Source organism: Mycobacterium sp. IS-3022, from assembly GCF_001500065.1.
Lineage (GTDB): Bacteria > Actinomycetota > Actinomycetes > Mycobacteriales > Mycobacteriaceae > Mycobacterium.
In genome coordinates this window covers 170,890-226,220 of record NZ_LQIN01000023.1, presented here as the reverse complement: position 1 = coordinate 226,220, position 55,331 = coordinate 170,890, and the positions used below count along the sequence as shown (strand labels likewise).

Genomic DNA, 55,331 nt, shown 5'->3' with positions numbered 1-55,331 from the left:
GTGCGCACCGTCGCAGTGCACCCGAAGGTCAGGGGCCACGGCGTCGGGCATGCGATCGTCGACCGGCTGCTCGACGTGGCCCGCGAATTGCACCTCGAGCGCATCTTCGTGCTCACCTTCGAAGTCGAGTTCTTCAGCAAACACGGGTTCAAGGAGATCGACGGCACCCCGGTCACCGCTGAGGTCTACGAGGAGATGTGCCGTTCGTATGACACCGGTGTCGCGGAGTTCCTCGACCTGTCCTTCGTCAAACCCAACATCCTCGGCAACACACGAATGCTGCTGACTCTGTAGCGATTCGGTGCAGTCAGTTGCGTTCTCCGCAACCAGCTACACCGAAATCACTCGGACTCGTCGCTGCCGGTGTCGGAACCGCGGATCGACGCGAGCGTCGCCGCCAGCTCGTCGGGCTTGACGAGCACCTCGCGCGCCTTGGAGCCCTCGCTCGGCCCGACGATGTTGCGGGTCTCCATCAAGTCCATCAGCCGGCCGGCCTTGGCGAACCCGACCCGCAATTTGCGCTGCAACATCGACGTGGACCCGAACTGGCTGGACACCACGAGTTCGACCGCCTGCAGGAAGACGTCCATGTCGTCGCCGATGTCGGGATCCACGTCGGTGCGCTCACTGGTGGTCTTCGCGGTCGTGACGCCCTCGGTGTACTCGGGCTCGGCCTGCGCCTTGGTGGCCTCGACGACCGCGTGGATCTCCTCGTCGGTGATGAAGGCGCCCTGCAACCGGATCGGCTTGTTCGCGCCCATGGGCAGGAACAGCCCGTCGCCCATGCCGATCAGCTTCTCGGCGCCCTGCTGGTCGAGAATGACGCGGCTGTCGGTCAGCGACGACGTGGCGAACGCCAGCCGCGACGGCACGTTGGTCTTGATCAGGCCGGTGACGACGTCCACCGACGGCCGCTGCGTGGCCAGCACCAGATGGATACCTGCGGCGCGGGCCTTCTGCGTGATGCGCACGATCGCGTCCTCGACGTCCCGGGGCGCGGTCATCATCAGGTCGGCCAACTCGTCCACGATGGCGACGACATACGGGTACGGCTTGTACTCGCGCTGGCTGCCCAACGGTGCGGTGATCTCACCGGAGCGCACCTTCTTGTTGAAGTCGTCGATGTGGCGCACCCGCGACGCCTGCATGTCCTGGTAACGCTGCTCCATCTCCTCCACCAGCCACGCCAGCGCGGCGGCGGCCTTCTTCGGCTGGGTGATGATCGGCGTAATCAAATGCGGAATGCCCTCATACGGCGTGAGTTCCACCATCTTCGGATCGATCAGGATCATCCTGACCTCCTCTGGCGTGGCCCGCACCAGCAAAGACACCAGCATCGAGTTCACGAAACTCGACTTGCCGGACCCGGTCGATCCGGCCACCAGCAGGTGCGGCATCTTGGCGAGGTTGGCCGAGATGTACTCACCCTCAATGTCTTTGCCCAAGCCGATGACCAACGGGTGGTGATCCCCGCGGGTAGCCGGATCGGTGAGCACGTCGGCCAGCCGCACCATCTCCCGGTCCACGTTGGGTACCTCGATGCCGACCGCGGACTTGCCGGGGATCGGCGCGAGCATCCGAACGCTCTCGGTCGCGACCGCGTAGGCGATATTGCGTTGCAGCGCAGTGATTTTCTCGACCTTGACGCCCGGGCCGAGTTCGACCTCGTAACGGGTGACGGTCGGGCCGCGGGTGCAACCCGTGACCGAAGCGTTGACCTTGAACTGGTCCAGCACCTCGCTGATGGCATCGATCATCCGGTCATTGCCCGCGCTGCGGCGCTTGGGCGGATCGCCGGCGATCAGCAGATCGAGTGAGGGCAGCGCGTACGGTCCGTCGACCACGCGGTCCAGCGACAGGCTCTGCTGTCTGGCCGGCTTCTTCTTGCGGGACTTGGCGGTTGGCTCGGGAACCGTCGGCGCCTCGTCCTCGATGGGATAGTTCTCCAGGGGCGTGCCGGTGGGCCACGCGCGCGCCGCATCGTCGCCGGGCGGGAATGCGTCGTCGTAATAGCCGTCGGAGAAGTCCTCGCGCTCCGCGATGACGGCCGTGTCCTCGTCGTCGTAATCGTCGTAGTCGTAGTCGCCGAAGCCCCGCGCGGAGAACATCGCCCGCACCGTCGACGGCACTTCGCGGATCGTGGTGCCGGTCACCAGCAGTACACCGAACAGCACACCGATGAACAACAATGGCGCGGCGATCCATGGTGTCAGCCCGTCGGAGAGCGGACCGCCGATCGCGAAGCCGAAGAAGCCCGCGGCGTGCTGGCGGTCGGCTGGACCTTGGGGCGAGCCGGCCCACAGGTGCCACAACCCGAGGGCGGGCAACGCGATCATCGTCGAGCCGAGAATCAGCCTCGGCCTGGCGTCCGGATCGGGTTCGGTGCGCATGAGCGTGACGCCGACCGCCGCCACTGCAAGCGGAACGAGCACGACGGCAGCACCGATCAGCGTCCGCAGGAAGGTGTCGAGCCACTCGCCCACCGGCCGCGCGGCGCCGAACCACGAACTCGCCGCGACGACGACGGCCAGGCCGAGCAACGCCAGCGCGATGCCGTCGCGGCGATGACCGGGTTCGAGATCGCGGGCACGACCGACTGAACGCGCCGTGCTGCCGGCACCCTTGGCCAGCATCAGCCACCCCGCCCGCACCCCACGGCCCACCGTGGCACCGGCCGACGAGATCGGCGACGTGGTCCGGCGTGGCGCCGGTTTACGACGGGGCGCCATCCGGCCGCCCGATCGCGAACCAGCCTTTGACCTGCTCGAACGGTTCCCAGAGCGGGCGGCGGTCTTACTAGGCATGCATGCAAGCCTAGTCGCTTCAGTCCCAGAATCACCATCTGCCACACGGGTCACAGAAACGTATCAATCCGGCCGCGCGATCGTCGTACCGTCCCAAGATGACCGCAACGAGCCAGGTCAATGGCTTGCCAACCACCTCCAGAGTGCTCTGCGTCGTCTACGCCGTTACCGCGATCGCCGCACTGATCGCGACCTGGAGTCAGAACCTCGCCTACGTCGACAGCGGGAGCTTTCTTCTTTCCTTCAGCGAAGACCTCAAGGTCACGGCGGCGGCGCGATCCATCACCGTCGATTTGTTCCTTCTGGGCATCCCGTTGGCGATCCTGATGGTGACCGAGGCGAGGAAGCATGGGGTCCGGTTCGTCTGGCTGTATCTGCTGGGCAGTGCGCTCACGGCGATCAGCTTCACCTTCCCGCTGTTCCTCATCGCCCGCGAGGTACGGATCGCCAAGACCGATCCGACACAGGTGGGGATTGGCGACGCGCTCGGTCTGGCGGTCGTCGCCGTGGCCATGGCGGCCGTCGTCGTCTGGGTCGACGTGCTGTGATCTTGAGCCCGTCGCGTGAGTAGGCTGTGCACTCGTCCAGCGCAGCACTCATCGAGGAGTTCCCCTTCATGCCCGTTGTCGTCGTCGCCACCATGACCGCCAAGTCCGAATCCGTTGACGCCGTTCGGGAGGCGTGCAAAAAGGCCATCGAGGCGGTGCACGAGGAACCGGGATGCCAGCTCTACGCCCTGCACGAGTCCAACGGCACCTTCGTGTTCGTCGAGCAGTGGGCGGACGAGGATGCGTTGCAGACACACAGCACTGCGCCCGCGATCGCAACGCTTTTCGGCACGGTCGGCGAGCATCTCGACGGAGCTCCGGACATCAAGATGCTGCAGCCGGTCGTCGCCGGTGATCCGAGCAAGGGAGCACTGCGTCCCTGATGGCTCCGCTCGACGGCAAGGTCGCTTTCATCACGGGCGCCGCCAGGGGCCAGGGGCGGGCAGAAGCCGTCAAGTTGGCGTCGGACGGCGCGAACATCGTCGCCGTCGACATCTGCGAGCAGATCGCGTCGGTGCCGTATCCGCTGGCGACCGCAGATGATCTGGCCGAGACAGTGAAGCTCGTCGAGGACACCGGCGCGCGAATAGTCGCGCGACAAGCCGACGTTCGCGACCGCGAGTCGTTACAGCAGGCGCTGCAAACTGGCTTGGACGCCTTCGGTGGCCTGGACATCGTCGTCGCCAACGCGGGAATCGCCCCGATGCAGTCGGGTGAGACCGGTTGGCGCGACGTGATCGACGTCAATCTGACCGGCGTCTTCCATACGATCGAGGTGAGCCGCCATCCGCTGACCGAGCGCGGCGGCGGGGCGATGGTGCTGATCAGTTCGGTGATGGGCTTGGTCGGCGGCGGAAGCGACGACTCAGGCTCGATCGGCTACGCCGCCGCCAAGCACGGCATCGTCGGCCTGATGCGGGTCTACGCCAATCTTCTGGCGCCGCATAATATTCGAGTCAACTCGGTACATCCGGCCGGCGTCGAGACCCCGATGATCGACAACGAGTTCATTCAGCGGTGGCTGGAGGATGTCGTCACGCAGACCGGCAAGCCCGTCGACATGGGCAACGCGCTGCCGGTCGAAACCCTCGACCCCGACGACATCGCCAACGCGGTCGCCTTCCTGGTCTCAGACGCCGCGCGCTACATCACCGGCGTGACGCTGCCCGTCGACGCGGGCTACATCAACAAGCGCTGAGGGCCTACGAGTCGAAATTGAGGCAGTTGCCTCATGCCGCGGGCCGTGAACCTTCGCCACCATTGCCTCCAGCACCACCGAGGAGGACACCATGGCGAATCAACGACCCGTCTCCGCGCACTTGTGCCGCAGTGCGGCTGCTGTCCTGCTGTTGGCGACGGCCACGCTCGGCGGCAGCGCGCTCGTCGACCCTGCTACCGCGTGCGCCGAACCCCGAGAGTGGGATATCGGCGAGTACGACAGCTGCATTGAGAAGGTCGTCGACAGGAACATCAGGGGCGTAACCAATGACGCCCAGATGCTGGCCGAGGCCAAACATTGCTGCATGATGTCCGGCGGAGAATGGAACATGAGCGCCGGCGGGCCCAACGGGAGGTGCGTCGCACCTGCTCCGGCATCCACCCAAGCTCCTTGGACACCGCCTGGCGGAATGCCGGACGCTCCCGTGCACACCTTCGCACCGGCAGAGCCTGGGCCGGCCGTGCCGCCGACTTTCGCGCCGGCGAATCCGGGCTAGACCTCGATGACCGTCGGCACGATCATCGGCTGGCGGCGGTAGGTCTCCCCCACCCACTTGCCGACGGCTCGCCGCGCGGCCTGGGCGATGCGGTTGATGTCGGTCACCCGTTCCCCGACAAGGGCTTCGAGCGCCTCGTCGACTTTACGGGTCGCGGGCTCCAGCGCCTTTGGGTCCTCGCTGAATCCGCGCGAGTGCAGATGCGGCGGTGCCGCGGGCTTGCCGGTACCACGCTGGACGACGACGGTGATACCGATGAATCCCGAAGAGAGCGTGAGCCGGTCACCGACCACCGCGTCGCCCACATCCCCGGTGACGAGACCGTCGACGAACATCTTGCCCGTCGGTACCGCACCGGCGATCGATGCCCGACCGGCCACCAGATCGACGCTGACACCGTTTTCCGCCAGCACGATGTTCTCCTCCGGAACGCCGGTTCGAGCCGCAAGACCCGCGTTGGCCCGCAGCATCCGCCAGGTGCCGTGCACGGGCATCACATTGCGCGGTCGCACGCCGTTGTAGAGGAAGAGCAACTCACCGGCGTATGCGTGCCCCGAAACATGAACGCGCACTTGTGCATTGGTGACGACTCGGGCGCCGATCTTGGCCAGCGCGTCGAGCACACCGAAGATCGCTTCCTCGTTGCCGGGTATCTGTGACGACGACATGATGATGAGGTCACCCGCCGTCAGGGTGATGCTGCGATGCTCACCTCGAGACATCCGCGACAGCGCCGCCATCGGCTCGCCCTGGGTTCCCGTGGTGACGAGCACGACCCGCTCGGGCGCCATCATCTCCGCGGCGCCGATGTCGATGATGTCGTCATCGTTGGTCAGCGTCAGGTAGCCAAGCTCCTTGGCGATTCCCATGTTGCGGACCATCGACCGGCCGACGAATGCCACCTTGCGCCCGAGCGCCACAGAGGCGTCGATGATCTGTTGCACCCGACCGACGTTCGATGCGAAGCAGGCCACGATGACGCGTCCCTGAGCGCTGCGGATCAGCCGGTGCATGTTCGGCCCGATCTCGCTTTCCGACGGTCCGACACCGGGGATCTCGGCGTTGGTGGAGTCGCACAAAAACAGGTCCACCCCGGCATCGCCCAGTCGCGACATCCCGGGCAGATCGGTGGGCTTGCCGTCGGGCGGGGACTGGTCGAGCTTGATGTCCCCGGTGTGCAGCACGGTGCCGGCGCCGGTGTGTATCGCGATCGCCAGGCAACCGGGAATCGAGTGGTTGACCGCGAAGTACTCGCATTCGAACACGCCGTGTCTGGAGCTCTGGCCCTCGTCGACTTCGACGAACACCGGCTTGATCCGGTGTTCACGACACTTCTCGGCAACCAGCGCGAGCGTGAACTTCGACCCGACCACCGGGATGTCGTGTCGCAGCTTCAGCAGGAAGGGGATGGCGCCGATGTGGTCCTCGTGCGCATGGGTGAGCACCAGGGCTTCCACGTCGTCGAGGCGGTCCTGGATGAGACGAAGGTCGGGCAGAATCAGATCGACGCCGGGCTCGTCGTGCGTCGGGAACAACACACCGCAGTCGACTATCAGGAACCGGCCGAGATGCTCGAAAACGGTCATGTTACGGCCGATTTCGCTGATTCCGCCGAGCGCGGTGACCCGCAGTGCGCCGGGAGCCAGCGGCCCCGGTGGGTTGAGTTCTTCGTTCACTACCGCAGCACCGCGGCCGCCCGCATATCGGCGGCCAGTGCGTCGAGTTGTTCGGCGGTAACGGGCATCTGCGGCAACCTCGGGTCACCGGCCTCGAAGCCCTGCAGCCGCAGACCCGCCTTCGACAGCGTCACTCCACCGAGACGTGTCTGAGCATCATTCAACGGCCCCAGCGTGACGTTGATCTTGCGGGCCGTCGCGAGATCGCCGGACTGGAAGGCCGACAACATCTCCCGCAGCTGACTCGCGGCCAGATGAGCCCAGACACTGACGAAGCCGACGGCCCCCATCGCGAGCCACGGCAGGTTCAGCGCGTCGTCGCCGGAGTAGTACGCCAACCCGGTTTCGGCGATGATCTGGCCGCCGCCGTGCAGATCGCCCTTGGCGTCCTTGACGGCCACGATGTTCGGATGCTCGGCAAGCCTGCGCATGGTGTCCCACGTGATCGGGATCACCGACCGCGGCGGGATGTCGTACAAGATGACCGGCAGGTCCGTCGCATCGGCGATCGCGTTGAAGTGCGCGACCAGGCCGGCCTGGGGCGGCCGTGAGTAGTACGGCGTCACCGCAAGCAGCCCGTGGGCGCCCTCGGCGGCCGCAAGCTTGGCTCCGTGCACACTGTGGGCAGTGTCGTACGTACCGACGCCGGCGACGATGCGCGCGCGGTCGCCGACCGCCTCGAGCACGGCCCGTACCAGCGCAAGCTTCTCTTCGTCGGTGGTCGTCGGCGATTCACCGGTCGTCCCCGACAGCACCAGGCCGTCGCAACCCGAGTCGACGAGTCGACTCGCCAACCGGGCCGCGGCGTCGGTGTCCAGCGAGCCGTCGGGCTTGAACGGAGTCACCATTGCGGTCAGCACGGTGCCCAACTGGGCCGTTACGTCGATTCCGCTGGTGCTCACGGGGCTCAGATTACTCGCTTACCGTCACGCTTCCGTGGCCAGAGGGGACGTGGCGACCTCGGTGCCGTCGGCCAGCGCAGAGATTTCGAAGTCGCTGAATACCTGCGGTGCGACATCGACGAGTCGGCGCAGGCATTCGATGGCCAGCCGGCGGATCTCCACGTCGGCGTGCTCACTGGCCCGCATCGCGATGAAGTGCCGCCATGCCCGGTAGTTGCCGGTGACGACGATGCGGGTCTCGGTGGCGTTCGGCAAGACCGCCCGCGCAGCCTGACGTGCCTGTTTGCGCCGAAGGACCGCGTTCGGCTGATCGGCGAATTTGGCCTCGAGGCGGTCGAGCAGTTCGATGTAGGTGGATCGGCTGGCGTCGGCGGCGGCGGCGAAGATCTCCGTCAGCTCGGGGTCGTCCTCGATACCCGGAGGCACCACCACCTGAGCGTCGCGTTCGGGGACGTAGCGCTGCGACAGCTGGGAGTAGGAGAAGTGCCGGTGGCGGATGAGCTCGTGGGTACACGACCGCGAGATCCCGGTGATGTAGAAGGAAACCGACGCGTGCTCGAGCACCGAGAAGTGTCCGACGTCGATGATGTGCCGGATGTAGGCCGCGTTCGTGGCGGTGCGCGGATTCGGCTTGGACCAGCTCTGATAGCACGCACGACCGGCGAATTCGACGAGTGCCGGCCCGCCGTCGGCGTCGGTGCTCCACGGCACATCCGGCGGCGGGGCGAACTCGGTCTTGGCGATCAGTTGGACGCGCAGAGGCGTGGTCTCGGCCACGGCTCACCCTAACGTGGAGCAGGTTTCGGCCTCGGGCGCAGCGGGAACAAACCCCTTCTCAATCGGTGTTACTCAAGGACCGATCTTGAGAGGGAGTGTGACTGATGGCAACCGATTACGACGCACCCCGCGTGAAGGACAGCGACGAGGCGGTCGACGAGTCGCTCGAGGCGATCGCTGCAAAGCGCCGCGGACAGGTCGATGTGGCGGTGCTCGACGTCGACGACGGTGACCCGGTCGATTCGATCGACCTGCCGGACGTTGACCTGTCGGGTGAGGAGCTCACCGTACGGGTGATTCCCAAGCAGGCCGACGAGTTCACCTGCTCGAGTTGCTTCCTGGTGCAGCACCACAGCCGGCTGGCCCTGCGGTCGGGCGACCGGATGGTCTGCGCCGACTGCGTCTGACGCTCGACGGCGAACCAAACCGGTGCACAGGTAGCCCCACGGAGACCATAGGCTTGGTCCATGGCTGACTTCTTGAAGGTCAGCGCCGACCAAGCGTTCAACACGGCCCACTCAGTCGCCAACGATGCCGAGGAGTTACGCGAGGAGCTGACCCGCATAGTCGGCGAGTGGGACAACATCTCGCGCGGCTGGTCGGGCGCGGCAGCCTCGGCCTACAGCTCCATCTGGGAAGAGTGGCACGAAGGAGCCGCCAAAGTCGTCGAGTCGCTCACTGAGTCGTCTCGCAACCTTGCTGCGGCCGCTGTCCTATACGAGGAAAGTGATGCTGCCTCGGCCGAGACTGTGGCGTCGGTACCGATTGACGTGGGCTTGTGATGCGGTACCGCGTCGAACTCGAGGAACTGCTTGCGTTCGTCGAGAAGCTCCGCGCGTTCGAAGATCGCGCCGAGGACATCGCCAGCCGCGTCGACGGACAGATCGCCGAGCTACATACGAGCTGGTCGGGCGACGCCGCCGACGCTCACCGCACGAACCACGACGAGTGGACCGCCGCGGCAGCGCAGATGCGGGAGGCGGTCATTGAACTGCGCGAAGCCGCCCACAACGCACATCGCAATTACACCGAGGCGGTCAAACTCAACCTCGCGATGCTGACGTGACTCGGCGGAGCGCCGCGTGACCCAGGATGTCGATCCCGAGACGTTCTACCTGGTCGGCAAGCGGCTGTACGAATTGGCCGGTCAGATGTACGACGCCTTCGCCGTCAACGTCACCATCCTGGGCCAAACGGGTGCGATGGCCGGCTCGGACGATGAGGGCACGGCGTGGGCGGCTTCTTACGATGCGCGCGCCCGCGAGATCTTGGACGCCGTCAACGACCTGACCCTGGCGATGGAGAACTACGGCGGTGTGGTGATCCAGGCGGGTCACAACCATGCGATCGCCGAGCACAACGCCACCCCTGGCAGCGGTGGACCGCCGCCGGAGCGCCCGCCGGATCCGCAGAGTGTGGCCGGGGTGCTGACCGCACCACCCTCTGCGGGCGGGCCTGGCGAAGGCTTGATCGACAACGCGTTGGGGCTGGTCGATCAGATCGGGGTGCCGGTGCCCGACGGGGACACCGACAAGATCGACAAAGCTGCGCAGGCGTGGGACCGGCTGGCCACGGTCTACCAGACCAAAACCGTGCCCGAGGCGCTGGACGTGCAGGCGGGCATCTTCAGCGATACGAGTACGCCCGAAGTGGAGTACATCGCCAAAGATCTCGGGGAATTGCGCGATGCGGCCAACGCGATCCTGTCCGCCTGCGGCGAGCTATCGCAGTCGTGTACTGAATATCGTTCTACCCTCGACGATTTGCGCGATCAGCTGAGCGGCATCCTGGAGGATCTCGCAGTCGAATTGGCGGCCACGGCGGTCATCGGGATCGCAGCTTCCTTCGTCACTTTCGGGGCCGGAGCGGTGGCCGCCACTGCCAAGACCGCACACACCATCACCAAGTTCGCCAAGACCATCCGCACCGCGATCGCGGCGTGGAAGACGTCGAAGAACATCAGCAAGGGCGTCAAGAAGGCCGCCGACGTCGCCGGCATCCGCCAACGCCTACAGCGCATCAAGAACCTCGGGCGGAAGCGAAAACCCGAGGACAACAAACCTCCGCCGCAGAAACCAGATCCCTCGTTCGAATACAACATTCGGCCAGAACGCTTGGACCACACCTTTGCTCCGAAGCACAAACTAGATGGTGTGGTTGAAAGGGCGGGAAGCCGTGAAGAAGCGATGGGTCAGATGCTCGATGCGTTGAAAGGCAACGTGCCGCAGAATGGCACCTTCGAAACCGTGGTATCGGTGTCAGGTGAACAGGTGACGGTCCGAGGGTTCGTCGACAACGGCATTATCAAGATTGGAACGGCGTTCATCCCATGATCAAAGACAAAGAGTGGCGACGTATCTCAGGCGATGAGTCGGCGGTCGTGACTGCGATCATCGAGTCGTCGGGATTCCCAGGCGGCAGGACGCTTATCGAAGAACTCGGCGAAGCCGTTGTCTCACACGAAACGAGGTGGATCCTCGACATTAAGACGCCGCACGCCACATCGGGCGTTGAGTTGCCAGACGGCCCATTCCCAGCTCGGGCATTCGTGCCGAGCGAACCGGCTTATCAAGGCGAGGTTATCGTCTGGATCGAAAACGGTCATATATCCGGGCTGGAATATGCCTGGGTCAGTGACGACCCACCTACTGAGTGGCCGCGACCAGATGGGATGCAAATCGTGCCGAACCCGACGCCTGGCGATTGAGCGGTTGTCGATGATGGAACTCGGACTACACCAATCGGCGGTGGGGTCGCAAGAAGTCGACTCTCGGTAAGACTGCAGTAGACGGACGTTAGTTTGATCGGTATCGAATCACCATTCCCGATAACGCTTTCGGGCAGGAGCTGGAAATTCGCGCGGCAAACAGATCCACCGAGAGGAGTTCCCACAAATTGCACGCGCTCGTCGGCCGCCGAATCACGGAGAGCAACGCCGACGAGTCGGGTGCGCCTTTAATTCGTCGAACCTAACAGTGCATTCGAGGCATGGACGGTGACGCGTCCGAACGGGGTGATGGTCGTCCGCATGCCTGGCGGCGAGCTGGCCATCTGGAACGATGAGCCCGGGCTCTGATTGCGTTCGTCCGGCCTGATGCTCGGCGGTGACTTCTCGATTCAGGACTATCAGCTGTGGAACGAAATACCTACTGTCGTAGGTAATCTTGTGGGTGGCCCGGCATTCGTCGGACTCACGCTCTATGCGACGCACGCCCGCACGGGCAGCGCGCAAGCGCCCGACTGCCCCACAGGAATTCAAGCTTCCGGCCGATGCGAACACTGATCCAGGAAGGGACCGCATGACCAGAGACGAGATCACCGCCGAGATCACCGCGGCGCGACTGGCGAAGGGGCTCAGCTGGCAGGAGCTCGCCGACGCCATCGACAAGCCGGTGGCGTGGACGGTCGCAGCCCTGCTCGGCCAACACCCGATTCCGGTCGAGGCCGGCGAAGTGGTCGTGGAGATGCTCGGGCTCGACGACGCGGCGATACCGGTGTTGGCGGCGGTTCCCATGCGCGGCGGCCTGCCGACTGCGGTACCCACCGACCCGACGATCTACCGCTTCTACGAGGCGCTCCAGGTCTATGGAGGCGCCATCAAGGAGCTCATCCATGAGGAATTCGGCGACGGCATCATGAGTGCCATCAATTTCAGTGTCGATGTGCAGCGCAAGCCGCATCCCGGCGGCGACCGCGTCGTGGTGACGTTCGACGGCAAGTTCCTGCCTTACGACTGGACCGCCGCTCAAAAGTAAGACCGGCCGTTCGGCGGGGCAGTGTCGTGGACCTATGGCAGGCGTCGCGAGATATGGCTGTATGGCTTTGCTGGTATGGTTGCCCATATGAAGACGACAGTCAATCTTCCCGATGAGTTGCTGCGAGAAGCTCAGGATCTGGCGCGCCGGGAAGGCACTACGTTGCGGGCATTGATCGAAACCGGGCTACGCGACGTCATCAAGCGGCAACCGGCAGGCGCTTCTTTCGTGCTTGCCGATGCCAGTGTCTCCGGGCGCGGACTGCAACCGGAGTTCCGTAACGCATCGTGGGACAAGGTCCGCGACAGCGTCTATGGCAACCCGGCATGATCGCCGTTGACACAAATATTCTGGTCTACGCGCATCGCCGCGACGCCCAGTTCCACACCGCGGCCGCCGAGCGGGTGAAATCACTTGCCGAAGGCCGGTCCGCCTGGGCAATACCCTGGCCATGTCTGCACGAGTTCTTTGCCATCTGCACGCACCCCAGCATCTACGATCCGCCCAGCACTACCGGCCAAGCGATCGAACAAATCGATGCGTGGCTCGCATCCCCCGCACTGTCTCTGCTCGGCGAGCCGCCGGGTTACTGGGAGCGTCTCAAGACATTGCTCGAAGCGGGCAAAGTGGCCGGTCCGCTGGTGCATGACGCACGAATCGTCGCCCTATGCGGTTCACACGGCGTACGCGAATTATGGTCCGCCGACCGCGATTTCGGCCGGTTCAATTCGTCAGTGGCGGTTCGGAATCCATTGATTGCCTAACCCGCATTGCTTCATCACACACTGGGCAGAGCCGCGTGTAGCCCGTCTGCCAGATCGCCGCGCTCCCCGACCACCACATCCGCCAGTCCCAGCCACGACGCCATCGACCGCAACTCAGCGGCCAACGCCCCCGCCACTCGCGACCGCTCTGCGCCCGGCTCCGTGAACGCACCCACCACGTTCAAAGCGCCCGCCGCCCTATCGGCCTTGAGGTCGACGCGGCCCACCAGTTCGCCGTCCAGGAGGAACGGCCACACGTAATAGCCGTGCTGGCGCTTCGCTGCGGGCACGTAAATCTCGATGCGGTAATGAAATCCGAACAGCCGCTCCACCCGCGGCCGGAAAAAGATCAACGGATCGAACGGACACAACAGCGCCGTCCCGCGGTCACGCCGCGGAATGATCTGTCCCGCCCGCAGATACGCCGGCGCCGCCCACCCGTCGACCTCGACCTGCTCCAGCTCCCCGTCGGCAACGAGCTTGGCAACGGCCGGCTTGGCCTGGCGGGGCGACAGCCGGAAGTAGTCCCGGATGTCCGGCTCGGTCGCCACGCCCAGTGCACCGGCCGCGCGCAGCACCAGCTCGCGTACGGCGTCCTCGTCGTCGACCTCACGCGCCAACACTTCCGCCGGCAGCACCCGCTCGGCGAGGTCGTAATGGCGCGCGAACCCCACCCGGGTGGCCGTCGCGAACACACCCGAGGACCACAAAGCCTCGGTCACCCACTTGGTATCGCTGCGGTCCCACCACGGCCCCTTGCGGCCGCGCTGTTCGGCGCCGAGATGCGCCGCGATCTGCCCGGCCGTCGACGGGCCCAACTCGGTCACCGCAGCGACGACCTGCTCGGCCAGCTTCTCGTTGCGCTTGACGATGTGGGTGCCCCATCGCCCGTGCGTGTACTCGCGCATGCGCCACCGCAGCAGCGGCCAGTCCTCGACGGCCATCAACGCGGCCTCGTGCGCCCAGTATTCGACCAGCAGCCGCGGCGATCGCGCCGAGTGGCTCCACGCCGCCCGGTCCAGCACGTCGCGGTCATAGGGTCCCAGCCGGCTGAACACCGGCGCGTAATGCGCGCGCACCGACACCGATACCGAGTCCAACTGCATCACCTGGATCCGTGAGATCAGCCTGCGCAGGTGCGCGCGGGTGACCGGACCGCTCGGCTTCGCCTCGGCGAAACCCTGCGCCGCGACGGCGATGCGTCGCGCCTGGGCAGCTGTCAGTCTGGCCGGCACCCTGCCATCGTGCCCCACGCCAGCGACAACTCAAGCGCGTCGGTAGCGGAGAACGTCACACCGATCGACGTTTCGCAGGCAAAGTGCGGGTGTAGTTCTGCAAAACGTCGATACGTGTGACGCACACGCACGGCACCGACCATCAGGCCCGCCGATAGCTGTAGAACCGGTACCGCAGCCCCGACGTGCTGGTGAGCCAATCCCCCGCCACGCCGATCCACGACTCGTCGAGCACCGGCGCCATCACGTCGGCATCCTGACGCGGCATGTCGATCTCGATCTCGGTCACCTCGCAGCGCGTGGCGAGCGGCAGCGCCGCCGCGTAGATCTGCGCGCCGCCGATCACCCAGATCGGATCGTCGGTCAACGTGTCCTCCAGCGACGCCACCACGTCGGCGCCGTCGGCCGCATAGCCGGACCTGCGGGTGAGCACGACGTTCCGGCGTCCCGGCAGCGGGCGCACCTTGGCGGGCAACGACTCCCACGTCAGCCGGCCCATCACGACCGTGTGGCCCATCGTGAGTTCCTTGAAGCGGGCCTGGTCCTCCGGCAACCGCCACGGGATACCGCCGTCGCGGCCGATGACACCCGAGGTGGACTGGGCCCAGATCAGCCCCACGCTCATACAGCCACGGGCGCCTTGATCGCCGGGTGCGGATCGTAGTCGAGGATGGCGACGTCTTCATAGGTGTAGTCGAAGATCGAATCCCGCGGCGCCAGAACGAGTTCCGGGTACGGCCGCGGCTCGCGGCTCAGCTGCAACTGCACCTGCTCGACATGGTTGTCGTAGATGTGGCAGTCCCCGCCGGTCCAGATGAACTCGCCGACATCCAGCCCGGCCTGCGCGGCCATCATGTGGGTCAGCAACGCATAGCTGGCGATGTTGAACGGGACCCCCAGGAAGAGGTCCGCGCTGCGCTGGTAGAGCTGACACGAGAGCCGGCCGTCGGCCACATAGAACTGGAAGAACGCGTGGCACGGCGGCAACGCCATCTGCGGGATCTGCCCGACGTTCCACGCCGAGACGATGTTGCGCCGCGATTCCGGGTCGGTCTTCAGCAGCTCCAGCGCGGCACTGATCTGGTCGATGTGCTCACCGGACGGGGTTGGCCACGACCGCCACTGCACTCCGTAGATGGGTCCGAGATCCCCTGTCGGAGAAGCCCATTCGTCCCAGATGGTGACGCCATGCTCCTGTAGCCAACGCACGTTCGAGTCGCCGCGCAGAAACCACAGCAATTCGTAGACGATCGACTTGGTGTGCACCTTCTTGGTGGTGATCAGCGGAAAGCCGGCCGCAAGGTCGTATCGCATCTGGTGGCCGAACAGGCTACGAGTACCGGTGCCGGTGCGGTCCGACTTGGGCGTTCCACGCTCCATCACCAGCCGCAGTAGATCCTCGTAGGGCGTGACGATCGGCACGCCGGTCAGCTTACTTGCAGACCGGGCGAGTAGAACGGTAGCCATGCCGAGCATCTCCGCGACCGTCACCACGCCCGACGGCACCTGTCCCGTCACCCTGCACACCCCCAACGGCACCGGGCCATGGACCGGCGTCGTGATGTACGTCGACGCCGGTGGCGTGCGCGACACCTTCCAGGAGATGGCGGCCCGCCTGGCCGGCTTCGGCCACGCGGTGCTGCTGCCCGACGTGTACTACCGCCATGGCGACTGGGAGCCCTTCGACATGCGGACCGCATTCACCGACCCGCAGCAGCGCAAGCGACTGTTCGGGATGATCTCGTCGATCACCCCCGACATGATGGCCACCGACGCCGCCGCGTTCTTCGACTTCCTGGCCGGCCGTCCCGAGGTCAAGGGCGAGACGTTCGGCGTGTGCGGCTACTGCATGGGTGGCCGGACCTCGGTCATCGTCGCCGGCCGGGTGCCCGACCGTGTCGCGGCAGCCGGGTCCTTTCACGCCGGCGGGCTGGTCACCGAAGATCCCGCCAGCCCGCATCTGCTGGCCGACCGGATCAAGGCCACCGTCTACGTCGCCGGGGCCGCCAAGGACCGCGCGTTCACGCGCGAGGACGCCGAGACCCTCGACAAGGCGCTGACCGCAGCCAACGTCGCCCACACCGTGGAGTTCTACCCCGCCGAACACGGGTTCGCGGTACCCGACAACGCGCCGTACGACGAAGAGGCCGCCGAGCGTCATTGGATCGCGCTACAGGAACTGTTCGAATCCGCCTTGCCCAATTGACGCCCAATTGCCCCTGTCCGAGCACACCGCGCGGCGTCGATACGCAACGATGATCCGATGGACGGTTTCGAATCCGGCGCTCACCAGGACCACGACGACGTCGGCTCGCGTATCGACCCGGTGCTCGCCCGCAGCTGGCTTCTGGTGAACGGCGCGCAGTACGAGCGGTTCGCGCCAGCGGTGCGGTCGCGAGCGGACATCGTCGTCTTGGACATCGAAGATGCGGTCGCGCCCAAGGACAAGGCCCTGGCCCGGGAAAACGTGGTCCGCTGGCTCGACGAGGGGAACACCGACTGGGTCCGCGTCAACGGGTTCGGCACGCCGTGGTGGGCAGACGATCTCGACACTCTGGGAAAGACGTCGGTCGGCGGAGTGATGCTGGCGATGGTCGAATCCGTCGACCACGTCACCGAGACCGCCAACCGGCTACCGAACGTGCCGATCGTCGCGCTGGTCGAAACGGCGCGCGGGCTGGAGCGCATCACCGCTATCGCCGCGGCCAAAGGCACGTTCCGGCTCGCCTTCGGTATCGGCGACTTCCGGCGCGACACGGGCTTCGGCGAGAGCCCGACCACCCTGGCGTATGCGCGGTCGCGGTTCACGATCGCCGCGAAAGCCGCCCACCTGCCGAGCGCGATCGACGGGCCGACGGTCGGTTCGAGTGCACTGAAGCTCAGCGAGGCGACCGCTGTAAGCGCCGAGTTCGGCATGACCGGCAAGATCTGCCTGACACCCGAGCAGTGCGCCACCGTCAACGAAGGACTCTCCCCGTCCCCCGAAGAAATCGCTTGGGCCAAGGAGTTTTTCACCGAGTTCGAACGCGACGGCGGCGAGATCCGAAACGGCTCGGACCTACCCCGCATCGCGAGGGCCAACAAGATCCTCGAACTGGCCCGCGCCTACGGCATCGAGGTGTCCGAGTTCGACGACGTCGACGATCCGGCACACATTCCGGCGCCGTCGGACACCTACCACTACTGAGGCTTGTCGGGCTCGCTGTCGTCGCGGTGCAGGAAGCGGCGGACCGCGCGCAGGATGCCGCGGCCCGCGTAGATGCCCGCCGCGATGGAGACCACGATCATCGCGATGAACATCACCAGCCAGTTGGACCGGCTGTGACTGACGTTCCACCAGATGAAGGTGAACAGCAGAGCGCAGATGAAGACCACGATGTCGCGCCAGTTGCCTTTGTACGACATCGCCGCCTCGCGCAGTTCGCGACTGCGTTCGCCGGCCGAGATCAGATCGTCGATGCGCTCGTCGATGCTGGCTTGCAGCCGGGCCCGGCGCTCGACCTGCTCTGCGGGGATCCGATCCAGCAGGTCGAGGTCCTTGGTGATCAAACCCCGGACGTCGGGCGGCTTGAGATTTCCTGCGATCACACCCAACATGGCACCGCCCGCGATCGGCGCAGCGCCAAGGGCCAGATCGGCAATACCCGGCATGCCTAGTCCTCCATCAGGGTCGCGGCCAATGTGCCGCCCAATTCGTAGGCTCGCTCACGGACACCGGCGTCGACGGGTCCGACAACCTCGAGCACATCCGCCACCTTGGACAGTGCCAGCCCGGCAGCGAGCTTGTCCACCGCGTTGACCGCGCCGACCGTGTCGTTGTTGCCGTGCACCCACAACCCGTACGGGCGTCCGCCGACGTGGTCGAGGCTCGGGTAGTACACGGTGTCGAAGAAGTGCTTGAGCGCGCCGCTCATGTACCCGAAGTTCGCGGTCGTCCCGAACAGATAGCCGTCGGCGTCGAGCATGTCGGGCAGGGTTGCGGCCAACGCGGGTCTGATGACGACGTCGACACCGGTGATCTCGGGGTCCTTGGCGCCGTCGACGACGGCCTCGAGCAACTCGCGGGTGCCGGGCGACGGCGTGTGATGGACGACCAACAGCGTCTTGCTCATCGGCGCTCCTCCAGTTCGACGGCCCTCTTCATCGCTTCCCGCGCGCGACTGCGGTCACCGGCGTAGTCGTACGCCCGTGCCAGTCGATACCAGCGCCGCCAGTTGTCCGGGTCGTTCTCCAATTCTTCGCGCACGGTCACGAACAATGCATCGGCGGCGTCTCGCTGGATCCGTCCCGACGGCATCCGCGGCAGCGCGCTGACGTCGAGTTCCAGGCCCTCGTCTCGGACGATGCGCGCAAGGCGCTGATGGGTCAGGCCGGCGCGCAGCGTGCTGAGCATGGCCCACAGCCCGATCAGCGGCAGGATCATCAGCGCCAAACCCAGGCCGACGGCGGCCGGCTCCCCGGTGGTGACGAACGCCATCGCGATGCGCCCGAGCAGCACGAAGTAGACGACCAGCGCAACGCACATGAAGCCGATCAGCAGTTGAATGCGCACTGCGCGACCGCCGTCGGCCATTACAGATCGAGAAGCGGCTCGATACCCACCGTGAGCCCGGGCCGCTCGGCCACCCGCCGAACCGCGAGCAGAACTCCCGGCACGAACGAAGTCCGGTCCAGGCTGTCGTGCCGGATCGTCAGCGTCTCCCCCTGCGTGCCGAAAAGCACCTCCTGGTGGGCGACGAGCCCCGCCAGGCGCACGGAGTGCACCGGCACACCGTCCACATCGGCGCCGCGGGCGCCTTCCAAACCGGTGCTGGTGGCATCCGGATTGGGCGGCATGTCTTTTCGCGCCTCGGCGATGAGCCGCGCGGTGCGTGCCGCAGTGCCGGACGGCGCATCGGCCTTGTGCGGGTGGTGGAGTTCGATGACTTCGACGGACTCGAAGTAGCGGGCGGCCTGCTGCGCGAAATGCATCGACAACACCGCTCCGATCGCGAAGTTGGGTGCGATGAGAACCGCGGCGTCCGGTTTGGCGTCCAACCACTGACGGACCTGTGCCAACCGCTCGTCGGTGAACCCGGTGGTGCCGACGACGGCGTGTATTCCGTTCTCGATGAGGAACTGGAGATTGTCCATCACCACATCGGGATGGGTGAAGTCGATGACGACCTCGGTCTGGGCGTCGACAAGCCGACTCAGCGGGTCACCGGCGTCGACGCCGGCCGTGAACGTCAGATCGTCGGCGGCCTCGACTGCCTCGACCATCGTGGTGCCGACCTTGCCCTTCGCGCCCAGTACTCCGACTCGCATGCGGTCACCCTATCCGCCCACGGTGCAGGCGTCCCTCCCCTACCATCGGCGCATGCAGGGCGCGAAGATACTGGTCACCGGTGCGACGGGTCAGGTCGCAGCCCCCGTCGCCGAAGCGCTCGCCGTCGACAACGAGGTGTGGGGCATCGCGCGGTTCACCGATGTCACAGCCCGCGACAGGCTCACAGCGGCCGGGGTGCGATGCGAAACCGTCAATATGGCAACGGGCGTATTCGACTCTCTGCCAAGAGATTTCGACTATCTGCTCAACTTCGCGGTTGCCAAGAGCGGCCGCTGGGACAAGGACCTCGGCGCCAATGCGGAATCGGTCGGCCTGCTGATGGCCCACTGCCCTGACGCCAAAGCGTTCCTGCACTGCTCGTCGGCCGCCGTCTACGACCCGCCCCACGACGAACCGCGAACGGAGAACGCCGCTCTGGGCGACAACCACAGGCACCTGTTCCCGACGTATTCCATCTCCAAGATCGCCGGTGAGGTGGTCGCCCGGTCGATGGCCCGCGCACTCGGCGTACCGACGACGATCGCCCGGCTCAACGTCCCGTACGGGGACAACGGCGGATGGCCGTTGTTTCATTTGGAGATGATCCTGGCCGGGATGCCGATCCCGGTGCCTCCGGGCGCGGCGGCCCTCTACAACCCGATCCACGAGCACGACATCATTGCGACCATTCCGAAACTGCTTGCGGCCGCGTCTGTTCCCGCGACAACCGTTAACTGGGCCGGCGAACAGACGATCAGCATCCAGGAGTGGTGCACCTACCTCGGCTCGCTGGTGGGCCGCGAGCCGGTGTTCGAGGTGGACGCGGATGCGTTGCGCGGCAACCCGGTCGACGTGGGCCGAATGAGGGAACTCGTCGGCGCCACCACGGTCGACTGGCGCGACGGCCTGCGCCGCATGGCTGCCAAGTTTCATCCGGATCGCGTCGACGTCTGACACCGCTCGGCGAGGCTACAACGGCGACGCGCCGCGCAGGTGCTCGAAGATCAGCGACGTCTGCGTGCCCGCGACGTCCGCGTCGGCATTGAGGTTCTCCACCACGAACGCCCGCAGATCGTCGGTGTCTCGCGCGGCCACATGCAGGATGAAGTCGTCGGCGCCCGCGAGAAAGTACACGTTCATCACCTGCGGCATAAGCCGGATCTGCTGGATGAAGCTGTGAATCTTGCCGCGCGCGCTGGACTGCAGGCTCACCGAGATCATCGCCTGGAGCGGCAGGCCGATCGCGGCCGGGTCGATGTCGGTGTAGAAACCGCGGATCACCCCCAGCTCCTGGAGTCGGCGTACGCGGCCGTGGCAGGTCGACGGTGCGATTCCCACGGCGTCGGCAAGTGCGTGGTTCGACATCCGCGCGTCCCGATGCAACGCGGTCAGGATGCGGCGGTCGACGGCGTCGACCGCATACGGCCGAACATCCTTCGGCCGATCCGCCCTACCGGTGCCCGTTGTCGGAGAAGATGCCGTCACATGGCGACGATACAGAATTCTGAGCATGTTTGTTGCCGCCAATTCGAAGCTTCTTCAAACTGGAGGTATAGCATTTTGCGAGGAGCGGACATGCGCGTCGGCATCCCGACCGAGATCAAGAACAACGAGTTCCGGGTCGCCATCACCCCGGCCGGTGTCGCCGAGTTGGTGCATCACGGCCACGAAGTGATCGTGCAGTCCGGCGCGGGCGAGGGTTCGGCGATCTCCGACGCCGACTTCAAGCGCGCGGGCGCTCAGGTGATCACCAGCGCCGACCAGGTGTGGGCCGAGGCCGAGCTGTTGCTCAAGGTCAAGGAACCGATCGAAGCCGAGTACCACCTGATGCGCCACGGCCAGACCCTGTTCACGTACCTGCATCTGGCGGCGTCTCGCCCGTGCACCGAAGCGCTGATGGCGTCGGGTGCGACGGCGATCGCGTACGAAACCGTTCAAACCGCAGCCGGTGCGCTACCACTGCTGGCCCCGATGAGCGAGGTCGCCGGGCGGTTGTCGGCGCAAGTCGGCGCGTATCACCTGATGTCCAGCCACGGCGGCCGGGGCGTGTTGATGGGAGGCGTGCCGGGTGTCGCGCCCGCCGACGTCGTCGTGATCGGCTGCGGCACCGCCGGCCACCACGCCGCGCGGGTGGCTGCCGGCATGGGCGCGCACGTCACCGTGTTCGACGTCAACATCAACAAATTGCGCGAAATGGACGCCGAGTTCGGCGGCCGCATCCAAACCCGCTACTCGTCGATCCTCGAACTCGAGGACGCCGTCAAACGCGCCGACCTGGTGATCGGTGCGGTGCTGGTGCCGGGCGCCAAGGCGCCCAAGCTGGTGACAAACTCGACCGTCGCCCACATGAAGCCGGGCGCGGTGCTGGTCGACATCGCGATCGACCAGGGCGGTTGCTTCGAGGACTCCCGACCGACCACCCACGACGATCCGACGTTCGCCGTGCACGACAACGTTTTCTACTGCGTCGCCAACATGCCCGGCGCCGTGCCCCGCACCTCCACCTACGCCCTCACGAACGCCACCATGCCTTACGTGCTGACGCTGGCCGACCAGGGCTGGCGGGCGGCTTGCCGGGCGGATGCCGCTCTCGCCAAGGGCCTGTCCACACATGCCGGGGCGCTGCTGTCCGAACGCGTTGCGGCCGATCTCGACCTGCCGTACACCGATCGGGCGTCAGTGCTGGTCTAGACCGTGCGCGCGCGGTTGTGCGCCCGGCGCCCGTCTGGAGCCGGGCCGAAATCATAGGGATTCGCCCGATTCGTCCGCCGCCGTTGGTGCCATACCGTTGACGTCAGCGGCTGGCGCCGGGGGGCGCATGGGGGGACAGCCGCTCCACCGGTCGCCCCCGGCCGCGGGGAGCCGGGGCGGCTCGGGGGCCACGGATCAGGCGAGCAGCGCCGCAACGAGCAGTGCGGCCAGCTCGCCGATCAGTGGCCGCATGTTCGGTGCATTCGAGTCATTCCCGGCGGATCGCGTCATCACCGCCAGCAGTAGCCGTCGACCGTCGGGACCATGGGCGACGCCCACGTCGTTGGTGCTGCCGTAGTCGCCGCTGCCGGTCTTGTCGGCCGTCGTCCATCCCGGCGGGAGCGCCGGCCGCACGCTCGACGTCTGATTGGCCCGCATCCAGTCCTCGAGCAGCCGGCGTTGCGGCTCCGCGAGCGCGGCGCCGGTGAGCATCGACCGGTAGCCGCCCCCGATGGCCTCCGGTGTGGTGGTGTCACGAGGGTCGCCGGGAACTGCCGAGTTGAGCTCGACCTCCCACCGGTCCAGCCGTGACCGTTGGTCGCCGATGCTGCGGGCGAAGTCGGTGATTGCGGGCGGTCCACCGATCACACCGAGCAGCAGATTGCCTGCGGCGTTGTCGCTTCTCTGCAGGGCCGCTTCACACAGTTCGGCAAGTGTCATCGTCTGACCCACCCGCGTCTGGGTGACCGGCGAGTTGGGCACGATGTCGCTCTGCTCGACGGCTACGCGATCCGACAGAGCGAGCTCGCCGCGCTCGGCTTTCTGCAGGATCCGCGCGGCGGCGTAGCCCTTGAACGTCGAGCACATCGCGAACGGTTCCTGCGCGCGGTGCGCGATGGTCCGGCCGGTGTCCAGGTTGACCGCGAAGACCCCGATGAGCGCGTTGTGCTGACGCTCGAGCTCACCGATCCGGGCGTCGATAAGCGGGACGGGACGCGGATCGGCCACCGCTTGCTTTTCGGTGCAGGCGGCGACAGCTGCCAGCGTCAGGCCGCCGATCAGGACATGCCGCCTCGACAGTCGAATCATCGACCCAACGGTAGACGATCAGCTCGCAATCGACCGAAGCGGCTGTGGCAGCGACTTTTTCGATCTTTGCGGCCCCAGAACTGCGCCGCCATAGGGTCGGCTCAACAATTTACGGGCGACCGAGTTGACCTCGTCGAGCGTCACCGCATCGATGTTCGCCAGCGTCTGTTCGATGGTGCGGTGCTCACCGAAATGCAGTTCGCTGCGGCCGATGCGGTTCATCCGCGAGCCGGAATCCTCGAGGCCGAGCACCAGACCGCCGCGCAACGAACCCTTCGCGATTCGGCACTCCGCTTCGGTGATGCCGTCGCGGGCCACCACCTGCAGCACATCGGTGGTCACCCGGACGACCTCGTTGAACCGTTCGGGCAGACAACCCGCGTAGACCGACAGCGCCCCGCTGTCGGAGAACGTGTCCACCGTCGAGTACACCGAATACGCCAGCCCGCGGGTCTCGCGGATCTCCTGGAACAGCCGCGAACTCAGCCCCCCGCCCAACGCGGTGTTGAGCACCGACAGCGCCCACCGGTGTTCCCAGTGGCGCCCCGGCGTGCGCACACCCAGCGTCAGGTGAGTCTGCTCTGCGTCGCGGCTGACCAGTTGCAGGCTGGGCCGCCCGCCGACCCGGCCGGTGCCCTTGCGGGGCGGCACGGGCGTGCGCCCACGGACCAGTCGAGCGCCGAAGTACTCGCGCGTCAGCGCCACCACCTCGTCATGGTCGACGTTGCCCGCGACCGCCAGCACCATCCGCTCGGGGGTGTAGCGCCGGACGTGGAACGAGTGCAGTTGCGCGCGGGTCATCTCCGAAATCGACTTCACGCTGCCGATCACCGGACGGCCCACCGGATGAGAGCCGAACATCGCCGACAGGAACACGTCGCCGAGGGTGTCCTCGGGATCGTCGTCGCGCATCGCGATCTCCTCGAGCACGACGTCGCGTTCGACCTCGACATCCTCGACGGCGCACTGGCCGCGCAATACCACGTCGGCGACCAGGTCGACGGCCAGCTCCAGGTCGGAGTCGAGCACGTGCGCGTAGTAGCAGGTGTGCTCCTTGGCGGTGAATGCGTTCAATTCACCGCCGACCGCGTCGACGGCCTGGGCGATGTCCACCGCCGACCGCGTGGGCGTCGATTTGAACAGCAGGTGCTCCAGGAAGTGGGCCGCGCCCGCGACGGTGTGGCCCTCGTCGCGCGAACCGACGTTGACCCACAGCCCGACCGATGCCGAGTGCACCGACGGGATGTACTCGGTGACCACGCGCAGACCACCGGGCAACGCGGTGCGGCGCACCGCCAGCGATGACCCGTCGCCGCGTGCGCCGCGGCGCAACTCCCTAGCTGCTCGCCGTGGCGGCATCTGCGGGTGCAGTGTCGGCCGACCCCGCTGCGTCTGCTGCGTCTTCCTCGGCGACCAGGATCAGCGAGATCTTGCCCCGGTTGTCGATGTCGGCGATCTCCACGCGCAGCTTGTCACCCACCTTGACGACGTCCTCGACCTTGGCGATCCGCTTTCCGCGGCCCAGCTTCGAGATGTGCACCAGCCCGTCCCGGCCCGGCAGCAGCGACACGAACGCACCGAAATCGGTTGTCTTGACGACGGTTCCGAGGAACCGCTCGCCGACCTTGGGCAGCTGCGGGTTGGCGATCGCGTTGATGCGGTCGATCGCCGCCTGGGCCGAGGGTCCGTCGGTCGCGCCGACGAACACGGTGCCGTCGTCCTCGATGGAGATCTGCGCGCCGGTGTCCTCGGTGATCTGGTTGATGATCTTGCCCTTGGGCCCGATCACCTCGCCGATCTTGTCCACCGGCACCTTGATCGTCGTGATCCGCGGTGCGTACGGGCTCATCTCGTCGGGCCCGTCGATCGCCTCGGCCATCACCTCGAGGATGGTCAGCCGGGCATCCTTGGCCTGGCTCAATGCGCCGGCCAGCACCTGCGACGGGATGCCGTCGAGCTTGGTGTCCAACTGCAGCGCGGTGACGAACTCCTTGGTGCCCGCGACCTTGAAGTCCATGTCGCCGAACGCATCCTCGGCGCCGAGGATGTCGGTCAGCGCCACGAAGCGGCGCTCGGTCTTGCCGTCAACCTCAATGTCGTCAGAGACGAGACCCATCGCGATGCCCGCGACCGGCGCCTTCAGCGGCACACCGGCGTTGAGCAATGCCAGCGTCGACGCGCACACCGAGCCCATCGAGGTAGAACCGTTGGAGCTCAACGCTTCCGACACTTGACGGATCGCGTAGGGGAACTCCTCGACGCTCGGCAGCACGGGCACGATCGCCCGCTCCGCCAGCGCGCCGTGACCGATCTCGCGGCGCTTGGGCGAACCGACGCGGCCGGTTTCACCGGTCGAATACGGCGGGAAGTTGTAGTGATGCATGTAGCGCTTGCTGGTTTCGGGCCCCAACGAGTCGATCTGCTGGGCCAGCTTCATCATGTCGAGCGTGGTGACGCCGAGGATCTGCGTCTCGCCCCGCTCGAACAGCGCGCTGCCGTGCGCCCGGGGCACGACCGCCACTTCGGCGCTCAGCGCACGGATGTCGGTGATGCCACGGCCGTCGATGCGGAAGTGGTCGGTCAGAATGCGTTGGCGCACAAGCTTCTTGGTCAGCGACCGGAACGCGGCGCCGATCTCTTTCTCGCGGCCGGCGTACTGCTCGGCCAGCCGCTCGAGCACCTCGCCCTTGATCTCGTCGGTGCGGTCGTTGCGCTCCTGCTTGCCCGCGATGGTCAGCGCCTCCGACAGCGCTTCGGTGGCCACCGAGGCGACCGCGTAGTAGACGTCGTCGCCGTAGTCGGGGAAGACCGGATAATCGCCGACCGGCTTCGCGGCGCGATCGGCCAGCTCCTGCTGCGCCTCGCACAGCACCTTGATGAACGGCTTGGCGGCCTCCAGGCCCTCGGCCACCACGGACTCCGTAGGAGCCGCCGACCCGCCTTTGACGAGCTCGACGACGTTGTCGGTGGCCTCGGCCTCGACCATCATGATCGCGACGTCCCCGTCTTCGAGGACACGGCCGGCGACGACCATGTCGAACACCGCCCGCTCAAGCTGCTCGACGGTCGGGAACGCGACCCAGGTCCCGTCGATCAGCGCGACGCGCACGCCGCCGATCGGGCCGGAGAACGGCAGGCCGGCGAGCTGGGTGGACGCCGAAGCGGCGTTGATCGCGAGCACGTCGTACAGATCCTTGGGATCCAACGACAGCACGGTCACCACGACCTGGATCTCGTTGCGCAGGCCGTCGACGAACGACGGGCGAAGCGGCCGGTCGATCAGCCGGCAGGTCAGGATCGCGTCGGTCGACGGGCGACCTTCGCGACGGAAGAAGGAGCCGGGGATGCGCCCGGCGGCGTACATCCGCTCCTCGACGTCGACCGTCAACGGGAAGAAGTCGAAGTGGTCCTTGGGGTTCTTGCTGGCGGACGTGGCCGACAGCAGCATGGTCTCGTCGTCGAGATAGGCGACGGCCGAGCCGGCGGCCTGCTGGGCGAGCCGGCCGGTTTCGAAGCGGATGGTGCGGGAGCCGAAGCTTCCGTTGTCGATCACGGCGGTCGCCTCGTACACGCCGTCTTCGATTTCAACTACAGACATGGCTGTCCGGATGGCCTCTCTGGGTTCAGTGCTTGCACTGTTCAGCTGTTTCGCGTCGTCACAGCTTTCGAACCACCGGCCTCGATGCGGCTACGGCCATCGATCGAAGCTGCCGGCAATTCTTCCGGCAGCCACTACCGAAGACCGCGCGATCAAGCAGGTCCTGGTTATGACGCGCGGGAACGGTGCTCGCGGAACTGCGAAGACCGCACCCTGGTCGTTCGAGCCAAACGGCAGTCGAACGATGCCATCGTACTCTGCCGCAGGTACGGGGCCGAAATCCTGCGTCAGCGGCGCAGGCCGAGCCGCTCGATCAGCGAGCGGTAGCGCTGCACGTCGACCTGGGCCACGTACTTGAGCAGTCGGCGGCGACGGCCGACGAGCAGCAGCAGACCACGCCGCGAGTGATGGTCGTGCTTGTGCACCTTGAGGTGTTCGGTCAGGTCGGTGATCCGCTTGGTCAGCAGGGCCACCTGAGCTTCCGGCGAGCCGGTGTCGGTGTCGTGCAGGCCGTACTCGTTCAGGATCGACTTTTTCTGCTCGGCAGTAAGCGCCACGAAACAAACTCCATCTTCTCAGTTCGCGGGGAAGGGGCGCGCGGCCCCGAGGACGGCGCAGCCGCCGCGAACTGCAGCACACGCCAGGTCGGCCAGAAGTCTAACAGCGCCCGGGGCTGGCGGTGAAACCGCAGCTCAGCGCAACAGGATCGTGCGGGCGTGCTCGGTGTCGGCGCCCATCTGCTCGACGAGGTCCTCGACGTTGGCGAACTTCTCCTGCCCCCGCAACCGGGCCACGAAGTCGACCGCCACGTGCTGGCCGTACAGGTCGGCGGTGGTGTCGAGCACGAACGCTTCGACGGTGCGGGTGCGCCCGGAGAACGTGGGATTGGTGCCGACGGAGACCGCGGCCTGATACCGCTCGCCCGGGACGACGCTGCCGGTGATCGGCCCGTGGCCCAGCACGGTGAACCACGCCGCATAGACCCCGTCGGCAGGGATTGCCGAGTACATGGGCGGCGCCACGTTCGCGGTGGGAAAGCCGAGCACCTTGCCACGGCCGTCGCCGCGCACCACCACGCCCTCGACACGATGTGGGCGGCCCAGCGCCTCGGCGGCGGCGACGACGTCGCCGGCGTCCACGCAGGACCGGATGTAGGTCGACGAGAACGTGACGGTCTCGTCGCGATGATGCTCAGAGACCAGCGACATTCCCTCGACCGCGAAGCCGAACCGCTCGCCGGCCTTGCGCAGCAGCGAGACGTTGCCCGCCGCCTTCTTGCCGAAGGTGAAGTTCTCCCCGACCACGACCTCGACCACGTGCAGGCGTTCGACCAGGAGTTCGTGGATGTAGCGCTCGGGAGTGAGCTTCATGAAGTCGGAGGTGAACGGCATGACCAGGAAGACGTCGATGCCGAGTTCCTCGACCAGTTCAGCGCGCCGGGTCAGCGTCGTCAGCTGGGCCGGATGACTGCCGGGGAACACGACCTCCATCGGATGGGGGTCGAACGTCATCAGCACCGTCGGCACTCCGCGTGAGCGGCCGGCCTTGACCGCGTGGTTGATCAGCTCCTGATGACCGCGGTGCACACCGTCGAACACCCCGATGGTGACGACGCATCGGCCCCAGTCGGTCGGGATCTCGTCTTGTCCCCGCCAGCGCTGCACGAGGGCAAGCCTACGGCGGATCGGGGGTCGAGCGCTTCGCTGGATGCCCAGATGAGGTGACCATTGCCTAAACTTTGCAACTGTGAATCCTGCCGGCGATGCGCGTGACCTGACGACCGTTGCCCAGGACTACCTGAAGGTCATCTGGACGGTGCAGGAGTGGTCGCAGGAGAAGGTCAGCACGAAGCTGCTGGCCGAGCGGCTGGGCGTGTCCGCGAGCACGGCCTCGGAGTCGATTCGCAAGCTGGCCGATCAGGGGCTGGTCAACCACGAGAAGTACGGCGCCGTGACGTTGACCGAGGCCGGCCGGGCCGCCGCGCTGGCGATGGTGCGCCGCCACCGGCTGATGGAGACGTTCCTGGTCCGCGAGTTGGGCTACAGCTGGGACGAGGTGCACGACGAGGCCGAGGTGCTCGAGCATGCGGTGTCGGACCGGATGCTGGACCGCATCGACGCGAAGCTCGGCCACCCGATCCGCGACCCGCACGGCGACCCGATCCCCGCGGCCGACGGTCGGGTGCCCACCCCGGACGCCCGCCAGTTGTCGGCTTGCCACGACGGCGACACCGGCACGATCGCGCGCATCTCCGATGCCGATCCGGAGATGCTGCGGTACTTCGACAGCGTCGGCATCAGCCTGGACTCGCGGCTGCGGGTGCTGGCCCGGCGGGACTTCGCCGGGATGATCTCGGTGGCCATCGAGTCGTCGGACGGCGACGATACGACGGTCGACCTGGGAAGCCCTGCGGCAGAAGCGATCTGGGTCGTCGCGAGCTAGCTTCGCTCGAGTGCCGCCGGCTGTTCCTCGGACCGGGTGAGCCCGGACGCCCGCACGAGCACCGCCAGCACGATCGCGACCAACAACAGTGCGGGCACATCACCCAACAGGTGTCCCATGTGATGCTCACCGCCACGCAACGATTGCACCGCCATGATCGCCGCGTGAACGACGCTGGACCACACCGCGAACCAGATCAGGCTGAGATGCGCGCGAGGGTTTCGCGCCGCCAACAACAGGAACACGCCGAGCGTGGCGTACAGCCCGACGATCATCATGAAGTAGTCGGAATGGTGGGGCGGGCCGGCATGCCATGCCCATCCCGAGGGCCACAGCACGGCCAACGGATATACGCAGAGGGCGACCACTCCGAAGACAGCGAGCGCGATTTGAAGGGCCTTGTATGCAGACGGCATTTTCGGCTCCCATCTGGAGAACGGGATGTCAGTATGCGCGTGAATGCGGTGGCCTACAAGGTCGCCGGGCGCAGCACCACCACGGATTTCGTACGCTCCGAGTGATCTTTCAGCAACGCGATGACCTGTCCGTCCGGCGCCGTCGCCGCATAAGTGCCCTCGATACCAGCCGCTTTCAGCGGCCGACCGTGGCGGGTGTCCTCCGCCTCGCCCGCGGACAGGTCGCGCCGCGGAAAGGCCAGAAGGCATGCGGCGTCGAGGGTGTGGCTAAGTCGCGGTTCGTCGGCGAGGTCCTCGAGCGTGCGGGCCTCACCCAATCCGAAGCCGCCGACCCGGGTGCGCCGCAACGCGATGAGGTGACCGCCGACTCCCAACGCGGCGCCCACATCGCGGGCCAACGCGCGGATGTAGGTGCCGCTGGAGCAGTCGACTTCGACATCCACATCGACGAGTCCGGGGTGCCGGCGGATCTCGAGCACGTCGAACCGGTCGATGCGGACGCGGCGCGGCGCCAGCTCGACTGCGCTTCCCTCCCGGGCGAGCTTGTAGGCCCGCTGCCCGTCGACCTTGATGGCGCTGACCGCGGACGGAACCTGGTCGATCTCCCCTCGCAGTTCGGCCACCGCCAGGTGGATCTGCGCATCGGTGACGCCGTCGGCGGAAACCTCCTGCAGGACTTCACCTTCGGCATCATCAGTGGAGGTGGCCTGCCCCAGTCGGATCGTCGCGGCGTACGTCTTGTCGGTCGCGGTCAGCAGGCCGAGAATCTTGGTGGCGCGTCCGATGCCGACGACCAGCACCCCGGTCGCCATCGGATCCAGCGTGCCGGCGTGACCGACCTTACGGGTGCCGAAGAACCGCCGGCAGCGGCCGACCACGTCGTGGCTGGTCATGCCCGCGGGTTTGTCGACGATGACGAGCCCGGCCTCGGTCATAACACGATTGCGGTGAGCGCGATGCCGTCGCGCACCGACCACCGCCCCGACAGCGTCTCCAGCGGCGGCCCGTGCTCCGCCGCGGGATCGATCAGGACGCGTGAGACGAATGAACCCGAGCTACCGCTGTCGTCGACGTCGAAGACGATGTGCGCATCCTCGAAGCCCAACCAACGCCGGGTCACCGGAAACCATGCCTTGTAGGTTGCCTCCTTGGCGCAGAACAAGATTCGGTCCCAGTGCAGTTCGGCGGGCAGCTGCTTGAGTTCAACTCGCTCGGCGGGCAGGCTGATCGCGTCGAGCACCCCGTCGGGCAGCACGCCGTGCGGTTCGGCATCGATTCCCACCGAACGCACCTCGCTCCGGCGGCCGACCACCGCACCGCGGTAGCCGTCGCAGTGCGTCAGGGAACCGACCACGCCGTCGGGCCAACGCGGTTCGCCCTTCTCCCCCTTCAGGATCGGCACCGGTCCGATACCGAGGTCGCCGAGCGCCTGCCGGGCGCAGTACCGCACGGTGACGAATTCGTTGCGACGCTTGGCCACCGACCTGGCGACGAGCGGCTCCTCTTCGGGCAACGGCGCCAGGTCCGGCGGATCACGGTAGAGCTCCGCCGCGGCCAGCCCATGCGTCGCCGAGGGCAACACACCGGACAGCAGTGACGCGGCGACCGTCATGGCGCTACCTGCCTGTCGCGGATCCGTTGCTGCATCTTCTGGGCGTTGTCCCGCATCTCCTGGGTGATCTCGAAGTGGCCGCCGAACTCGTTGAGGTATCCGGGCGGGTACTGCGGATCCGGCAAGATCTGGCGCATCCAGCGATACGGCTTGCGGCGCCGCCATTCTCGCGGATAACCGACCGACACCTCCTCGAACCGCACGCCGTCGTACCACGTGGTGCGCGGAATGTGCAGGTGCCCGTACACCGAACAGACCGCGTTGTAACGGGTGTGCCAGTCAGCGGTCGCGGTGGTGCCACACCACAGCGAGAACTCCGGATAGAACATCGCATCGCAGGGTTCGCGCACCATCGGGAAGTGATTGACCAATACCGTCGGCGTCATCCAGTCGAGATCTTCGAGCCTCTTGCGGGTGTAGGCCACGCGGCTGCGGCACCACGCATCGCGGGTCGCATACGGTTCGGCCGACAACAGGAACTCGTCGGTGCCCACGACGTTCTTCTCCCGCGCGATCGCGAGCCCCTCGGCCTTGGTGGCCGCACCTTCGGGCAGAAAGGTGTAGTCGTACAGCAGGAACATCGGCACGATCGTGGCCGGGCCGCCCTCCTCGGTCCATACCGGGAACGGGTGCTCAGGGGTGACGATGCCCATCTCGTCGCACATGTTGACCAGATAGTCGTAGCGGGCCTTGCCGAAGATCTGCATCGGATCCCGGTTGGTGGTCCACAGTTCATGGTTGCCCGGGATCCAGATCACCTTGGCGAACCGTTTGCGCAGCAGATCCAGCGCCCAGCGGATCTCATCGGTGCGTTCGGCCACGTCGCCGGCGACGATGAGCCAGTCGTCAGGAGAGGCCGGATGCAGCGACTCTGTCACGGGTTTGTTGCCGGTGTGACCGGTGTGCAGGTCGCTGATCGCCCAGAGGGTGGGCCGTCGGCCGTCGCGTGTCACAACTGACCAGGGTACTTAAGCGGATGTGGGCGGCTCGCCCGGCAACTAGAACAGGTTCTCACTTCCCGTCCGGCCGCTGGTGGCCGCCCGCTAGACTCCCCGCAGGGTCGGACCGACGGACAAAGGGGTGTGATGGTCGCCAAGCTGCGCCTGGTGTCGGTGCTGTGCGCAATGGTCGCCGCGGCGATCGTGGTGTGGCAGACCAATCCGGCGGGTGTCCCGCAGGTGGATGCGAAAGAGATCCCGATGACCAATGTCACCACGTCGATCAAGTGGCCCGTCATCGACATCACCGACCCGTCGCCGTTCAACCCCTGCAAGGACATCCCGCTCGACGTGGTGGCCGGCCTCGGCCTGGCGTTCACCCCGCCCACGCCCGAGGATCAGCTGCGCTGCAAGTACGACGCCGGGAACTACCAGATGGCGATCGAGCCGATCGTCTGGCGCACATACGAGGAGACGCTGCCCGCCGACGCGGTGCAACTCGACATCGACGGGCACCGCGCCGCGCAGTACTGGATCATGAAGCCGACCGACTGGAACAACCGGTGGTGGATCACCTGCATGATCGCGTTCGACACGAGCTACGGCGTGCTGCAACAGTCGGTGTTCTACTCGCCGATCTACTCCAACCCCGACCCTGACTGCATGCAGACCAACCTGCAGCGCGCGCACGAGCTGATCCCGCACTACGTGTTCTGACGCAGGCTCGATTGACGGCTCAGCCGTCGGCGATCTGGTCCATCGGGATCGAGCGCTCCAGCATGCCGATCGCCTCTTCGCCGTCCCAGCGATAGCGCACGCCGGCCTGCTGCAACGCGGGGAAGGTCCAGTTCGCCATCAAGGCCAACCGGTCTGCCGGGATTTCCCTGCGATCGGTGATGTCGTGGGTCGACACCACCGTCTCGCCCTCGATCCGCACTGTGCCGCGGTCGGTTTCGAGCTCCAGCGAGACGTCCTCGCCGCGGGGGCGCAGCCGACGCAGCCATGGCGCCTCCACGACGCGGGCGGGCACGAGCGCGCCGTCGCCGTAATAGACGTAGCCCTCGTTGTAGTTCGGCTGCCCGTCCGGTCGCGGCGGATAGGCGATGTAGCCGAACGCCCGCCCGCTGCCGAACAGCGCGGACTGCCAGCAGTGACCCCAGAAGCCTTCGAGCTTGCGCGCGCCCTGGCGCCTGATGCGCAACCCGGTGCCGGAGAACGACTGATGTGCGCCGGCCACCTCGACAGCTCCGGTCGCGCGGAACAACTGCTCGTAGCGCGCTCCGCCCATCAGGTCACCGACGATCGACGTTCTGAGCTGTTCGTCGGCGTCGGCCCGCATGGCGCCCTGTATCCACGGCGGAACCGCCATCCTCGCCTCGACCTCGAACCGCACGTCGACCAGGGGTCCGTCCTTGCGGCCCGCGGCCAGATCGGCCGAGGACGTCTGCACGGCCTGCCCGTCGAAGGCCATTGTCCACACGTCGAAGGGCGCGATGCAGGCGAATGTCAGCGGCCCGGCGCCCAGCACCGTCGGGCTGCCGTCGGGACCCTCGACCGGTCTGCTGGGACCGTCGGCGCGCAGCCGGTACACCCGGCCGTCGGCGAACGCGACATTGACCTGGATTCCGTGCGTGTCCCAGTTCGACGCGACCGCCTCGATCCCGATGCGCGGCAAACCGATCTCGCCGCGGTCGTCGAACACCCAGAAGCTGACCGAATCACGCATCTCGAGGTCATCCGGCCGCTGGGCGAACACGAGTTCGCGGGCCGGATCCAACCCGCCGGTCAGGTCAACGCTCATGCGCGCTCCTCACGAATGTGTGGGCATAGTGGGCGAACAGCGGCCGAATCCTGGTCGGATCCAACCCGAACGCTTCGGCATCGGCTTTCGGGTGTGCTTCGCGATTCTCGGCGTTGGCGTCCCACCAGGCCCGCATACGCCGTTCGAATTCATCGGTGACGGGTTCGCCGAGCCACGCGTACAGGCGCCTCACCTCGCCGACCGGATCGGCTTGCATCGCACGGAAATCGATGTCGTAGAAGCGGTCGTCGGCGTCGGCTTCCCGGAAGGCCATCACGCGCTGCATTCCGGCGGACCACTGCGCGACGTTCAATTCGCCGAGATACCGCCGGTCCAGGTGGTCGGTGAAGCCGCCGACGATATCGGCGTATACGTCGGCCACACTCAACATCACGTCGGTCGGGTCGCGGTGCGTCATCACGAAGCGGGCGTCACCGAAGACCCTGTCGAGATCGGGCAGCGACAAAACGTGCGCCGGGGACTTCAGGCGCCACGGTCGCGGCGGCGTTCCCCACTGCAACAGCTTGAGCACCCGCCGCTCGTAGACGTAGGTCGAGGTGAAATCCGCTGTGTCGCAGAGCCATTGCGAATACGACGGAATCTGCGCGTAGGCCTGGAAGATCTGCGACTTGAAGTCGAGCGCCATGAGGTCGAGGCACTCCATCGGCCCGCGGACATCGTTGGGCACGTGCCTGCGGCTGCCGACGACGACCGGGCGCACGTCCGGCGGGATGCGCGGGTCGTCGCCGTGGACCGTCGACGGCGGCGGGCAGGGCTGCGCGGACTCCCAGCTGCGCAGGTAGCGGACCGCGGGGTCCTGCGCGAGAAGGAAGGACAACGCAGTCGACCCGGTTCGGGGCAGGCCCAACCCGAACAGCGGCGCGGCGAGAGGTTCGTCGTCGATCTCCGGATGCCTGCGATACCAGTCCTCTACCTGCAGCCGCTGCGACAGGTGCAGTTCGATGCGGGGGTAGACGAAACCCTCGCCGCGAGCGTTGAGCCGGGCTTCGTCGCATAGAGCGCGAGTGAGGATTTCGAGGCCTTCGCGGAACGAGTCGTCGCCGAAGTCGTCGAGCCCGGCCCGATCGACGGCGCGAGCCATCAGGTCGGCCGCTGATGCCACGGTGCACCTCCCGCTCAGGCCCGCGGACTAACATTAGTGACAGTACACTGTCACCATTATGGGTGAGCCGTCAAGAGCGCCGCGGCGCTCGTATGACAACAGCGCCCGCTTACAGAAGGCGGCGCAGACCCGCGACCGCATCGTCAATGCGGGAAGCGAGCTGGTGCACGAGTTCGACAGCTGGGACTGGCGCGGGCTGACGTTCCGGGCGGTGGCCGAGCGCGCCGGCGTCGGCGAGCGGACGGTCTACCGTCACTTCCCCACCGAACGCCATCTTCACGATGCCGTCATGCAGCGACTCGAGGCCGAGGCTGCGGTGTCCTACGAGGACATGACCCTCGACACCCTCGGTGCGGTAACCGCGCGGGTATTCGCGTCGCTGCAACGGTTCTCGGTGCGCGAGAGCGTTCCGGCGCCTCGCGACCCGGCGTTCGTCAGTTCCGACGAGCGGCGTCGCGAAGCACTGCTGCGGGCGGTGGCCGACGCGGCGCCGCGGCTGCCGGAGGGACAGCGACGCAAGATCGCCGGCCTGCTCGACGTGCTGTGGAGCCCGGCGAGCTACGAGCGGCTCGTCGGTGTCTGGGGGCTCGACGGCGAGGAGGCTACGTCGGCCACCGACTGGGCGATGACGCGAGTTGTGCAGGCGCTCGAGCCGAACGGCGGCCCGCCTGCGTAGCCTCGACGGGGTGACCACCGTCGCCGCTGCTGCCTCCCGCCCCAAGACCGCGCGGCTCGCCGGACGCACTCTGTCACGACTGATGCGTCTGCCACCGCACACGTGTGACTTCGAGGTCCACAGGGTCCGTGTGCCGATGCGCGACGGCGTCGAACTCAGGGCCCACCATTACGCGCCCGCCACATCGGATCCCGCGGGCACCTTGCTGGTCCGCAGCCCCTACGGCCGGGACTTCCCGATCGCCGCGCTCTACGCCCGCGCCTATGCGGCACGCGGCTATCACGTCGTCTTCCAGAGTGTGCGAGGCACGTTCGGCTCCGGCGGCGGGTTCGAGCCGATGGTGAACGAGGTCTCCGACGGCGCCGACACGGTCTCGTGGCTGAGAAATCAGGAGTGGTTCACCGGGTCGTTCGGCACGATCGGGTTGTCGTATCTGGGATTCACACAATGGGCGTTGCTCACCGATCCCCCGCCGGAGATGAAGACCGCAGTCATCGCGGTCGGCCCGCACGACGTCAGCGGGCCGCGGTGGGGCACCGGCTCCTTCGCGTTGAGCGACTTCCTCGGCTGGAGTCATCTGGTCGCCAACCAGGAGGACCGGAACAGATTGCGGGCATTGCTGCGGCAGGCGCGGTCGCGACGGTCCCTCGCCCGCGCGATGAGGCGAGTGCCCGCCGGCGAGGCAGGGCGGGTGCTGCTGGGCGCGGGCGCGCCGTGGTGGGAGTCCTGGCTCGACCATCCCGAGGCGGACGATCCGTTCTGGACATCACTGAACGTCGGCCGGGCGTTGGACACCACCGAGATACCGGTGCTGCTGATCGGTGCCTGGCAGGACTTGTTCCTCGAGCAGACGATGGCCCAGTACCGGCGGCTTCATGACCGCGGCGTGGACGTCGGGCTGACCGTCGGCCCGTGGACGCACACCCAGCTGTTGACCAAGGCCGCGCCGACCGTCATCCGCGAAACACTGGATTGGTTGGCCACCCATCTCGACGGCGGGACGAGCGCGCGACGCCAGCCGGTGCGCGTCTTCGTCACCGGTCGGGGTTGGACCGACCTGCCCGAATGGCCGCCGGCGATGCCCGAGGTAGTGCGGTATCTGCAACCGGGCGGTCGCCTTGGCGACGCGGTACCACCGGAGACCGCACCGCCGTCGACGTTCACCTACAACCCTGCGGATCCGACGCCCACCGTGGGCGGCAGGTTGCTCGCCCGCGAGGGCGGTTACCGGAAAGACATCAGCCTGGCGCAGCGTGCCGATGTGCTGAGCTTCACCGGCGACCGCCTGCCCGCCGACCTGTACGTCGTCGGGGCGCCGGTCGTGGAACTGTCACACTCCTGCGACAACCCGCACAACGACCTGTTCGTGCGCGTGAGTGAAGTGGACGCGAAGGGACGGTCCCGCAACGTGAGCGACGGCTACCTCGCATCGGCCCCCGATTCCGGCCTCGTGCGCATCGAGTTGGATCCGGTCGCACACCGGTTCCGCGCCAGTTCCCGCGTCCGGGTGCTGGTCGCCGGCGGGTCGCATCCACGCTTCGCCCGCAACCTCGGCACCGGCGAACCGCTCGGCACGGGCCGCGGGTTCACGTCGGCGACGCACACCGTGCATCTCGGCGACGGCGCATCCCGGCTGCTGCTGCCCGCTGGAGGGCAACCGCCGGCGGCCGACTGAACGCGCCTGACTCACCCGACCGAGCGGCGCACCCTGTCGGCGACGTCGTGCAGCGTCGCGTCGTCGTGCACCGGCGGCGCCCACTCGGGGTCGACGGGCAGTTCGACCCAACTGGTGCAGCCGGCGTAGTCGGGGGTGCGTGCCAGGCGCAGCGGCCGCACCAGCGGGCTGGCCTGCACGACCAGTGCGGTGAGCCGATGCCTGGGACGAAAGTCGAGCCGGTCGGCGCGCACCGACTCGTCGGTCCAAATATGCAGGGGTGCAATCGCTTCCAGCATTTGCGGGCGGTTCACCTCGATGGCGGCGACGACTCGGGCGCCGCCGCGGATCACCACCTTGTCGTCGCTGCTGTCGAGCGCCGCGGCGTCCAGCAGGTTGCGGTGCTCGACGCGCACCCGTTCGGCATGACTGTGCGCGACCGTCGGAAACAGCAGAAAGCGCGTCGCCGTCACGGCGAATCGCTTCTCGTGGATGCCTCCCTTGCGCAGCAGCACCGTCTGCCGGCCGTCGAGCAGCGCGTGCACCGCAGCGCTCCATTCCTTGAGCGCGGTGGTCATTCGACGGCTATTGCGCCTTGGCGGCGATCCGGGCGCGTACCTCGGGCCGGCGCAGGGGCGGAACGGTCTTCGGCGGTTGGCGCCGCGGCGGCAGCGCGGCCAGCAGGCGTCGGGTGGTGGCGGTGACGTCGGCGACGGCCGCCTCGAAGACGTCGGCGTTGGCGGCGGTCGGCCGGGTGATACCGCTGACCTTGCGGATGTACTGGCGAGCGGCGGCCTCGACCTCCTCGTCGGTCGCCGCCGGCTCCAGCCCACGTAGCTCGGTGATGTTTCGGCACATGGCTCCACGATAGGTTCGGTTGGTGACCAACGACGACATCCTGCTCATCACGACACAAGACCGCGTGCGCACTCTCACCCTGAACCGGCCCCAGGCGCGCAATGCGCTGTCGGCCGACCTGCGCCGGCGGTTCTACCGCGCGCTCGGCGACGCTCAAGCCGACGACGAGGTGGACGTCGTGATCGTCACCGGTAGCGACCCGGTTTTCTGCGCCGGCCTGGACCTCAAGGAACTCGGCGACACCACCGAGCTGCCCGACATCTCGCCCAAGTGGCCGCCGATGACCAAACCGGTGATCGGCGCGATCAACGGGGCCGCGGTCACGGGCGGCCTCGAGATCGCCCTGTACTGCGACGTCCTGATCGCCTCCGAACAGGCTCGGTTCGCCGACACGCATGCCCGCGTCGGGCTGCTCCCGACATGGGGACTCTCGGTCCGGTTGCCGCAGAAGGTCGGCGTCGGTATGGCCCGCAGGATGAGCCTGACCGGCGACTATCTGTCGGCCGAAGAGGCCCTGCGCACCGGGCTGGTCACCCAGGTGGTGCCGCACGCCGAGCTGATGCCGACGGCCCGACAGGTGGCGGCGTCGATCGTCGGCAACAATCAGCGCGCCGTGCGCGCGCTGTTGGCGTCGTATCACCGCATCGACGAGGCGCAGACCAATGAGGGACTGTGGATCGAAGCGGCGTCGGCGCGGGAGTGGATGCGCACCGCCAGCGGCGACGACATCGCCGCCAACCGCGATGCCGTGCTGCAGCGAGGCCGCGCCCAGGTCCACTGACGCTGCCATTTACGCGAGGGTGCGGGTTCCCCGCGCTTCGCGGTGGGCCCAGCACAAGACGCGCCGCAATCCGCTGCAGGTTGCGCACGCTCGTAGGCTGACGAGCGTGAACGAAGCGCACGAGTATTGCGGAAGCGACGAGTGGCGCCAGTTGATCCGCGAAGTCATCCTGCCGTGGGCACTGGGTGAGGTCGATCTCGGCGACGACGTGCTCGAGGTCGGGCCCGGCTACGGCGCGACGACCGATGTGTTGAGCGAATCGGTGGCGCGGCTGACATCGGTGGAGATCGACGACGAACTGGCTGCGCTGTTGCGGGACCGGTTCGCCGATGTGCCGACCGTCGACATCGTGCGCGGTGACGCGACGGCGCTGTGCTACGACGACGACCGCTTCACCGGCGCAGCGTGTTTCACGATGCTGCACCACGTGCCCACCAGCGAGATGCAGAACCGGCTCTTCGCCGAAGTCGCCCGTGTGCTGCGGCCCGGCGCGGCGCTGGTCGCCAGCGACAGCCTCGGCAGCGACGAGTTGGCCGTCGCGCACGAGGGCGACACGTACAACCCCGTCGACCCGGCGACGCTGCCGGGACGCTTGACGGCGGCAGGTTTCGGTGACGTGCGCGTGAAGGTTACCGATTACGGTTGGGCGGCCGTCGCGCGCGCAAGCTGAGGCGTCGACCCGCACGCTCGCGGCAATCTGCTAGGCCGTGCCCGGGACCAGCCAACGTCCGGAGAACGCGCGCCAGCCGACGAACACCAACCGCAGCACCATGAACGTCGACAGCCCGGCCCAGATCCCGAGCAGGCCCCAACCGAATATCAGCGACAGCCAGATCAACGGCAGGAAGCCGGCCAGCGCGCTGGCCAGCGTCGCGTTCCGCATGAACTTCGCGTCGCCCGCGCCCAACAGCACACCGTCCAGCGCGAAAACGATTCCGGCGATCGGCAATTGGGCCACCATGAACCACCAGGGCACCCCGATCGCGTCGAGCACGGATCGGTCGTCGGTGAACACGTTGGGGAAGACCGAGGCGCCGACCGCGAACACCACCGCGAGCACCACCGAGGCCAGCGTCGAAACGATCGTCACCCGCCAGGCCACCGACTTGGCGTGCGTCAGTTGGCCGGCTCCCAGCGCCGCGCCCACCAGCGACTGGGCGGCGATGGCAAGCGAATCCAATACCAGCGCAAGGAAATTCCACAACTGCAGCACGACCTGATGGGCGGCAACGGCGGCCGCACCGAACCGGGCGGCGACCGCTCCGGCCGACACGAAACAAGCCTGGAACGCCAGGGTCCGCAACACCAAATCGCGGCCCATCACCACCTGCGCGCGTAACACCTGCGGTTGCAACCGCACTGGCACCCGCTCGATCAGCAGCGCGCGGCAGAACAGCAGCGCCGCCAACCACTGCCCCACCAGGTTTGCGACGGCCGAGCCCGCCAATCCGAGCCGGGGCATGCCGAGCCAGCCGTACACCAGCAGCGGACACAGCAGCGCCGAGACCGCGAAACCGAAGACGACGAACTTCAGCGGCCGCACGGTGTCCTGCACCCCGCGCATCCAACCGTTGCCGGCCGCCGACACCAGGATCGCGGGCACACCGACGATCGCGATGCGCACCCACGACAACGCCTGCTCGGCGATGTCGCCGCCGTCGGAGTCCCCGGCCAGCGCCGACACCAGGGGCACCGCGAACAGCTGCACCACCGCGACGATGACCGTGCCCAAGCCCAGCGCGAGCCACGTCGCCTGCACCCCCTCCCCGACGGCCGCCGCGCGGTCCCCGGCGCCGAAGAAGCGGGCCGAGCGCGCTGTGGTCCCGTAGGACAGGAACGTCATCTGCGAGCTCAGCGTCGTCAGGATCAGCCCACCGATCGCCAGCCCGGCCAGCGCCAGCGCGCCGAGCCGGCCCACCACCGCGAGGTCGAACAGCAGATAGATCGGTTCCGCGGCCAGCACTCCGAGCGCAGGCAACGCCAGCCCGGCGATGCGGCGGCCGTCCACCGGTGCGTGCGGCGGCTGGGGTCCGGGCTCAGCCAAGGGCCGCGTGCAACGCCTTGACGACGTCCTCGGCGGACCCGGTCGCCGAGTAACCGGCCGCCAGACGGTGCCCACCACCGCCGAACCCGCTCGCCACCGGTGACAAGTCGTAGGTCTTCGCGCGCATCGACACCGACCAGTGCGCGGGCTCGATCTCCTTGAACACCGCGGCGACTTCGGCCTGCTCTGTGGTGCGCACGATGTCGACGATGCTCTCGACCTCTTCCGGTCGCGCATCCGCCCATTCCTGGTATCGGACCACCGCGTACACCAGGCCGCGACCGCCGACGGCCTCGGGCAACAACTCCGCCGAGGACAGCACCCGCGAGAGCATCGGCAGCCACGCGAACGGATGGGTGTCGAGAAGCGTGCGGCTGACGGCGGCGTTGTCCACGCCGATTTCGACGAGCCGTGCAGCCAGTCGGTGCGCTCGCGGGCTGGCCCACCGGAACGAGCCCGTGTCGGTGGTCAACCCCGCGTAGAGGCAGTGCGCGACGCCGATGTCGATCGGCTTGTCCCACGCGTCGAGGAGGTCGGCCACCAACATCGTGGTGGAGTCCGCCGAGGGGTCGACGTAGTTGGCGCTGCCGAACAGTTCGTTGGAGGCGTGATGATCGATGACCAGCACGTCGCGGCCGGAGTCGGCGAGCCCGCGCAGCGCGCCGAGGCGGTTGACGCTGGGAATGTCGACGGTGACCACCAGGTCGGGGTCGCGGCGCATCGCGTCGGGGCCGACCAGGAGGTGTCCACCCGGCAGCGACTGCAGCGATTCGGGCAGGACCGCCGGCGCGGCGAAGCTCACCTGGACACTCTTGCCGACCTGGTCGAGCACCAGCGCCAACGCCAAGCCGGCACCGATCGTGTCGGCGTCTGGATAGACATGGCAGACCACGCCGACCGACGAAGCCGCCGAGAGGAGTTCGGCGGCGGCATGGGCGTCGACCCGATCGCCCACTTCGGGAACGTCAGTCGTCTTGTCTATCGCGGTCACCGATGTCCTCAGAGTCGTCAGGCCCCCCGGGAACTGCCTCGCCCTCCTCCTCACTGACACGGTACGGGTCGGCATCCCCCGCGTGCTTGGCACCTTCGCGAACTCTCGCCAAATCCTCATCCGCGGCGCGGGCGCGGGCGAGCAGTTCTTCCATCTTGACCGCCGCGTCGGGCACGGTGTCGCGCTCGAACGCCAGCGTCGGCGTGAAGCGGACGCCGAGGCTGGCGCCCATCTTCGAGCGCAGCACACCCTTCGCCTTGTCCAGCGCCGCCGCGGCTGCGTCGTAGTCCGGCTCCTCGGACAGCGACGAACCGAGCACCGTGTAGTACAGCGTGGCGTCGTGCAGATCGTTGGTGACCTTGGCGTCGGTGATCGTCACACCGGCCAGCCGCGGATCTTTGATCTCGTATTCGATCGCCGAGGCGACGAGGGTGGAGATGCGCTTGGCCAGCCGGCGTGCTCGTGCCGGATCGGCCATCTAGACCCTTTCCTTCTCGACCAACTCGTACGTCTCGATGACGTCGCCTTCCTTGATGTCGGAGTAGGTCAGCGTCAGACCGCACTCGTAGCCCTCGCGGACCTCGGTGACGTCGTCCTTCTCGCGACGCAGTGACGACACGGTGAGGTTCTCGGCCACCACGACGTTGTCACGCAGCAGCCGCGCCTTGGCGTTGCGCCGCATGATGCCCGACTGGACCAGGCAGCCGGCGATGTTGCCGACCTTCGACGACCGGAAGATGGCGCGGATCTCGGCGCGGCCGAGCTCCTTCTCCTCGTAGACCGGCTTGAGCATGCCCTTGAGCGCGGCCTCGATCTCGTCGATCGCCTGGTAGATGATCGAGTAGTAGCGGATCTCCACACCCTCGCGGTTGGCCAGCTCGGTGGCCTTGCCCTCGGCGCGGACGTTGAAGCCGATGATGATCGCGTCCGAGGCCGACGCCAGGTTGACGTTGGTCTCGGTGACCCCACCGACGCCGCGGTCGATGACCCGCAGCTCCACTTCGTCGTCGACCTGGATGCCCAGCAGGGCCTCTTCGAGGGCCTCGACCGTACCGGCGTTGTCGCCCTTGAGGATCAGGTTCAGCTGGCTGGTTTCCTTCAGCGCCGAGTCCAGGTCCTCGAGGCTGATGCGCTTGCGACTGCGGGCGGCCAACGCGTTGCGCTTGCGCGCGCTGCGCCGGTCGGCGATCTGGCGCGCGATGCGGTCCTCGTCGACGACCAGGAAGTTGTCGCCGGCGCCGGGCACCGACGTGAAGCCGATGACCTGGACGGGCCGCGACGGTAGCGCCTCGGTGACGTCCTCGCCGTGCTCGTCGACCATGCGCCGGACGCGCCCGTACGCGTCGCCGGCCACCACCGAGTCGCCCACCCGCAGCGTGCCGCGCTGCACCAGCACCGTGGCCACCGGGCCGCGACCGCGGTCCAGGTGCGCTTCGATCGCGACACCCTGGGCTTCCATATCGGGGTTGGCCCGAAGATCCAGGGCGGCGTCGGCGGTCAGCACGACCGCTTCCAGCAGCGCGTCGATGTTGGTGCCCTGCTTGGCGGAGATGTCGACGAACATCGTGTCGCCGCCGTAGTCCTCGGGAATCAGCCCGTACTCGGTGAGCTGACCGCGGATCTTGGCCGGGTCGGCGCCTTCCTTGTCGATCTTGTTGACCGCCACCACGATCGGCACTTCGGCGGCCTGCGCGTGGTTGATCGCCTCGACCGTCTGCGGCATCACGCCGTCATCGGCGGCGACCACGAGGATCGCGATGTCGGTGGCCTTCGCACCGCGGGCACGCATGGCGGTGAACGCCTCGTGACCCGGGGTGTCGATGAACGTGATCGGCCGGACGTTGCCGTCGAGGTCGACCTGCACCTGGTAGGCGCCGATGTGCTGGGTGATGCCGCCGGCCTCGCCCTCGCGGACGTTGGCCTGACGGATCGTGTCCAGCAGTCGGGTCTTGCCGTGGTCGACGTGACCCATCACGGTGACCACCGGCGGCCGCTGCTCGAGGTCCTCCTCGCCGCCCGAGTCCTCGCCATAGGACAGGTCGAAGGATTCCAGCAGCTCGCGGTCCTCGTCCTCCGGGGAGACGACCTGAACCTTGTAGTTCATCTCGCTGCCGAGCAGTTCGAGGGTGTCATCGCCGACGGACTGCGTCGCGGTGACCATCTCACCGAGATTGAACAGGGCCTGGACCAACGCGGCCGGGTTGGCGTCGATCTTCTCGGCGAAGTCGCTCAGCGACGCACCGCGCGCCAGCCGGATGGTCTCACCGTTGCCGTGCGGCAGCCGGACACCGCCGACGACGGGCGCCTGCATGTTCTCGTATTCGGCGCGTTTCGCCCGCTTCGACTTGCGACCCCGCTTGGGGGCGCCGCCCGGACGGCCGAAGGCACCTGCCGCGCCGCCGCGCTGGCCGGGACGGCCACCGCCGCCGGGCCGGCCGCGATAGCCGCCGCCGGCCGGAGCTCCGCCGCCGGCACCGCCGCCGCGGTAGTTACCACCGCCGCCACCGGCACCGGGACGCCCACCCTGCCCCGCACCGGGACGAGGCCCGCCGCCGGGGCCGGGCCGCGGGCCGCCACCCGGACGCGGGGGCCGGGGCCCGCCGGGACGTGGCGGCATGTTGCTCGGCGACATACCGGGCCGCGGAGCGCCGGGCCGCGGGGCGCCGGGACCGGGCCGTGGGCCTTGAGGACGAGGAATCGGCCGGTCCACCGGCTGCTGGGACGAGAACGGGTTGTTACCGACGCGCGGGACGCGCGGCGCCGGCTTGGGGGCGCCCGGCGCGGGACCGGGCCGTGGGCCGGGTGTCGGGCCCGGACGGGAAGGCGGTGCCGCGGGCGTGGCCGGCGGACCGGCCGCCGCGGGAGGCGTGACGGGCGGAGCCTCGACTGGGGGTGCCGCAGGTTTGGGCGCGGGTGCTTTCGCGGGCTCCTTGGGGGCGGTGCTCTTGGTGGCGGCCGGCGAGCCAGCCGATGAGCCAGCCGGTGAGCCGTTGCCGTCGGCCTTGACCTTCTCGGCGGCCGGTTTCCCGCCGCCGAAGGATTCGCGCAACCGGCGCGCGACGGGGGCCTCCACGGTTGAGGACGCGGATTTGACGAATTCGCCCTGTTCGCTCAGACGAGCGAGAACTTCCTTACTGGTGACACCGAGTTCCTTGGCCAACTCGTGTACACGGGCCTTACCTGCCACTACATCTCCATCTCTAGAGGCGTCAGCGGTGGTAGGCGCCGCGCCTCGGGTTAGCTATGACGCATGGTCATCGGGACTTCACGGTGTGCTCATGTTCTTCGCTACCTGTTCTGTTGCCGGGCGGTTCGGGCGCTTCCGCGCTGCTCATAGCGCTGACGTGCTCGACCACCGCGGATACGTCCGGTGAACCGGTGATGCGCAGCGCTCGACCGAAGGCTCGCCGCCGGATTGCTGCGTCGAGGCAGTGCGGAGTGGGATGCAGCCACGCACCCCGCCCCGGCAGCTTTCGCGCCAAGTCAACGGTCACGGCGCTGGAAGGATTCCCAGCACCATCGACGTTGCCGACGGCGACCACCCGAAGCAGTTCGACGGCCAGCTCTCGTTTTCGGCAACCAACGCAGGTCCGCACCGGTCCGACAGGTTCGTCGGGGCTGCGTCGTTGCGCCGAAGCCGAAGTCTCGCGCTGGATCACAGGTGAGTCTACCGTCACTGTCGCTGGTAATTGAAATGGCTGCGCTGGTCGGCGTGGACGCGTGCGCGGGCCGGGCTTACCGGTCGCCGACGGACCCGCGCGCCACGTCCTGGCCGGCCTCCGCCTTGCCCGCGGGGGCGGCGTCGCTGCGGATGTCGATGCGCCAGCCGGTGAGCCGGGCCGCCAGGCGCGCGTTCTGCCCCTCCTTGCCGATCGCCAGCGACAGCTGAAAGTCGGGCACCACGACGCGTGCCGCGCGCGCGGTCTCGTCGATGACCGACACCGATACCACCTTGGCCGGCGAGAGCGCGTTGGCGACGAACTTCGCCGGATCGGGGTCGTAGTCGATGATGTCGATCTTCTCGCCGGACAACTCGCTCATCACATTGCGCACCCGCTGTCCCATGGGTCCGATGCAGGCCCCCTTGGCGTTGAGCCCCGACACCCGGGAGGTGACGGCGATCTTCGAGCGGTGGCCGGCCTCGCGGGCGACGGCCACGATCTCCACCGACCCCTCGGCGATCTCCGGAACCTCCAGCGAGAAGAGTTTGCGCACCAAGTTCGGGTGGGTGCGCGACAGCGTGATCAACGGTTCACGCGCGCCGCGGCTCACGCCGACGACGTAGCAGCGCAACCGGTCGCCGTGTTCGTACCGTTCACCGGGCACCTGCTCGGCGGCGGGGATGACGCCCTCTGAACCCTTCGTCTCGCTGCCCATCCGGACGACGACGAGGCCTCGCGCGTTGGCGCGCGCGTCGCGCTGGATCACCCCGCCGACGATGTCGCCTTCGCGGGCCGAGAACTCGCCGTAGGTCTTCTCGTTCTCCGCGTCGCGGAACCTCTGCAGCATCACCTGGCGCGCCGTGGTGGCGGCGACCCGGCCGAATCCCTCTGGGGTGTCGTCCCATTCGGTGATCGGATTGCCGTCGTCGTCGAGCTCGGTGGCGATCACCTTGACCTCACCGGTCTTGCGGTCGATCTCGATGCGCGCCTCGGCGGCGTGTCCCTCGGTGTGCCGGTAGGCGGTCAGCAGCGCGGACTTGATGGTTTCGACGAGTTCACCCACCGGGATGCCCCGGTCCACTTCGATGGCATGCAGTGCGGCCATGTCGATGTTCACGTCGAAGCCTCCTTCCCAGAACGGCCGACCAGCTCCAGCTCTCGCGGATTGGGAGGCGAGAATTCCACTTGCACAACGGCTTTCGCGATGCCTTCCAGCGGCAATTCTCGTACCGAGTAGTTCGCCGCTCGGCCGGCGCGAACCACCAGACGGACCACGCCGCCGGCGGTTTCGCCGAGCCGGCCCGTGAGCTGCGTGCCGTCGGACAGCGTCAGCTCGACCTTGCGACCGCGGGCCCGGCGGAAGTGCTTCTCGGCGGTCAGCGGTCGGTCCACCCCCGGGGAGGTGACCTCGAGGACATACGGCGCGGATCTGGCGTCGACCTCGTCGAGCAGCGTCGACGCCGTCCGGGACAACCCGGCGATCGACTCGAGGTCGAGGCCGTCGTCCCCGTCGGCCACCACCGTGATGCGGGGCGGACGCGCGGCCGCGTCGACGATCACATCTTCGATTTCGTAACCTGCGCGTGCGAACTCGCCGTCGAGTAGCTCGATCACCTCTTTCTGCGACGGCAATCCCGCAGAACGCTCCGTCACGGCGAGCTCCTCGTCTTGAGTTGTCCGGACTCGATTCCGCGGCAGCACCGCCGAACCAACACTCAACGATACGCCAGGGGCGCCGCGGTAAACGCCAAACGCGCACCCGATGCGACGAGACCGCGATGGCAAGATGTTGCTCGTGCCGAGCACTCCGCCGACCATCAGCAGGAGACGCGTACTGGCCTCGGCCGCGGCGTTTGCCCTACTCGGCGCGACCGCGGCCGCCTGCGGGTCATCGCCACCGCCGCCGGAGGTCGACGAGCTCGCCGCCCAACTCGACCGGGCGCGCGCCGACAGCCAGCTGGCCACCGATGCCGCCGCCGAGGAGCGCGGGCCCGTCGTGGCGGCGCTGACCGCGGTCGCCGCCGAACGGGCGGCCCATGCCCAGGCGCTGTCCGATGAGCTGGTCCGAATGCGCGGCGCCGAGGCACCCACCACCACGCCCTCCAGCACCACCGCCGAGGCGGCGAAGCCACCCACCGTCAAGGACGCCGCCAACGCGCTGCGGGCATCGGCGGAGAGCGCCAGCGAGCTGGCCGCCAAGCTCTCGGGTTACCGCGCCGGGTTGATCGCGTCGATCGCCGCGGCCTGCACCGCCGCCTACACGGTGGCCCTCGCCGACCCGAGGTGGCCGCAATGACGTCGGTGGAACCGACCGGTCCGACGCGGCCCTCGAACCCCGCGGACGGTGCGCTGTTCGACGCGATCGCCACCGAACACGCGACGATCTACGGATACGGGCTGGTGTCGGCGCATTCCACGCCGGACGTCAACGAGCTGGTGTCCAATGCGATGGCCGAGCACCGCGAGCGCCGCGAAAAGGGCCTGGCCATGCTGACCGGCCGGTCAATCGAGGGTCCGCTGCCGGCCGCCGGGTACCAGTTGCCGATGAAGGTCGACACGCCCGCCGACGCCGCCAAGCTCGCGGTCCGCATGGAGGAGGACGCGGCCGTCGCGTGGCGCGCGGTCGTCGAACAGGCCACCACCGAGCAGGAGCGAGCGTTCGGGGTGGCAGCGCTGACGCAGTGCGCGGTGATGGCCGCTCGGTGGAGCCGGGTGCTCGGGACGACGCCGGTCACGGTCGCGTTCCCCGGCGGCAACGAGTAGTCCTCGCGCCGAACGTGCGCTCACTGCGAGATTTCGCCGGGATTCTCGCGCTCAGCGCACGTTCGGCGAAGCGAGTGCCGCCGAGATCTCGGCTGCCGCGGCGGCGACGGGAATCTCGCGCGTCTCCCCGGTGAACCGGTTGCGAAGCTCCACCACGCCGTCGGCCCAGCCGCGGCCGACCACGACGATCCACGGCACACCGAGCAGTTCGGCGTCCTTGAACTTGACCCCGGGCGAGGCCTGCCGGTCGTCGAGCAGCACTTCGTGCCCGAGCCGATCGAGGTCGGCCGCCAACTCCTCGGCGCCGGCGCGCGCGGCGCCGTCCTTGTTGGCGATCACCACGTGCACGTCGAACGGCGACACCGACGACGGCCACCGCAGCCCGATCTCATCGTGGTGCTGTTCGGCGATGACTGCGACCAGTCGCGACACCCCGACGCCGTAGGAGCCCATGGTCAACCGAACCGGCTTGCCGTCCTCGCCGAGTACGTCGACCTCGAACGCGTCGGCGTACTTGCGGCCCAACTGGAAGACGTGGCCGATCTCGATACCGCGGGCGGCCACCAGCGGCCCGGCCCCGTCCGGCGACGGGTCGCCTTCGCGGACCTCGGCGGCCTCGATCGTGCCGTCGGGAACGAAGTCTCGCCCCGCGACCAGGCCGACCACATGCCTGCCCGGCTCATCGGCGCCGGTGATCCACGACGTGCCGTCGACCACACGCGGATCGACGAGATAACGAACACCGTTGGCCGACAACGCTTTCGGGCCGATGTATCCCTTCGCGAGGAACGGGTACTTGGCGAAGTCGGAGTCGTCGAGTAGCGCATACTCCGCCGGTTCCAGCGCCGCGCCGAGACGCTTGTCGTCGACCTCCCGGTCGCCGGGCACGCCGACGCCCAGCAGTTCCCATTCGCCGCCGGGCTCACGCACCTTGAGCATCACGTTCTTGAGGGTGTCGGCGGCCGTGACGGTGCGGGCCAGCGTCGAGTTGGCCCACTCGACCAGCGTGGCGATCGTCGGGGTGTCGGGGGTGTCGTAGATCTTGGCCTCGGGTTGGCCCTCGATCGGCAGCGCCTCCGGCACGGCGGTGATGACGGCCTCGACATTGGCGGCGTAACCGGATTCGAGGCAGCGCACGTAGGTGTCCTCACCGATCTCGCTCTCGGCGAGAAACTCCTCGGAGGCGCTGCCGCCCATCGCGCCCGACACCGCCGAGACGATCACGTAGCGCACGCCGAGGCGGCCGAAGATCCGCTGATAAGCCTCGCGGTGGGCGTGGTAGGCGTTCTTGAGCCCGTCGTCGTCGACGTCGAACGAGTACGAGTCCTTCATCAGGAACTCGCGCCCGCGCAGGATGCCGGCGCGTGGCCTGGCCTCGTCGCGGTACTTGGTCTGGATCTGGTACAGGCGCAGCGGGAAGTCCTTGTACGACGAGTACTCCCCCTTGACCGTGAGCGTGAAGAACTCCTCGTGGGTGGGCCCCAGCAGGTAGTCGTTGCCGCGGCGGTCCTTCAGCCGAAAGAGCGCGTCGCCGTACTCGGTCCAGCGGTTCGTCGCCTCGTACGGCGCGCGCGGCAGCAGCGCAGGGAACAGGATCTCCTGTCCGCCGATGGCGTTCATCTCGGCTCGCACGATCGCCTCGATCTTGCGCAGCACCCGCAGTCCGAGCGGCAGCCAGCTGTACAGCCCGGGGCCGACCGGTCGGATGTAGCCGGCGCGGATCAGCAGTTTGTGGCTGGGCACTTCGGCGTCGGCCGGATCGTCGCGCAAGGTGCGCAGGAACAGCTCCGACATGCGGGTGATCACAGTCGACAACCTTACTGATGGCCGGGGCTACAGCTCGCCGGCCTCCACCGCTTCGCGGGTGTGCTGGGCGGTGGCGATCTGGCGCGCCGAGAAGCCGATCCAGAACGCGGCGATGCCGACGATCACCGCGACGCCGGCGACCCACAGCAGCGCGTAGGTGTAGCCGTGGCCGAGCGCGTCGAGCTGGGCCGGCGTCATGTCCTTGACCGGGCCGGTGGTACCGCCCAGGTACAACGTGCGTGACGTCTGCACCGCCTGGATGACCACGAGCACCAGCGGCCCACCGAGGTTCTGCACCATCAACGTGATCGACGACACCGGGCCGATCTCGCCGGGGCCCACGCCGGCGATCGCGCACAGCGGCAGGATCACCGCGATCGCCCCGATGCCGAAGCCGCCCACCACGATCGGCGCGAACAAATCCGGGAAGTACGGGATGCTGCGGTCCAGGGTGGAGCCGTACAGCATCGCGCCCAGCACGAACAACCCGCCACCGAGGATCAGCCAGCGAGGCGCGACGTGCGGGGCCAGCCGGGCCGCGACCGCGGTGCCCACTCCGAACGCGAGCGCGAACGGGATGAAGCAGATGCCGGCCCGCAGTGCCGAGTAGCCCAGGACGTCCTGCACCAGCAGCCCGATCATCACCGTCAGGGTCAGCAGCACGCCGCCCGCGAGGAACAGCGCGATGAACGTCATCACCCGGTTGCGGTTGTCGAACACCGAGAACGGCACGATCGGGTGCTGCGCGGTGCGCTCGACGAGCAGGAAGCTGATGAAGAAGATCGCCGACGCCACCGCGGCGCCGATCACCAGCGGATCGATCCACCCGCGCGGCGGGCCCTGCGTGAAGACCAGCACCGCCGATGTGCAGCCCAGCGTGGCCAGCGCCGCGCCGGTGACATCGAGCTTGAGCCTTTCGTGGTGGGTCTCGGCCAGCCGGGTGACCGCGATGACGATGATCACGATGCCGATCGGCACGTTGATCAGAAACGCCAGCCGCCAGGAGATCACGGTGAGTGCGCCGCCGAGCACCAGCCCGAGCACGGAGCCGATGCCCTGCATGGCCGCGGAGATGGCCAGCGCGCGGTTACGCGCCTGCCCGACCGCGTACGTCGTCGCGATCAGCGCGAGGCCGGTAGGCGCCGCGACCGCCGCGCCGGTGCCCTGCACCGCCCGGGCCGCGATCAGGGTGGCCGGATCGGTGGCCAGACCGCACACCAGCGAGGCGATCGTGAAGACGCCGACACCGGACAGGAACGCGCGCTTATGACCGATCGCGTCGCCGACGCGCCCGCCGAGCAGCAGCAGGCCGCCGAACGCCAGCACATAGGCGGTGATCACCCAGCTCTTGCTCGCGTCGGTGAGCCCGAGATCCGCCTGCATCCGCGGCAACGCGACGATCACGATCGTGCCGTCGAGGGTCGACATGAGTTGCATGCCGGTGATCGCGATGATCGCCGGGCCCAACACCGATGAAGCCAGCGGTAACGCCGAAGGTGGCGGCGGGTGGTCTGTCGATCCGGAGGAACCACCGACGGCAGACATGGACAGCCACCCTACCGAGTGCGATTTCGGTGTAGTCGGTAACGCTGAGCGCCACCAACTACACCCGAATCACAACTCGCCGGAGTCGATCGCGTCCTTGACTTCCTGCGCATGGGCGACCTGCGATGCGGTGTAGCCGATGAACAGCGCTGCACCGCCCACGATGACCGCGACCGCGGCCACCCACAGCAGGCCGTAGGTGTAGCCCTGATCGAGGGCATGCAACTGCGCGGCGTTCATGTCGTTGACCGGTCCGGTGGTGCCGCCCAGATACAGCGTGCGGGAGGTGATCACGGCCTGGATCACGGCGAGGACGACGGGACCGCCGAGGTTCTGCAGCATCAGCGCGATGGCCGACACGGGGCCGATTTGGTCGAAGCCGACGCCGGCGATCGCCGACAAGGTGAGCGGGACGACGATCATGCCGATGCCGAGCCCGCCGATCGTGATCGGCAGCACCAGATTCGGGAAGTACGGGATGTTGGCGTCGAGCGTGGAGCCGTAGATCATCGCGCCGAGCACCAGCACGCCACCGGCGATGACCAGTATCCGCGGCGGGAACTTCGACACCAGTGTCGAGGACAGGCCGAGGCCGATGCCGAGCGCGATGACGAACGGAATGAATCCGATGCCGGCTCGTAGGGCGCTGTAGCCCATGATGTCCTGCACGTAGAGCCCGATCAGGACGGTCAGCGTGAACATGACGCCGCCCGCGAGGAACACCGCGACGAAAGTCGCGACCCGGTTGCGGTCCTTGAACAGGTCGAACGGCATGACGGGGTTGGCGGCGGTGCGTTCGACGTAGAGGAACGCGAGCAGCGCCGCGGCTGCGGCGAGCCCGGAACCCAGCGTGATGGGCGACAGCCAGCCCTGCTCGGGCCCCATCGAGAACCCGAACACCGCGGCGGTACAGCCGAGCGTGGCCAGGATCGCGCCGGTGGCATCCAGCTTGAGCCGCTCGCGGCTCGTCTCCCGCAGCGTCCTGCGGGCCAGGTGGATCATCACCAACCCGATCGGGACGTTGATGAGGAACGCCCACCGCCACGACACCTCGGTCAGCGCCCCACCGATGATCAGACCCATCACCGAGCCGATGCCGGTCATCGCCGCGAAGATCGCGGTGGCGGCGTTACGGGCGGGGCCCTTCGGGAAGGTGGTCGCGATCAGTGCCAGCGCGGTCGGTGACGCGATCGCCGCGCCGACGCCCTGCAGCAGCCGGGCGATCACCAGCGTCGCCTCGTTCCACGCGAGGCCGCACAGGATCGAGGCGATGGTGAACAGCGCGACGCCGACGATGAAGGTGCGCTTGCGGCCGATTGTGTCGCCCAGCCGCCCGCCGAGCAGCATCAGCCCGCCGAACGTCAGCACGTAAGCGGTGATGACCCAGCTGCGGCCGGCGTCGGACAGGCTCAGCTCGTCCTGGATCTTGGGAAGCGCGACGATGGCGACGGTGCTGTCCATGGTCGCGAGCAGTTGCATGCCGCCGATCGCGATGACCGCGGCGATGAACCGCCGCGACGGCAGCCACGCTGGATACCTGCTGGTCCGCCCCTCCGCGGACTGCACAGCGCTCTTCTGCGGGCGAAATGAAAACGGTTGGTCTGCCCCACCCTCGGCGTCACGGCGCATGGCGGCACGCTCTGCGTCATTGAGAGCCGTCATGCGGGTTACCTTACAGTACTCTTAAGAATCCTTTAACCGCCGAAGGCGGCCACGGGGCCGATCACGATGATCGCCGGAGGCCGGATTCCGTCCTCCCGGATGCGTTCTGCCGCGTCGGCCAGAGTGGCGCGCAAAGTGCGTTGCGCCGCCGTCGTGCCGTGCTGCACCACCAGCACCGGCGTATCCGCAGGTCGCCCGCCTTCGAGTAGGGCCTTGGCGAAAAGCTCGATGCGTTCGACCGCCATCAGCAACACGATGGTGCCCGAGAGTCCGGCCAGGGCATTCCAATTCACTAACGATTCCGGATGTCCGGGCGCGACGTGGCCGCTGACCACAACGAACTCGTGGGTGACGTGGCGGTGGGTGACCGGAACGCCGGCCAAGGCGGGTACCCCTATGGCGCTCGTCACACCCGGCACGACCGTGACCGGAATTCCGGCCTCGGCGCACGCCAGCACCTCTTCGTAGCCGCGCGCGAACACGAACGGGTCGCCGCCTTTGAGCCGCACGACGAACTTGCCGGCCCTCGCGCGGTCGATGAGGATGCCGTTGATCGCGTCCTGGGCCATCGCCCGGCCGTACGGAATCTTCGAAGCGTCGATGACCTCGACGTGCGGCGAAAGTTCGGCCAGCAGTTCCTGCGGCGCAAGGCGGTCGGCCACGACGACCTCGGCGTGCGCCAGCAGCCGGCGGCCGCGCACGGTGATCAGCTCCGGGTCGCCCGGTCCCCCGCCGACGAGCGCCACGCCACCGTGGACGACATCGGGGGTCGCCGACATGTCCGGTGCGATGAGGCCCCGTTGCATGGCCTCGTGGATCGCCGTCCTGATCGCCGCCGACCGTCGGTGCTCACCGCCGGCGAGCACACCGACCGACAGCCCCTCGTACTCGAACGACGCCGGAGTGACCGCGGTGCCCTCCACGGCGACATCGGCTCGTACACAGAAGATGTGACGGCGTTCGGCCTCGGCGACGACGGCGGCGTTGACTTCGGGATCATCGGTGGCCGCGATCGCGTACCAGGCGCCCTCGAGGTCACCTGCGCGAAACTCACGCAGCAGCAGTGTGATTCCGGCCATCGCCTCGACCGCGGGGGTGGCTTCGCGGGCGATCACGTGTACGTCGGCGCCGTTGGCCACCAGAAGCGGCAAGCGACGCTGCGCCACGCTGCCGGCGCCGACGACGACGACCTTCCTGCCGGTCAGGCGAAGGCCGACGAGGTAGGCGTTCTCGGAAATCACACTGCTCCTCGCGTCCGCGTCACTGGGTCCGATCCTCTTCGCGCAAGCGGCTCATCGGCGCGAGCTTAGGGCTACCCGAAGTACTGCCGCACATCGAGCCGATGATCAACGGCGCCGAGATCCTCACCATCGCCGACTAGGGCGCCTCGATTGTGAATCTGACGACGCCCAGACGCGAATTTCCGTCGCCATTTTCACAATCGGCGGCGTCGACGACGACCGACGAGGTAGGCGTTCTCGGTCACTGGGTCGGATCCTCTTCGCGCAAGCGGCTCATCGGCGCGAGCTCAGAGGTTGCTGCCGCGGCCACGAAGCGGCTGATCGCTTGCGGGTGGGCGACGGGATGGGTGTGCAGGTAGCCGGCGTGTACGCCGCCGGCCACGGCGCCGTCGTGGGTCCTCTTGACCTCGGTGTCGGAGAAGATCCAGGCGGGCGCGTAGCTGTCGGCGAAAGA

62 protein-coding genes and 2 pseudogenes (2 of these 64 only partly in view) are annotated in these 55,331 nt (G+C 67.5%); 27 read left to right on the top strand and 37 right to left on the bottom strand.

All coding sequences use genetic code 11. From position 1 onward, the window contains the following. Window positions 1–294 carry the 3' portion of an amino-acid N-acetyltransferase gene (locus tag AU188_RS15410; protein ID WP_172799509.1) on the top strand. Its footprint begins 216 nt before the window's first position, so only the last 294 of its 510 coding nucleotides appear in the window; its start codon lies beyond the left edge, outside the window; it ends in the stop codon at window positions 292–294. 47 nt (window positions 295–341) lie between these two features. Here the strand turns inward: AU188_RS15410 and AU188_RS15405 are convergent, their stop codons facing one another. Next, complete coding sequence (locus tag AU188_RS15405) at window positions 342–2,804, bottom strand: FtsK/SpoIIIE family DNA translocase (RefSeq protein ID WP_156426700.1); 2,463 nt, start codon at window positions 2,802–2,804, stop codon at window positions 342–344. 98 nt (window positions 2,805–2,902) lie between these two features. Here AU188_RS15405 and AU188_RS15400 point away from each other — a divergent pair, with 98 nt between their 5' ends. From AU188_RS15400 to AU188_RS25315, 4 genes are all read left to right on the top strand, one after another. Then, a complete protein-coding gene (locus AU188_RS15400; protein WP_059164554.1) occupies window positions 2,903–3,352 on the top strand; it encodes a DUF2834 domain-containing protein in 450 nt (149 codons plus the stop codon). 68 nt (window positions 3,353–3,420) lie between these two features. Further along, the gene (locus AU188_RS15395) at window positions 3,421–3,735 is read left to right on the top strand and encodes a putative quinol monooxygenase (RefSeq protein WP_059164553.1); all 315 of its coding nucleotides are present in this window, start codon (window positions 3,421–3,423) and stop codon (window positions 3,733–3,735) included. Next, the gene (locus AU188_RS15390; RefSeq protein WP_059164552.1) at window positions 3,735–4,550 is read left to right on the top strand and encodes a mycofactocin-coupled SDR family oxidoreductase; all 816 of its coding nucleotides are present in this window, start codon (window positions 3,735–3,737) and stop codon (window positions 4,548–4,550) included. Before AU188_RS15395 ends, AU188_RS15390 begins: the two co-directional genes overlap by 1 nt. Window positions 4,551–4,641: 91 nt before the next feature. Then, window positions 4,642–5,067, top strand: a complete 426-nt coding sequence (locus AU188_RS25315) for a hypothetical protein (RefSeq protein ID WP_156426699.1) — start codon at window positions 4,642–4,644, stop codon at window positions 5,065–5,067. On the opposite strand, the gene AU188_RS15385 is transcribed toward AU188_RS25315, so the two are convergent. The 3 genes from AU188_RS15385 to thyX are packed head-to-tail and all read right to left on the bottom strand — an operon-like array spanning window position 5,064 to window position 8,422. Then, window positions 5,064–6,743, bottom strand: a complete 1,680-nt coding sequence (locus tag AU188_RS15385; protein WP_059164551.1) for a ribonuclease J — start codon at window positions 6,741–6,743, stop codon at window positions 5,064–5,066. The genes AU188_RS25315 and AU188_RS15385 overlap by 4 nt on opposite strands. Next, window positions 6,743–7,645: a 4-hydroxy-tetrahydrodipicolinate synthase gene (dapA, locus tag AU188_RS15380; protein ID WP_059164550.1), complete on the bottom strand. Its 903-nt coding sequence runs from the start codon at window positions 7,643–7,645 to the stop codon at window positions 6,743–6,745. The genes AU188_RS15385 and dapA overlap by 1 nt, the downstream gene beginning before the upstream one ends. Window positions 7,646–7,669: 24 nt before the next feature. Next, complete coding sequence (gene thyX / locus AU188_RS15375) at window positions 7,670–8,422, bottom strand: FAD-dependent thymidylate synthase (protein WP_059164549.1); 753 nt, start codon at window positions 8,420–8,422, stop codon at window positions 7,670–7,672. Between the two features lie 104 nt (window positions 8,423–8,526). Between thyX and AU188_RS15370 the strand changes: the two genes are divergently transcribed. The 10 genes and pseudogenes from AU188_RS15370 (at window position 8,527) to AU188_RS15340 (ending at window position 12,941) form a co-directional block, all read left to right on the top strand. Beyond that, complete coding sequence (locus AU188_RS15370) at window positions 8,527–8,829, top strand: DUF4193 domain-containing protein (RefSeq protein WP_059164548.1); 303 nt, start codon at window positions 8,527–8,529, stop codon at window positions 8,827–8,829. Between the two features lie 60 nt (window positions 8,830–8,889). Beyond that, entirely contained in the window at window positions 8,890–9,204 is a 315-nt protein-coding gene (locus tag AU188_RS15365) for a WXG100 family type VII secretion target (protein ID WP_059164547.1), read from the top strand. Then, window positions 9,204–9,488, top strand: a complete 285-nt coding sequence (locus AU188_RS15360; RefSeq protein WP_059164546.1) for a WXG100 family type VII secretion target — start codon at window positions 9,204–9,206, stop codon at window positions 9,486–9,488. The genes AU188_RS15365 and AU188_RS15360 overlap by 1 nt, the downstream gene beginning before the upstream one ends. A gap of 85 nt (window positions 9,489–9,573) precedes the next feature. Further along, window positions 9,574–10,755 (top strand): WXG100-like domain-containing protein, encoded by a 1,182-nt coding sequence (locus tag AU188_RS15355; RefSeq protein WP_216636187.1) that lies wholly within the window; start codon window positions 9,574–9,576, stop codon window positions 10,753–10,755. Beyond that, the gene (locus AU188_RS25310) at window positions 10,752–11,129 is read left to right on the top strand and encodes a hypothetical protein (protein ID WP_156426698.1); all 378 of its coding nucleotides are present in this window, start codon (window positions 10,752–10,754) and stop codon (window positions 11,127–11,129) included. The genes AU188_RS15355 and AU188_RS25310 overlap by 4 nt, the downstream gene beginning before the upstream one ends. A 267-nt stretch (window positions 11,130–11,396) precedes the next feature. Then, window positions 11,397–11,498, top strand: a pseudogene (locus AU188_RS25985) (DUF6188 family protein); the annotation flags it as partial. Between the two features lie 9 nt (window positions 11,499–11,507). Further along, a pseudogene (locus AU188_RS25795) lies at window positions 11,508–11,705 on the top strand (hypothetical protein); the annotation flags it as partial. A gap of 16 nt (window positions 11,706–11,721) precedes the next feature. Next, window positions 11,722–12,177, top strand: coding sequence for a cyanase (gene cynS / locus AU188_RS15350; protein WP_059164545.1), 456 nt, complete (start codon window positions 11,722–11,724; stop codon window positions 12,175–12,177). Window positions 12,178–12,264: 87 nt separating this feature from the next. After that, a complete protein-coding gene (locus AU188_RS15345; RefSeq protein WP_216636186.1) occupies window positions 12,265–12,507 on the top strand; it encodes a type II toxin-antitoxin system VapB family antitoxin in 243 nt (80 codons plus the stop codon). Further along, entirely contained in the window at window positions 12,504–12,941 is a 438-nt protein-coding gene (locus tag AU188_RS15340; RefSeq protein WP_059164543.1) for a type II toxin-antitoxin system VapC family toxin, read from the top strand. Before AU188_RS15345 ends, AU188_RS15340 begins: the two co-directional genes overlap by 4 nt. A gap of 14 nt (window positions 12,942–12,955) precedes the next feature. Here the strand turns inward: AU188_RS15340 and AU188_RS15335 are convergent, their stop codons facing one another. From AU188_RS15335 to AU188_RS15325, 3 genes are all read right to left on the bottom strand, one after another. Next, the gene (locus AU188_RS15335; protein WP_059164760.1) at window positions 12,956–14,176 is read right to left on the bottom strand and encodes a winged helix-turn-helix domain-containing protein; all 1,221 of its coding nucleotides are present in this window, start codon (window positions 14,174–14,176) and stop codon (window positions 12,956–12,958) included. Window positions 14,177–14,318: 142 nt separating this feature from the next. After that, window positions 14,319–14,801, bottom strand: a complete 483-nt coding sequence (locus AU188_RS15330) for a dihydrofolate reductase (RefSeq protein ID WP_059164542.1) — start codon at window positions 14,799–14,801, stop codon at window positions 14,319–14,321. Further along, on the bottom strand, window positions 14,798–15,598 hold the full coding sequence (locus tag AU188_RS15325) for a thymidylate synthase (RefSeq protein ID WP_059164541.1): 801 nt from the start codon (window positions 15,596–15,598) through the stop codon (window positions 14,798–14,800). The genes AU188_RS15330 and AU188_RS15325 overlap by 4 nt, the downstream gene beginning before the upstream one ends. 43 nt (window positions 15,599–15,641) lie before the next feature. Here AU188_RS15325 and AU188_RS15320 point away from each other — a divergent pair, with 43 nt between their 5' ends. Both AU188_RS15320 and AU188_RS15315 read left to right on the top strand, forming a co-directional pair. Then, window positions 15,642–16,382, top strand: coding sequence for a dienelactone hydrolase family protein (locus tag AU188_RS15320; RefSeq protein ID WP_059164540.1), 741 nt, complete (start codon window positions 15,642–15,644; stop codon window positions 16,380–16,382). Between the two features lie 57 nt (window positions 16,383–16,439). Further along, window positions 16,440–17,363 carry an HpcH/HpaI aldolase/citrate lyase family protein gene (locus AU188_RS15315; protein WP_059164539.1) on the top strand — a complete coding sequence of 308 codons (924 nt, stop codon included), beginning with the start codon at window positions 16,440–16,442 and terminating at the stop codon, window positions 17,361–17,363. On the opposite strand, the gene AU188_RS15310 is transcribed toward AU188_RS15315, so the two are convergent. The 4 genes from AU188_RS15310 to dapB are packed head-to-tail and all read right to left on the bottom strand — an operon-like array spanning window position 17,357 to window position 19,483. Beyond that, the gene (locus tag AU188_RS15310; protein WP_059164538.1) at window positions 17,357–17,827 is read right to left on the bottom strand and encodes a hypothetical protein; all 471 of its coding nucleotides are present in this window, start codon (window positions 17,825–17,827) and stop codon (window positions 17,357–17,359) included. The two genes, AU188_RS15315 and AU188_RS15310, sit on opposite strands and share 7 nt — an antisense overlap. Window positions 17,828–17,829: 2 nt before the next feature. Then, entirely contained in the window at window positions 17,830–18,288 is a 459-nt protein-coding gene (locus AU188_RS15305) for a flavodoxin family protein (protein WP_059164537.1), read from the bottom strand. After that, window positions 18,285–18,749: a tetratricopeptide repeat protein gene (locus AU188_RS15300; protein ID WP_059164536.1), complete on the bottom strand. Its 465-nt coding sequence runs from the start codon at window positions 18,747–18,749 to the stop codon at window positions 18,285–18,287. Before AU188_RS15300 ends, AU188_RS15305 begins: the two co-directional genes overlap by 4 nt. Continuing rightward, window positions 18,749–19,483: a 4-hydroxy-tetrahydrodipicolinate reductase gene (gene dapB / locus AU188_RS15295; RefSeq protein WP_059164535.1), complete on the bottom strand. Its 735-nt coding sequence runs from the start codon at window positions 19,481–19,483 to the stop codon at window positions 18,749–18,751. The genes AU188_RS15300 and dapB overlap by 1 nt, the downstream gene beginning before the upstream one ends. Before the next feature lie 52 nt (window positions 19,484–19,535). On the opposite strand from dapB, the gene AU188_RS15290 reads away from it, so the two are divergent. Further along, complete coding sequence (locus tag AU188_RS15290; protein WP_059164534.1) at window positions 19,536–20,438, top strand: NAD-dependent epimerase/dehydratase family protein; 903 nt, start codon at window positions 19,536–19,538, stop codon at window positions 20,436–20,438. A gap of 15 nt (window positions 20,439–20,453) precedes the next feature. Here the strand turns inward: AU188_RS15290 and aldR are convergent, their stop codons facing one another. Next, window positions 20,454–20,996, bottom strand: a complete 543-nt coding sequence (aldR, locus tag AU188_RS15285) for an HTH-type transcriptional regulator AldR (RefSeq protein WP_082686645.1) — start codon at window positions 20,994–20,996, stop codon at window positions 20,454–20,456. Window positions 20,997–21,059: 63 nt separating this feature from the next. Here aldR and ald point away from each other — a divergent pair, with 63 nt between their 5' ends. Next, window positions 21,060–22,175, top strand: coding sequence for an alanine dehydrogenase (gene ald / locus AU188_RS15280; protein WP_059164532.1), 1,116 nt, complete (start codon window positions 21,060–21,062; stop codon window positions 22,173–22,175). A gap of 195 nt (window positions 22,176–22,370) precedes the next feature. Here ald and bla read toward each other — a convergent pair whose 3' ends face one another. The 5 genes from bla to AU188_RS15255 all read right to left on the bottom strand — a co-directional run bounded on the left by bla (window position 22,371) and on the right by AU188_RS15255 (window position 28,526). After that, window positions 22,371–23,264 carry a class A beta-lactamase gene (gene bla / locus AU188_RS15275; protein ID WP_059164531.1) on the bottom strand — a complete coding sequence of 298 codons (894 nt, stop codon included), beginning with the start codon at window positions 23,262–23,264 and terminating at the stop codon, window positions 22,371–22,373. Window positions 23,265–23,282: 18 nt separating this feature from the next. Beyond that, the gene (locus AU188_RS15270; protein WP_082686644.1) at window positions 23,283–24,623 is read right to left on the bottom strand and encodes a M16 family metallopeptidase; all 1,341 of its coding nucleotides are present in this window, start codon (window positions 24,621–24,623) and stop codon (window positions 23,283–23,285) included. Further along, window positions 24,601–26,862, bottom strand: a complete 2,262-nt coding sequence (locus tag AU188_RS15265; RefSeq protein ID WP_059164530.1) for a polyribonucleotide nucleotidyltransferase — start codon at window positions 26,860–26,862, stop codon at window positions 24,601–24,603. The genes AU188_RS15270 and AU188_RS15265 overlap by 23 nt, the downstream gene beginning before the upstream one ends. A gap of 287 nt (window positions 26,863–27,149) precedes the next feature. Then, the gene (gene rpsO / locus AU188_RS15260; protein WP_059099773.1) at window positions 27,150–27,419 is read right to left on the bottom strand and encodes a 30S ribosomal protein S15; all 270 of its coding nucleotides are present in this window, start codon (window positions 27,417–27,419) and stop codon (window positions 27,150–27,152) included. 135 nt (window positions 27,420–27,554) lie between these two features. Continuing rightward, a complete protein-coding gene (locus AU188_RS15255) occupies window positions 27,555–28,526 on the bottom strand; it encodes a bifunctional riboflavin kinase/FAD synthetase (RefSeq protein ID WP_059164529.1) in 972 nt (323 codons plus the stop codon). 82 nt (window positions 28,527–28,608) lie between these two features. On the opposite strand from AU188_RS15255, the gene mntR reads away from it, so the two are divergent. Next, on the top strand, window positions 28,609–29,304 hold the full coding sequence (gene mntR / locus AU188_RS15250; RefSeq protein WP_059164528.1) for a manganese-binding transcriptional regulator MntR: 696 nt from the start codon (window positions 28,609–28,611) through the stop codon (window positions 29,302–29,304). Here mntR and AU188_RS15245 read toward each other — a convergent pair. The 4 genes from AU188_RS15245 to pptH are packed head-to-tail and all read right to left on the bottom strand — an operon-like array spanning window position 29,301 to window position 32,285. Next, complete coding sequence (locus AU188_RS15245) at window positions 29,301–29,720, bottom strand: DUF6632 domain-containing protein (RefSeq protein ID WP_059164527.1); 420 nt, start codon at window positions 29,718–29,720, stop codon at window positions 29,301–29,303. The genes mntR and AU188_RS15245 overlap by 4 nt on opposite strands. Before the next feature lie 53 nt (window positions 29,721–29,773). After that, on the bottom strand, window positions 29,774–30,655 hold the full coding sequence (gene truB, locus AU188_RS15240) for a tRNA pseudouridine(55) synthase TruB (RefSeq protein ID WP_059164526.1): 882 nt from the start codon (window positions 30,653–30,655) through the stop codon (window positions 29,774–29,776). After that, window positions 30,652–31,332 (bottom strand): 4'-phosphopantetheinyl transferase PptT, encoded by a 681-nt coding sequence (pptT, locus tag AU188_RS15235; protein WP_059164525.1) that lies wholly within the window; start codon window positions 31,330–31,332, stop codon window positions 30,652–30,654. Before pptT ends, truB begins: the two co-directional genes overlap by 4 nt. Then, window positions 31,329–32,285 (bottom strand): ACP phosphodiesterase PptH, encoded by a 957-nt coding sequence (gene pptH / locus AU188_RS15230; protein WP_059164524.1) that lies wholly within the window; start codon window positions 32,283–32,285, stop codon window positions 31,329–31,331. Before pptH ends, pptT begins: the two co-directional genes overlap by 4 nt. Window positions 32,286–32,417: 132 nt before the next feature. Between pptH and AU188_RS15225 the strand changes: the two genes are divergently transcribed. Beyond that, window positions 32,418–32,987, top strand: coding sequence for a DUF3558 domain-containing protein (locus AU188_RS15225; protein WP_059164523.1), 570 nt, complete (start codon window positions 32,418–32,420; stop codon window positions 32,985–32,987). A gap of 19 nt (window positions 32,988–33,006) precedes the next feature. Here the strand turns inward: AU188_RS15225 and AU188_RS15220 are convergent, their stop codons facing one another. Next, on the bottom strand, window positions 33,007–34,071 hold the full coding sequence (locus AU188_RS15220) for a DUF7064 domain-containing protein (RefSeq protein ID WP_059164522.1): 1,065 nt from the start codon (window positions 34,069–34,071) through the stop codon (window positions 33,007–33,009). Continuing rightward, complete coding sequence (locus AU188_RS15215) at window positions 34,061–35,194, bottom strand: sulfotransferase family protein (protein ID WP_059164521.1); 1,134 nt, start codon at window positions 35,192–35,194, stop codon at window positions 34,061–34,063. The genes AU188_RS15220 and AU188_RS15215 overlap by 11 nt, the downstream gene beginning before the upstream one ends. Before the next feature lie 58 nt (window positions 35,195–35,252). Here AU188_RS15215 and AU188_RS15210 point away from each other — a divergent pair, with 58 nt between their 5' ends. Further along, window positions 35,253–35,870, top strand: a complete 618-nt coding sequence (locus AU188_RS15210) for a TetR/AcrR family transcriptional regulator (protein WP_059164520.1) — start codon at window positions 35,253–35,255, stop codon at window positions 35,868–35,870. An 82-nt stretch (window positions 35,871–35,952) separates the two neighbouring features. Next, entirely contained in the window at window positions 35,953–37,545 is a 1,593-nt protein-coding gene (locus tag AU188_RS15205; RefSeq protein WP_059164758.1) for a CocE/NonD family hydrolase, read from the top strand. An 11-nt stretch (window positions 37,546–37,556) separates the two neighbouring features. On the opposite strand, the gene AU188_RS15200 is transcribed toward AU188_RS15205, so the two are convergent. Beyond that, entirely contained in the window at window positions 37,557–38,102 is a 546-nt protein-coding gene (locus AU188_RS15200) for a DUF1802 family protein (protein ID WP_059164519.1), read from the bottom strand. A gap of 7 nt (window positions 38,103–38,109) precedes the next feature. Further along, entirely contained in the window at window positions 38,110–38,382 is a 273-nt protein-coding gene (locus AU188_RS15195; RefSeq protein ID WP_059164518.1) for a DUF2277 domain-containing protein, read from the bottom strand. 22 nt (window positions 38,383–38,404) lie between these two features. Between AU188_RS15195 and AU188_RS15190 the strand changes: the two genes are divergently transcribed. Both AU188_RS15190 and AU188_RS15185 read left to right on the top strand, forming a co-directional pair. After that, on the top strand, window positions 38,405–39,163 hold the full coding sequence (locus tag AU188_RS15190; RefSeq protein WP_059164517.1) for an enoyl-CoA hydratase: 759 nt from the start codon (window positions 38,405–38,407) through the stop codon (window positions 39,161–39,163). A gap of 106 nt (window positions 39,164–39,269) precedes the next feature. Continuing rightward, entirely contained in the window at window positions 39,270–39,833 is a 564-nt protein-coding gene (locus AU188_RS15185) for a class I SAM-dependent methyltransferase (RefSeq protein ID WP_059164516.1), read from the top strand. Window positions 39,834–39,863: 30 nt separating this feature from the next. Here the strand turns inward: AU188_RS15185 and AU188_RS15180 are convergent, their stop codons facing one another. From AU188_RS15180 to rimP, 7 genes are all read right to left on the bottom strand, one after another. Then, window positions 39,864–41,207 carry an MATE family efflux transporter gene (locus tag AU188_RS15180; RefSeq protein WP_059164515.1) on the bottom strand — a complete coding sequence of 448 codons (1,344 nt, stop codon included), beginning with the start codon at window positions 41,205–41,207 and terminating at the stop codon, window positions 39,864–39,866. After that, window positions 41,200–42,198, bottom strand: coding sequence for a DHH family phosphoesterase (locus AU188_RS15175; RefSeq protein WP_059164514.1), 999 nt, complete (start codon window positions 42,196–42,198; stop codon window positions 41,200–41,202). Before AU188_RS15175 ends, AU188_RS15180 begins: the two co-directional genes overlap by 8 nt. Further along, window positions 42,173–42,676 carry a 30S ribosome-binding factor RbfA gene (rbfA, locus tag AU188_RS15170; RefSeq protein ID WP_059164513.1) on the bottom strand — a complete coding sequence of 168 codons (504 nt, stop codon included), beginning with the start codon at window positions 42,674–42,676 and terminating at the stop codon, window positions 42,173–42,175. Before rbfA ends, AU188_RS15175 begins: the two co-directional genes overlap by 26 nt. Further along, complete coding sequence (gene infB / locus AU188_RS15165; RefSeq protein WP_082686643.1) at window positions 42,677–45,385, bottom strand: translation initiation factor IF-2; 2,709 nt, start codon at window positions 45,383–45,385, stop codon at window positions 42,677–42,679. Window positions 45,386–45,452: 67 nt separating this feature from the next. Next, on the bottom strand, window positions 45,453–45,857 hold the full coding sequence (locus AU188_RS25010) for a YlxR family protein (RefSeq protein ID WP_082686642.1): 405 nt from the start codon (window positions 45,855–45,857) through the stop codon (window positions 45,453–45,455). A 76-nt stretch (window positions 45,858–45,933) separates the two neighbouring features. Continuing rightward, entirely contained in the window at window positions 45,934–46,977 is a 1,044-nt protein-coding gene (gene nusA, locus AU188_RS15155; protein ID WP_059164510.1) for a transcription termination factor NusA, read from the bottom strand. Next, a complete protein-coding gene (gene rimP, locus AU188_RS15150) occupies window positions 46,974–47,513 on the bottom strand; it encodes a ribosome maturation factor RimP (protein ID WP_059164509.1) in 540 nt (179 codons plus the stop codon). The genes nusA and rimP overlap by 4 nt, the downstream gene beginning before the upstream one ends. A 133-nt stretch (window positions 47,514–47,646) precedes the next feature. Between rimP and AU188_RS15145 the strand changes: the two genes are divergently transcribed. Then, window positions 47,647–48,156, top strand: a complete 510-nt coding sequence (locus AU188_RS15145) for a hypothetical protein (RefSeq protein WP_156426696.1) — start codon at window positions 47,647–47,649, stop codon at window positions 48,154–48,156. Beyond that, window positions 48,153–48,623 carry a ferritin-like domain-containing protein gene (locus AU188_RS15140; protein WP_059164508.1) on the top strand — a complete coding sequence of 157 codons (471 nt, stop codon included), beginning with the start codon at window positions 48,153–48,155 and terminating at the stop codon, window positions 48,621–48,623. The genes AU188_RS15145 and AU188_RS15140 overlap by 4 nt, the downstream gene beginning before the upstream one ends. A gap of 51 nt (window positions 48,624–48,674) precedes the next feature. On the opposite strand, the gene AU188_RS15135 is transcribed toward AU188_RS15140, so the two are convergent. The 5 genes from AU188_RS15135 to AU188_RS15115 all read right to left on the bottom strand — a co-directional run. After that, window positions 48,675–50,429, bottom strand: a complete 1,755-nt coding sequence (locus AU188_RS15135; protein ID WP_059164507.1) for a proline--tRNA ligase — start codon at window positions 50,427–50,429, stop codon at window positions 48,675–48,677. A gap of 27 nt (window positions 50,430–50,456) precedes the next feature. After that, entirely contained in the window at window positions 50,457–51,974 is a 1,518-nt protein-coding gene (locus tag AU188_RS15130; RefSeq protein WP_059164506.1) for an MFS transporter, read from the bottom strand. 69 nt (window positions 51,975–52,043) lie between these two features. After that, window positions 52,044–53,636, bottom strand: a complete 1,593-nt coding sequence (locus AU188_RS15125; RefSeq protein ID WP_059164505.1) for an MFS transporter — start codon at window positions 53,634–53,636, stop codon at window positions 52,044–52,046. A gap of 32 nt (window positions 53,637–53,668) precedes the next feature. Beyond that, window positions 53,669–54,874: a uroporphyrinogen-III C-methyltransferase gene (gene cobA / locus AU188_RS15120; protein WP_059164756.1), complete on the bottom strand. Its 1,206-nt coding sequence runs from the start codon at window positions 54,872–54,874 to the stop codon at window positions 53,669–53,671. Between the two features lie 244 nt (window positions 54,875–55,118). Then, window positions 55,119–55,331, bottom strand: partial view of a cobyrinic acid a,c-diamide synthase CobB gene (locus AU188_RS15115; protein ID WP_059164504.1) — the end only. 1,194 nt of this gene lie beyond the right edge of the window; 213 of the gene's 1,407 nt are visible here — the last part of the coding sequence; the start codon falls outside the window, past its right edge; it ends in the stop codon at window positions 55,119–55,121.

Bases quoted from the DNA above. Each gene is read 5' to 3' on its own strand.
- AU188_RS15405 (WP_156426700.1), bottom strand. From the start codon at position 2,804: ATGCCTAGTAAGACCGCCGCCCGCTCTGGGAACCGTTCGAGCAGGTCA.
- AU188_RS15400 (WP_059164554.1), top strand. From the start codon at position 2,903: ATGACCGCAACGAGCCAGGTCAATGGCTTGCCAACCACCTCCAGAGTG.
- AU188_RS15395 (WP_059164553.1), top strand. From the start codon at position 3,421: ATGCCCGTTGTCGTCGTCGCCACCATGACCGCCAAGTCCGAATCCGTT.
- AU188_RS15390 (WP_059164552.1), top strand. From the start codon at position 3,735: ATGGCTCCGCTCGACGGCAAGGTCGCTTTCATCACGGGCGCCGCCAGG.
- AU188_RS25315 (WP_156426699.1), top strand. From the start codon at position 4,642: ATGGCGAATCAACGACCCGTCTCCGCGCACTTGTGCCGCAGTGCGGCT.
- AU188_RS15370 (WP_059164548.1), top strand. From the start codon at position 8,527: ATGGCAACCGATTACGACGCACCCCGCGTGAAGGACAGCGACGAGGCG.
- AU188_RS15365 (WP_059164547.1), top strand. From the start codon at position 8,890: ATGGCTGACTTCTTGAAGGTCAGCGCCGACCAAGCGTTCAACACGGCC.
- AU188_RS15360 (WP_059164546.1), top strand. From the start codon at position 9,204: ATGCGGTACCGCGTCGAACTCGAGGAACTGCTTGCGTTCGTCGAGAAG.
- AU188_RS15355 (WP_216636187.1), top strand. From the start codon at position 9,574: ATGTACGACGCCTTCGCCGTCAACGTCACCATCCTGGGCCAAACGGGT.
- AU188_RS25310 (WP_156426698.1), top strand. From the start codon at position 10,752: ATGATCAAAGACAAAGAGTGGCGACGTATCTCAGGCGATGAGTCGGCG.
- cynS (WP_059164545.1), top strand. From the start codon at position 11,722: ATGACCAGAGACGAGATCACCGCCGAGATCACCGCGGCGCGACTGGCG.
- AU188_RS15345 (WP_216636186.1), top strand. From the start codon at position 12,265: ATGAAGACGACAGTCAATCTTCCCGATGAGTTGCTGCGAGAAGCTCAG.
- AU188_RS15340 (WP_059164543.1), top strand. From the start codon at position 12,504: ATGATCGCCGTTGACACAAATATTCTGGTCTACGCGCATCGCCGCGAC.
- AU188_RS15330 (WP_059164542.1), bottom strand. From the start codon at position 14,801: ATGAGCGTGGGGCTGATCTGGGCCCAGTCCACCTCGGGTGTCATCGGC.
- AU188_RS15320 (WP_059164540.1), top strand. From the start codon at position 15,642: ATGCCGAGCATCTCCGCGACCGTCACCACGCCCGACGGCACCTGTCCC.
- AU188_RS15315 (WP_059164539.1), top strand. From the start codon at position 16,440: ATGGACGGTTTCGAATCCGGCGCTCACCAGGACCACGACGACGTCGGC.
- AU188_RS15310 (WP_059164538.1), bottom strand. From the start codon at position 17,827: ATGCCGGGTATTGCCGATCTGGCCCTTGGCGCTGCGCCGATCGCGGGC.
- AU188_RS15305 (WP_059164537.1), bottom strand. From the start codon at position 18,288: ATGAGCAAGACGCTGTTGGTCGTCCATCACACGCCGTCGCCCGGCACC.
- AU188_RS15300 (WP_059164536.1), bottom strand. From the start codon at position 18,749: ATGGCCGACGGCGGTCGCGCAGTGCGCATTCAACTGCTGATCGGCTTC.
- dapB (WP_059164535.1), bottom strand. From the start codon at position 19,483: ATGCGAGTCGGAGTACTGGGCGCGAAGGGCAAGGTCGGCACCACGATG.
- AU188_RS15290 (WP_059164534.1), top strand. From the start codon at position 19,536: ATGCAGGGCGCGAAGATACTGGTCACCGGTGCGACGGGTCAGGTCGCA.
- aldR (WP_082686645.1), bottom strand. From the start codon at position 20,996: ATGCTCAGAATTCTGTATCGTCGCCATGTGACGGCATCTTCTCCGACA.
- ald (WP_059164532.1), top strand. From the start codon at position 21,060: ATGCGCGTCGGCATCCCGACCGAGATCAAGAACAACGAGTTCCGGGTC.
- bla (WP_059164531.1), bottom strand. From the start codon at position 23,264: ATGATTCGACTGTCGAGGCGGCATGTCCTGATCGGCGGCCTGACGCTG.
- AU188_RS15270 (WP_082686644.1), bottom strand. From the start codon at position 24,623: ATGCCGCCACGGCGAGCAGCTAGGGAGTTGCGCCGCGGCGCACGCGGC.
- AU188_RS15265 (WP_059164530.1), bottom strand. From the start codon at position 26,862: ATGTCTGTAGTTGAAATCGAAGACGGCGTGTACGAGGCGACCGCCGTG.
- AU188_RS15245 (WP_059164527.1), bottom strand. From the start codon at position 29,720: ATGCCGTCTGCATACAAGGCCCTTCAAATCGCGCTCGCTGTCTTCGGA.
- truB (WP_059164526.1), bottom strand. From the start codon at position 30,655: ATGACCGAGGCCGGGCTCGTCATCGTCGACAAACCCGCGGGCATGACC.
- pptT (WP_059164525.1), bottom strand. From the start codon at position 31,332: ATGACGGTCGCCGCGTCACTGCTGTCCGGTGTGTTGCCCTCGGCGACG.
- AU188_RS15225 (WP_059164523.1), top strand. From the start codon at position 32,418: ATGGTCGCCAAGCTGCGCCTGGTGTCGGTGCTGTGCGCAATGGTCGCC.
- AU188_RS15220 (WP_059164522.1), bottom strand. From the start codon at position 34,071: ATGAGCGTTGACCTGACCGGCGGGTTGGATCCGGCCCGCGAACTCGTG.
- AU188_RS15210 (WP_059164520.1), top strand. From the start codon at position 35,253: ATGGGTGAGCCGTCAAGAGCGCCGCGGCGCTCGTATGACAACAGCGCC.
- AU188_RS15205 (WP_059164758.1), top strand. From the start codon at position 35,953: ATGCGTCTGCCACCGCACACGTGTGACTTCGAGGTCCACAGGGTCCGT.
- AU188_RS15200 (WP_059164519.1), bottom strand. From the start codon at position 38,102: ATGACCACCGCGCTCAAGGAATGGAGCGCTGCGGTGCACGCGCTGCTC.
- AU188_RS15195 (WP_059164518.1), bottom strand. From the start codon at position 38,382: ATGTGCCGAAACATCACCGAGCTACGTGGGCTGGAGCCGGCGGCGACC.
- rbfA (WP_059164513.1), bottom strand. From the start codon at position 42,676: ATGGCCGATCCGGCACGAGCACGCCGGCTGGCCAAGCGCATCTCCACC.
- AU188_RS15145 (WP_156426696.1), top strand. From the start codon at position 47,647: ATGTTGCTCGTGCCGAGCACTCCGCCGACCATCAGCAGGAGACGCGTA.
- AU188_RS15140 (WP_059164508.1), top strand. From the start codon at position 48,153: ATGACGTCGGTGGAACCGACCGGTCCGACGCGGCCCTCGAACCCCGCG.
- AU188_RS15130 (WP_059164506.1), bottom strand. From the start codon at position 51,974: ATGTCTGCCGTCGGTGGTTCCTCCGGATCGACAGACCACCCGCCGCCA.
- AU188_RS15125 (WP_059164505.1), bottom strand. From the start codon at position 53,636: ATGACGGCTCTCAATGACGCAGAGCGTGCCGCCATGCGCCGTGACGCC.